Consider the following 57,671-nt stretch of genomic DNA (forward strand, 5'->3'; position numbering starts at 1 on the left):
GGTCCCCGGTATTCGTCGCTGCTGACTGGTATCCGGTATTCGTCGCTGCTGACCGGTCCCCGGTATTCGTCGCTGCTGACCAGTCCCCGGTATTCGATACCTTAGCATGTTCCCAGTCAACTTGGTCCTTTATGTATCCAACACCGGCCTTAATTAATCCCGGAAGGCCAATTTCGGCATTGATTTTTATATGTTTTCCAACACGTTTGCTATCGTCACTTTTCTGGTCATTCACATCCAGGTCAACCTCGCAATATCTTGAATCAGCTGGTGGGTAATAGCCGAATACGTCCAGAGGATTCTCACAGGCATGGAATCCGCAATTGCAGATATCTGCTTTTTCTTCCTCATATTCTTTGCCGACTTCAAATTGATAATCGCGGCACTTCAAATCTTTATCAAAGCCTTTATAAAGTTTCATTTACTTTCTCCTCATTTTCTGTTAAAATAATGTTGAAATTTTTCTTGTTTGCCCATGATCTGAGTTGCTGCTCGATCGGGGCATTTTTAATAATGGGCCATCATCTGTCTGATACCGGAACAGCTGCCACAGGCCAGATAACATCACCGCCAGGACCCAAGCCACGAAAGCCGGACCGTCTGGATTACAAAGTGCCATTGGCACTGCCGCGATTGTACTGGCCAAAATGACCGCGCCGGACAGCATGTCGATTATCTTTGGTATCACTCATCTGGTCCCTCCCTTCTCACAAATATCATTTTCATTCCAAGCACATCCATTACCCGGTAAAGCTCATCCAACCGAAATTTTTCTGGATGCTCTCGCTTGTCATACAACGTCCGCGAAGCTATCAAACTTTTATTCGCCAGGGTATTATTATTTAAATGATAACGCCGCATCTCGCCGTCAATTAAGCTACCTAAATAATCACAACGTTGCTGTAGCAAATCTGCACTCCTGCTAACAGAACCCCTTATCATCTATTCATCTCCCTTCTGTTTCTATATATTTCGTGGTATAATCCTCCTAACAAATGACGAAAGGAAATATAGAAAATGGAATTTAATTACTTTTTCACCAAAGAAAACATCACATTTATTCTTGCTACCATTGGCTCAATCGGTACAATATATACCCTGATTTCTGCTGCAATTTTTCAAAGAGTAAATTTTTCTATGCGCCTCCACATGTACCATTACAAAAATAACCAACTTTTAATTTATGCATCTTTTGAAAATCATTCTAGGCTATCATTATCAATAACCGGAATCTCTGCCATATATGATGGCGTCAGCTATCCTTGTCTGTATCAATCAATTTCTGTTTGTGAACATGAACGTAGAATTGGTGGGAAAATAGTCAGCCGAAAAGAAGATTTTTCTATTTCCCTTCCAATAAATCTATCTTCTCTTGCAGGGACATCTGGTTACTTGTATTTTGACATGCTTCCAGATACCTATCCAAGCGATGCCAAAACTCTGACTCTTCAAGTAAGTACCAATCGGGGTAAGGCAAAGAAAATGATATTACCGGTTGACTGTTGATATATTTTTTTACCTTATACATTTGCTCCACCTCCTTCTCAATAAGTTAGCGAAATTAATGAATCGTCAAAAAGGACATTGTGGAAATATTATTGTAACGGACTATAATATGCTATTTCATCCGCTATCTGTAAAATGTCTTTCACTATTCCATAACTTAGCTGTGTATCGGAAAGACTTTTCTTAATGGCTGCTATAGCATTCTCGGCGGCCATTTTTCTTTCCATATTGGGAATTATTGTTCCGCCATTTCCATATCTTGTGCTTCCTATCTCATTCATCTTATCTACGCCACCTCCTTCTTCATTTTTCAAAGTCCTATTTACGGAGCAGTGAATTTGCTTTTCTGAACCGCATCACTATTCGCCTGCTTGAACTTCCGAATTAAGGAAGTTCTTTTTTAAATTCTTCATCCCTTGAAACAACAAGACTGCTTTTTCCGGCTTCGCATATCTTTCTCCATCAGAGCTTCTTGACGAATATAAAAAAGCTTATAGCGAAATCAATAAGCACAAGGCTGAGAAATACGGCCCGAAATGGACTTTCTAATTCCTTATAAATATTTACCATTTCATGGCTGTAATTTGACAGTCCATCATCACACGCATGATTGTAGGAAGCCTCTGACAGCATCTTCATTTGCTTGATTAGGCTTTCTCTCATGTCGCTTTTTTCGAATATACTCATGTCTATGCCACCTCCTTCTAGTTTCCTTTCAAAGTCCTGTTTATGGGACAGCAATTCGCTTATTCTATAGCCACACCATTAAATAAGTAATTCATCTACTGAACAATTTAAAATTGCCGCAACCTTTTTAAGGCTTCTGACTGATGGACTTACTGTATTCCATTTACAAATACTGCCTATACCAAGACCAGCTTCCTTTTCTAAATAATTAATAGATAAGCTCTGTTCAGAAGCTTTTTTGGTGATATTGTCATATATCAATATCTCTTTTGATTTCGTAGTATCACCTCCATGCTTTTTCTGAAAATATCGCTAAATTATATTGACTAACTTCTGAAAATAATATATAATTTGTTTACCAGACAAAATTCGTTATACTATATGCCATTCAATATAATTGCGATATTTTCAGAAGTTATGATTCTATTATACGCGATTATTTCAGAATGTCAATACTTATTTTGCGATTATTTCAGAAATATATGAGGTATGTATAATGGGATTAAAAGAACGAATTAAAGAATTATGTAAAGAAAAAAACATTTCTATGAACAAATTGGAAGAAACTTTAGGATTTGGCAAAGGGTACATAAGTAAATTAGGTACTAGTAATCCGAACACTTCAAAATTACAAAAAATTGCAGATTATTTTGGAGTATCCTTAGATTATTTAATGACAGGAAATTCAGAATCTTCTAAATCAAATACTCTTTCAAAAAAGGATGAACGAGATATTGCAAAAGACTTAGAAAACATTATGAATAAACTCTCTAATAAAGAAAATGGCCCAGCAAGCTTTGAGGGTGAGGACATCCCCGAAGCCGATCAGGAACTTTTTGCTGGTCAAATCGAGCTTATGCTTCGCCGTCTGAAAGCAATAAATAAAGAGCTGTATAATCCTAACAAAAACAAAAAGTAGGTGTATTGGATTGAACAGAAATATCAAACATATTGTCAATACATTAAGAAAAAAATACGATACTGGCAACCCCTTTGACATTGCTAGGCAAATGGAGATAGAATATATCATAGGCCCTCTTGGCAGTCGAAGCGGCTGTTATATGTACTTGAAACGACACCGTTGCATTTTTCTTAATGAAAACCTATCTGAACATGAAATGAAGCTTGTAATGGCTCATGAATTAGGTCACGCCATATTACATAGGACGCAAGACTGTTATTTCATACGACATAAAACATTACTGTCTACAGATATTTTCGAACTTGAGGCAAATAAATTTGCTATGGAACTTTTGATTTCAGATGATTCTCTGGAAGAACATAAAGAATACTCCGTTAATCAATTGGCCAGATTATATGGCTATCATGAAAATCTAATAGAATTAAGATTAAAATGATTAATCCGCCTACGGCGTGTTAATAAAATACTATATGAAAAGGGGAAATGATTATGAAAAAACGAATTGGAGCTATCACATTAGCAATGGTACTATGTTTTTCTGCAACGGCTTGCAGCGACAACTCAGCAGCACCTACAGAAACTGAATCAGAAACCGAGTATTTTGCCGATGAGGATTTTCTATCCGACCTATCCAAAAGTCTAGAGGCTCGATGGGATATATCAGAGGCCCAAGACCTTGCTACATTGACAAATGCAGAATACAAAACAACCATGGAATCCGCCATTCAAGCCGAGTTGGATATCGTTGGTAAATATCAAACTGAAAAATTTGAAGATACTAAACTTCAAGAATATGTTCTCCAATACATAAACAACCTTAAAGATCAGCAAGCAAGCCTTGATTATATCGATGTAGATAATGTAAAGTTTATTGATGAATGGAATAATCTCTACGGTAGTCGCACAGAAATCGTATCAACATTTTACAATACATACGGATTAACTGTTTCCGAAAAATATCAATCTGTCCTTAACGATATGCTGACAAAGGCAACGATTGTAGCGAATCAAAATGAACAAAAGGCCATTATCGACTCATGGGTAAAATCCATCACATTTGAACTTGCAGAAGATAATTCCGGGTGGAAAACTTATCAGGCTGTTGCCGAAAACACTACTGGATATAGTTTTGATTATATAAATTTAAGCATTAATTTAATTGACTCAGATGGGGTTATTCTTGAAACAAGATACTCAAGTTTCCAAAATATATCTACTGGAGCTAAGGTAAAATTTGAATTTATGTCTGACACAGAATTCACTTCAACAGAGGTAACGGCTACTTATCAGATAAAATAAAAACTATGCCCCCTGCGTCAGCAGACGCGGGGGACATAAAGAAAATTTAATATATTTACCCGGACAACTGGGGAGGGTTAATTCCATCCGTTTCGGAGGTCTTACGAAAGGGGTGGTAATTATGAGTACATACGAAGAATTTATGATAATCTTGAACATAGCGTTACTGATTATCGCCATTCTGAATTTTACCCATAAAAAATAATCGCCCTGCCTCTGGAAAAGTAAGAGCGATTATTTTTTAATACTTCTATTTTCCCGGAGCGGATAGGCTTCATCTATCTACTCCAGTTGTCTTGTTAAGTATATTATATGTCAAACAAACAACATTGTCAAACAAAAACCGGTTCTTACGCCAATCGAAAACCCATAAGCGCATTATTAAAATATTAGAGTAAAAGAGGGATTATTATGAAAAAGATAGAAGACAAACTGTTAGAAAAATCTATAGAAGCTTTCTCTATGGCAATTGAATTATATAACAAGCCTACAATAAAATATCGTGTTGAGGGATTCAGTTTATTTATCTGCAACGCCTGGGAACTCATGTTAAAAGCCCACATGATAAAATCCTACGGCGAATCCAGCATATATTTCCCTGATAATCCCGGAAGAACTCTTTCTTTAGAAAATTGCATTCAAAAAGTATTCACCAATAACAAAGACCCTCTACGGCTTAACTTGGAAAAAATAATCGAATTAAGAAATACCAGCACACATTTTATCACTGAGGAATATGAAATGGTATATGTCCCTTTATTTCAGGCATGTGTGTTGAACTTTAATGAAAAAATGGAAAGTTTTCATAAGATAGACATGACCAAAATCATTCCTCAAAATTTTCTTACTCTGTCAGTCAGTATGAAGGCCCTTAGTGAAACTGAGATTATAGCCAAATATCCAGAAGAAATTGCCACAAAAATGTTAGACATGAAAAATAATGTGGATGCCATCTCCATTAATAATAATGCGAAATTTGCAATAAGAATTGACCACTATCATTATCTTACAAAGAAAAAAGATGAGGCTACGTCATTTGTAAAAATTGATTCTTCTGCGGATGCGAGTGTAAAAATAGTAAGAGAACTAAAAGATCCTAATAATACCCATAAGTTCACCGCAAAACACTGTATTGCAATTATTCGTGATCACCTTAATAAAAACAATATCGAATTGTTCTACAATGGCGTGACTACAAAATTTAACAGTTTTCATTTTAATAATTTCTGTAGATATTTTGGGATTAAGTGCAACGAGAAATACTGTTATATCCATAGACAATTTAGTCAACCGCAATACTCTTATTCTCAACAGGCAATAGATTTTATCATTGAAGAACTTGCGAAAGATCCTTTACATATTCTCGACAAAATAAAAAAAATAAGCTAACCCCAGGGGCAAAGGAATTCTAAGTCTTGCGACCTACTCCCATTCGGGAACCCAGCCTTATCCTTCACGAGTTAACTTATTTATATTATATAATATATTTTGAATTTGTCAATTTATGCACGAAAATATGTGCAAACTAAATTAAACTAAAACAAAAACCGCCCGGTGCTACCAATACCAGACGGCTTCACATAGATTTCTATACGGGCTGCTTGAGCCAATGTGTATATCATCCCTAAACAAGTTGATTATACCACAATCCTCCGGCACCTGTATAGGTGTTATTTTTGTACAAATTTTTAAGGAGGATGATACAATGGCAACACCAAAGAAACTTCCATCTGGCCAATGGCGAACCCAAGTATACGACTATACAGACGAAAATGGCAAACGCCACTATCGCTCTTTTACAAGCCCAAATAAGAAGCTTTCGGCTCTTATGGCTGCGGAGTTCGCCGCCAATAAAAAACGGATTTCCTGCGGAAATCTGACGGTCTCAGAGGCTATAGAGGAATACATAAGAGTCAAAGAAAATGTTCTATCCCCCAGTACCATTCGAGGATATACAGTCATAAAGAATAATCACTTCAAAGAGATCGAAAATATTTTTATCCGGGATATCACAAATGAAGATGTTCAGAAGTGGATCAATAATCTCGCCAAAAGACTTTCAAGTAAAACCGTCAGCAATGCTCACGGCCTTCTGATTTCGGCCATCGATATGTTTGCGCCAGAAATCCGAATTCGCGCAAAACTGCCAAGAAAGAAAAAAGCGGATCTATACGTACCGTCCGATACTGATGTCAAAAAGCTCCTGGAGCATATTGCTGGCACAGAACTGGAGATTGCCGTTCTCCTAGCGGCTTTTGGTCCTATGCGCCGCGGCGAGATCTGTGCTTTGACATCGAACGATATCCATGGTAATTATATAGATATCAACAAATCCATGGTACGAAGCCAAGACGGCAAATGGATCACCAAAGAACCAAAGACCGACTCCAGCTACCGGACCATTGATTTCCCGGATTTCGTTATCGAGAAGATATCTGGAATTGAGGGACGCATCATCAAGGTCACCCCAGATACCCTCACAATGCAATTTGAAAGAATTTTTAAAAATATCGACATACCCAAATTCCGGTTTCATGATCTGAGACATTACTCTGCTTCCATCATGCACGCCATCGGTATCCCCGATCAGTACATCATGGCCCGTGGCGGTTGGTCAACGGACGGTGTTATGAAGTCCGTTTACCGGAATGTCATTGATGAGCAGACAGTTAGAATGAATCAGCGCATTAACGGTCATTTTGAATCCATGCAACACGATATATCACACAACTTTTTGAAACCCTTGTAAATTAAGGCTTTTTAGCTAATTGTGAAACTTTTCAATTCCCGTCGGGTGCATTTTTTAATTTTATCAGAAAAACCAACAGACACCGATAAACACTGGATTTGTCGGTGTTTTATTTTTGCGATATTTTTGTTTACTATGTCTTCATTATCTCAATAGAAATCGCCACTTTATTTTCCATGAACCCATCTCAGGAAAGTGTCCTGCGCAATCGAGAGCTGCTGGGCCGCCTCCCGCGAAGTGATCTTTTTATTTTCCCAATCCACTTTAAGCTGCCAGAACTCCTCAGGGATCGGTTTCCTTGGTCTGCCAAACCGTACCCCACGAAGCTTTGCTGCCGCTATACCTTCCTTCTGCCTCTGGTGGATATTTTCACGCTCTGTCTGGGCCACATAAGAAAGAATCTGCAATACGAGATCTGCTACAAATGTTCCTGTCAAATCATTACCTGATTTCCGGGTATCTAAAAGCGGCATATCCAATACCACCACATCCACTTGTTTTTCTTTGGTAATGATCCGCCATTGCAGCAGAATTTCTTCATAGTTACGGCCCAACCGGTCAATGGATTTTATTACCACAATATCTCCTGGCCGGATTTTTCTCAACAGCTTCCGATATTGCGGCCTGTTAAAATCTTTTCCGCTGAGTTTATCCATGTAAATATTGTTTACTAAAACAGGAAATTCACGCAGCGCGATCAACTGCCGATCCTCGTTCTGTTCCTTTGTAGATACGCGGATGTATCCGTAAATTTTGCTTTCCATAAAAAGCCTCCTTTGTTAAATTTCAGAGTGGTATGCGCTCCTGATATAATTCTAAAGGAGGTTTTACATTTTACAGATATTATTTTCTTCGGGTGCATGTTAAAAAACACCGATAAACCTGTGTTTACCGGTGTTTTTTCTTATCCTGCAATAATGGCTGTCGGATACCCGCTCTGACGAAGTCTTCGCTCCATCATGTGAGCTTCTTCAAGCGTATCGAAGTTTCCCACCTGCACCCGGTAATACCCATTACCTTCTGCGATAAATGCGGGATAATTCTGGCTCAGAAGCCGGTCCAACATCGTTCTGGCATAGTCTTCATTGCGAAAAGCTCCTGTTTGAATCGTATAGGCCGCCCCCATTGTACCGGAAGGTTTTATACCTAATGTATCCAAAATACCATCAGCAATTCCCTGGGCGATCGCCTGAAAATTATCGTCAAATAACTGATTATCAATATCCGAATTAATAAATCCCGCTTCCACCAAAATGGCCGGCATCTGCGTCCGGCGGAGCACCGCAAGATTCGGCCGCTCCTTTACTCCCAAATTGCGAAAACCTATTTTTTCAAGCTGCCGATTGACATTCTCTGCCATTTCATTCTTAATTCCGCTTCGATCATAAACGAGAGTCTCCACACCGGATACTTCATTCGGCCTTGGAAAAGAATTGCGGTGAATCGAAACAAAAAAATCCGCGCCGGCATTGTTTGCCTCTCTCGCCTTTTCGCCCGGCGATTCGTAGATATCTGTTGTCCGGGTATATTCCACATCCAGACCCGAATCTTCCAAAATCTGTCCAACAGCCAGCGCCAAAGCCAGCACATCATCCTTTTCCTGCCGTCCGTTATAAACGGCTCCCGGATCACGACCCCCATGCCCTGCATCAATCATGATTTTGTATGCCATAAAAAACTCCAAAAGTTCTTTATAACTATCTTATGCAATTTTATTTCAATCGTTTCTCAATCGCTTCTACGACCGTTTCAAGGACTTTAATACGTGCATAAAGCTTATCGTTACCTTCCACAATAATCCAGGGAGCATAGGTTGTAGACGTACGAAGAATCATTTCATCCACAGCCTTTACATAATCCTCCCATTTTTCGCGGTTCCTCCAGTCCTCGTCTGTAATCTTCCACTGTTTATTCGGATCTTCCATCCGCTCTTCAAAACGTTTTTTCTGCTCATCTTTATCAATATGAAGCCAGAATTTCAACACAATGGTGCCTGCATCCGCCATTTGGGCCTCCATCCGATTAATCTCATTATAAGCCCGTCGCCATTCATCTTCCGTACAAAAGCCCTCGATTCGTTCCACCATAACCCGGCCATACCAGGTTCTGTCGAAAATTGCCACATGACCAGCCTTCGGCATATGGTTCCAGAAACGCCAGAGATAATGATGGGCTTTCTCAATATCATTTGGCGCTGCCGTAGGAATAACCTCATAACCTCTCGGGTCCATCGTTTTTGTCAGCCGGTGAATAGCTCCCCCCTTGCCGCCGGCATCCCATCCTTCAAAACCAATGACAACAGGTATACGTTGTTTATAAAGCTCACTGTGGAGAAGGGCCATTCGCTTTTGAAGGTCATCCAATTTCTTTTTATAAACGCTTCGTGTCAGAGATTTTGACAAATCCACCGCGTCCAGCACTGAAGAACCAAAAGTAACCTCGCTGCTCTCGCCAGTCAGAGGTTCCACAGGCGCCGTCTTTCCCGCCGCCTTTGCCTCCTCTTTTGCCAATCGGTCCGCAAAAATCTCCACAACAGTTGAAATGATTTTTACCCGTGCATATTCCTTATCTGTGGCTTCCACAATGGTCCAGCTGCCAAAAGATGTATCTGTCTTTTGTATCATCTCTTCATAAGCCCTCGACCACTCATCATAAGCCTTATTATGTTTCCAGTCGGTTTCTGTTACCCGCCAATTGGTCTCTTTATTTTCCTCCAGTGCCTGAAAACGTTTTTTCTGTTCCTTTTTTGAAATGTGCAGAAAAAATTTAATGATGAGCATGCCGTCCTGAGCCAGTTCCTGCTCAAAATTCAAAATATCATTATAGGCATTTTCCGATTTTTCCCTGCTTTTCTGCTTTTCCGCCCGGGCTTCAACAATCTTTGTATACCAGCTCCGGTCAAAAATGTGAATTCGTCCATTTTCAGGGAGCTTCGTCCAGAAACGCCAGAGATAAGGCCGCATCGTCTCCTCTTCCGTCGGTTTCTGAATCGTAAACACCTTAAAGCCTCTCGGGTCCATTGGCTGAATCAGCTGATTGATCATCGTCCCTTTTCCCGAAGAACCGAAACCTTCAAACAGAATCACCACCGGAACTTTATAACTTTTTAATTTTCTCTGCAGCAAAGACAATTGTGGTTCCAGCTGTTCCATCCGTGTCCTGCATTCCTTCTTGGACATCTTTTTTGAAAGATTAATTTTTTCCAGCATAAAATACCTTCTTTCATGACTATTCTCTTTAAATATACCCTTTCCGGACATACTCATACTTATGCACATTCCAGCAAAAGACAATTAAAAAAAGAAAAAACCAGGATTCCAAAGTCGATTGGAACCCTGATTTACAATTCTCCTCAGAAATATTTCTTATTGCCCCACAGATTGCTCTTTTTCAGCTCAACATATTCACTGTACGCTTTTTCGAGTATCTGTTTTTCATTCGTAAACTTTAACAAATGATAAGCCTCGTGATATTTGTAATATCCTGAGTCCACAAAATATTCTTCACGTTGTGGTCTGCTATGATAACTGTCGGACATCATCAGATACCAGTGTACGTCTTTCACGATCAAGTCCTGTGCGGTATTAAAAGTATATTGGCTTTTTCCCACATATTTGATGATCGAAGCGCTGACGCCAGTCTCTTCACGCACTTCCCTGATCGCCGTTTCTTTGTATTCTTCACCTTCCTCAACAGTCCCTTTTGGCAAAACCCATCCTTCATACTTATTCCTGTAATTTTTATATAGCAGAAGGATCTTGCCTCTAAATATAACCACACCGCCGCAGCTCGTTGCTTCTGTCATGGTTGTACCTCCATTTTATGGTGTGCGTCACTCTTGTTATAAGTATACAACCATTTAACCACAAATACAACCTTAATTTTGAGGGCTGCCCCGGTCTCAGCTCTACTGTCCGAGATAGGCCTGAAGAACAGCATTGGCTACCGGCAGCGCACTCTCATAATATCCTTCATCATTTTCTACAAGAACGCAGATGGCAATCTGCGGCTGTTCGACCGGTGCGTAGCCGATAAACCAGGAGTTATCACCCCGGCCACTCACTTCGCCGGTTCCGGTCTTCCCGGCCACTGAATAGCCATAGCCTGAGAGAGATGTCGCTGTACCATAATCAACAACAGCTTCCATTAGCTGACCAAGTAAATCCGCTTCCTGAGTGGTTAAGACCTGACCATAGGATTCGGGCAGATATTTTTTCACCCGATGTCCGCCTCCGGCTGTCTCCACCGCATCCACCATATAAGGCTGCATCATATTACCGCCATTGGCGATCGACGCTGCGATCATGACCATCTGAAGCGGTGTCACCTGGGTATGACCCTGACCAATGGCTGTCGCCGCTGTCTGCCAGTCTGAATCATCCGCCGCCAGGTTAAAAGAACTCTTTGTATGCGGTATTTCCGTCGGAAGCTCTTTGTTAAAAAACAGGCTCTCACAGGTATCTTTTAAAAGGTTATCCGGAAGTGACAGGCCTATATTACCAAAGGAAGCATTACAGGAATAGGCATAAGAATCCATGAAATTCTCTTCGCCGTGAACAATCTGATCAAAGCAGGTAATATACTCATCGCCGCCCAGATTAATCTGACCTTCGCACACATAATGATAATTATTATAGTCGGTCCCGGAGCGAATATAAGCCAAAGAAGTCAGCGTCTTGAAAATGGAGCCAGGAACAAAAAGTCCAAAAGTTGTCTTATTCAGCAGACTGTCATTACTCTCTTCCGAAACAATATATTCATAGTCATCTACCAGTGTATTTGGGTCATAATCCGGTTTGGACACCATAGCCAGCACCCGCCCTGTAGCAGGCTCAATAGCAATGACTGCCCCGTTATTATAACCGAGGGCATTGTAGGCCACTTCCTGCAGCTGTGCATTCAAAGTCGTCACTACCCGGTCTCCCTGATTTTTCTCTCCCCGGATATCCTGAAGAGCGTTTAAGATTGGATTGCCATTCGACTGCAGCATATAAAAATTCTCCGACAGTTCAATACCGGACTGATTAATCTCTGATGTACCGACGGCATGAGAAAAGATCCGTCCCATCGGATAGTATCGTGTTTCATTGCCGTTTTCATCAACCAGTGTTTCAGCCAGGACCGTTCCGTCACTGGATACAATATCTCCCCGAATAACCGTATCCGCAAAAGAATTGATCCGTACATTATAAGCGCTGTTAATGACATTCTTGCTGACAAAGGCATTAAAATAAACAAAATAGCCAATCATCAGTACAAAGAGAAAAGCAAATACATACGTCACCGCCAGGATTTCCGGATTCTGGCTGCGGCGTTTTTTGCGCACGGCTTTTCGTTCTTCAATTTCCTCCGGCGTCAGTTTTAATTTTTTAATCCGGCGTTTCTCAGGAATTTCTTCCTCTGTCTCTTCCGGGACTCTTTCCGATTCCATCCGACGACGCCTGGTTCGACGTACCGGACGTTCTTCCGGCATATCCCCTTCTTCAACCGGAATGCTTCTTCTGGATGCGGATGCAGTTCTTCTGGGAGGCTCCTGGAGAATGTCCTCATCAAAAAAGTCCATGGTATCAAAATCCGGCTGAAATTCAAAATCCTCACCGTCATTTAAAGGCAGATCCCTAAACACTTTTGTTTCTCCCATGGCATCGCCCTCATCACTCCCGGTGTTTTTTTTCACCGGTCTCTTCGGCAGATCATCAATATTTATTTTACGAACACTCTTCTTCGGCGTCTCGTTCTTCTCGTCTCGTTTCAAGGATACGCACCTCTCTTTGTCGCAGCAGGTAAAGGCCCTGAATGACTGCAAAGATTATAATTGTCGATAAAACACTACTTCCACCGTAACTGATCAACGGCATGGTAACACCCGTATGTGGAATCAGTTTTGTTACTCCGCCGATACAGAGGAACAACTGAATTCCATAGGCCGTACTCAATCCCATAGCCACCAGCTTGTAAAAAGGTTTTACCAGCTGCAGGGAAATATTAATAAACATTAAAAAACAGCTAAAATATACAAGAATCAGACATATGGCAAACAGCGCCCCCAACTCTTCGGCAACAGCAGAAAAAATAAAGTCACTGACTACGACCGGAATCGTATCCGGCTTGCCTTTAAAAAGTCCCATGCCAAACCATCCGCCCGTGCCGATAGCAAACAAAGACTGAGCGATCTGGTATCCGGCATCGTTATAATTCCCCCACGGGTCACTCCATGCCACGACTCGGGTCTTTACATGATCGAATAATTTGTAAGCTATGACCGCCGCCGCCGATCCGGCCCCCAGCCCCAACGCCATGTATCTGAACTGGCGTGTGGCCACATAAAGCATGACCAGATAAGTCACAAAGAAAATGACCGCCGCACCAAGGTCACGCTCAACAACGAGCACGAGTACATAAGCTGCTGCCACCGCTGTTGTGATCACGATCCGCTTAAAACTTGTATCCCGCGCCAGCATAGCCGCAACGAAGAAAACAAAAACAATCTTAGCCAATTCTGAAGGCTGAAGGCTAAAGCCGCCAATAGATATCCAGTTGGTCGCTCCATACATACTTCTTCCGAATACAAAAACAGAAGCAACCATCAAAAATCCAAACACCCCCAGAAATATGCCCCATCGGTCCACTATGCGCACCCGAAGGATAAATGCCGGAATGACAAGGCTGATACATGCCGCCGCTACAGCAATTACAAACTGTCGTACAGCCATATCAAAATCCAGCCGGGTCAGTATGACAAATCCGACCATGAGCAGATAACACATATTATTGACAATCAATCTGGACGCATTCTTATAGACCGTCCCATAAATGATCAGTGTTGTAAGAAACAACACGAATTGAGCGCCGTAAAAATACAGCATCTTCATATCTTTGGTCATTAGATAAATAATCAGGTAACAGATAAAATGGATGAGAAACATCAGTACATTCTGAACCACATAGACATGTCCCCGATCATACTCGTGACGATCGCTGAATACGGTAAAACATTTCATTGCATAGGAAGCCGCCAGAATTGCCAATATATATTTTGAAACATGAATAATGACATTGACCATATTAATCCATCAACTCCTTACTCTATTCCCCGGGCAAAATGTCCCCGGGTAAAATCTTTAAGGATATTTTTCTCCGGTAATCCATCTCCGTAGATTGATTCATAACTGTGGAGCAGCGCCCGTATTTCTTCATCTGTTTCCATAATAAACTGTATACGGACAGATGCCGGGGCCAGTTCAAGAAGCTCCTTTTTCTTATCGATCAACATTGTCGGAAGCCCGTTGTATATCTTGTTATAGCAGAACTCACATTCATTATATACATAAAAATGTTTATTCTGCCGATCTGTTAATTGTAACATCTCCGGACGTTTTGTACAACCTTCCCGCGTTTTTTTCACACATTGGGCAGAAATCATAAGCTGCTGATGGCCATAAACAACCAGTTCCATATCAGAGCAGCCGAGCTTCTTAAGCTCGGAATAATTCAACTCCACCGGCGCCGTCAACTCCACCTTTCCAAGGTCCGACAAAAAGATTTTTGAGCGTCGATTCATACTGTAAATGCTCGAATCAAACACAAAATTTCCTTCCGGTATCAGGGATTTCACCAATAGAAAAGCCTCCATATGGCATACAAGCCACCCATCGGCAAAGCCGGAAGCCGACTGAATATAAGAAATCAGTTTTTGCCTGTCTTTTTTCCGGAGGATTCCCGGCAATGCAAAATAGATTTCTTTTCCTTCCTGTTTTAACAGACGCACGGTTTGAAAGTTTTCCTGAACCGCCTCATGAAGTTCCGTATAAACCCGTCGGATACCTCTGAATTCTGTCAGAATCCGGCCGCGTCTCAACATCTCCGGTCCGGTCAGCATCACGTGCAATGCCGGAATTCTTTGTGCCGATGTCACCGCCTTTTCCTGTAATGGGACTTCTCTTTCTTCAACCCGCATATATTTTTTTAAGCATTCTGCCTCAAGAGTTTTCAGTCCGCGCCGCCTCAAAAGCTTCAATTGCTGATTTGGCACATAACACTCTCCATCGGTTTCCACTTCCAGCATTTCAAAAACAAACGGGGTGCTTCCTGTTTGTAAAATTGGTTTTTCAAGCTGGCCGGCCGACATCGGTTGATTTTTTGCCGCTTCAGCCTTTTCCCCTTCCAGAGAAACAGAAATGTCCCCCCATACTAAAGTCAGTATAACAGGAAAATCTTTCATAACTCTTAATGTCCCGTAAATTTTCTCTTTCAATTCCTGCCTCATATATCTCTCGTGAAGTTCCTCAATCAAAGAGGGATTTCGCATACGAAAGACCGTTGTTCCCGGGATAAGTTTTCGATTTTTCTCTTTCTTTTTTCCTGTTTCCGGTTCAAAGAAACCATTTTCAGGTACAGAATGACCCAATGTCCACTGCCGTTCTTCCTTCCCATTTTTGCTGCGTATTTCAAGTACATCTCCCGGTTTTAATTCAGTATCGGCTCGAATATCCCCTTTTTTTGTCACCGTTCCAGCAGGTACGCCCATATGATTTGGCCGTTTCGTAAATATCATCTCTGCTCCGTTATTTCGATACAGATAACCATGGGAAAAGCCGCCCCGGTTATACAAATCCATGAGCCGTTCCATATCTTTTCCATCCACCCGGAATCTGTCCCGGCCGTATTCCAGATAAAGATCTGTATAATGACGATACAAAAAAGCCGTCAGTGCCGCATACTCAGGCTTTTTCATCCGTCCTTCGATCTTAAAAGAATCGGCGCCGCTTTCAACCAGCTCAGGAATATCAGAAAGAGTACATATATCCTTTGGACTGAGAAGATAATGTCCTTCCCTGTCGCCCTCTGCCCGATAAGGAAGACGGCACGGTTGGGCACATCTTCCCCGATTGCCGCTGCGTCCGCCGATTACACTGCTCATAAGACACTGACCTGAATAACAATAGCATAATGCTCCCTGAACAAATACTTCCAATTCCATCCGGGTATTCTGCCGTATATCCTTAATTTCTTCGAGTGACAGCTCTCTTGAGAGCACAATTCGGTCCATTCCCTGCTGCTCCAGCCATTTTACTATCTCTGTCCCGGTAATCGTCATCTGAGTGCTGGCATGTACCGGGAGCTTGGGAAAACTCTGTTTTAAAATGGACAGCAGGCCAAAATCCTGAATGAGCACGCCGTCCAGCCCTTCTCTGTAATAAGGACTTAAAAACCTGTACACTTCGCCCTCAAGTTCGCTGTCTTTTAACAGTGTATTCAACGTCAGATAGAGTTTTTTATTATGAATATGGGCATGATCAATAGCCCTTTTCAGATCCTCTTCATCTGGATTATCCGCATAGGCTCTGGCCCCAAAACGGCTGCCGCCCATGTATACTGCATCTGCTCCAGCGTTAAATGCTGCTTTCATTCCTTCTACAGAACCGGCCGGGGCCAATATTTCAATCTTTTTTTCTGATAACATTTACACTTCTCCCGTTTGCACTGCTATGAAACCAGAAAGACGGGAAATTCATCATTTCCCGTCTGACAGTATATTTATTGTTTCTGATAAGCTCTGGTCTCCAGCTTGACAATCTGCTTCTGCAGATCATTAATTTCGTTTTTCAGCCGTTCAATTTCTTTTTCGGCTTCCTCCAGATGAATCTGAGCGCCGATCAGTTCGTGCTTCAGGTCATATTCGGTCTTGTCCTTTTCCTCGATATCCGCTTCCAGTATCTCCACCTGTTTTTTAGCTTTATGGTAATCATCTGCCATATTCAATTCCAGCAATGTCTTCTGCATATCCATGCTCAACCGCCGGTAATTAGGAATCTGGTCCATCTCTTCCATCTTATTATTTATGTATAATGCAATCTTCTGCAAATATTCCTCACTCTCATAGCCGCTCAGCGTGTAAACCTTGCCGCCGATCAATACCTGTATATCTTTTTTCGCAGCCATCTTTCTCCCTCCAGTCCGCAATCGATATATTTATTATAATCGCTATAATCTACAAAAACAAGACCAAATCGCAGGAAAGGCCCTTACTTTTCTCCGACCGGCAGTCCAAGATGACGGTAAGCTGCCGGCGTTACCATACGTCCTCTCGGTGTCCGCTGCAAAAATCCGTTCTGAAGCAGATAAGGCTCATAGACATCTTCCAGGGTTCCCGCATCCTCTCCAATAGAGGCGGCCAGCGTATCCAGCCCCACCGGACCTCCGCCAAACTTTTCGATCATTGTCCAGAGAATATTCCGGTCTACCGAATCCAATCCGTATCGATCTACTTCAAGAATATCCAGCACCTCCCGGGCCACGGTCTCCGTCACCCGTCCGTCATATTTGACTTGAGCATAATCACGGACCCGTTTCAACAACCGGTTTGCCAGTCTCGGCGTTCCCCGGGATCGTCGGGCCAGTTCCATGGCTCCCGCCTCATCCATCTGCATCTTAAATACATCTGCTGAACGAAGGATGATCTGACTCAGTTCTTCCGGTGAATAGAATTCCAGACGCTGAATCACGCCAAAGCGGTCACGCAAAGGAGCCGTCAACATGCCGGCTCTCGTAGTAGCTCCAATCAACGTAAATTGAGGCAGGTCCAGACGAATGGACCGTGCAGTTGCTCCCTTACCGATGACAATATCAATGGCAAAATCCTCCATTGCCGGATAAAGCACTTCCTCTACCTGACGATTCAGTCGATGAATTTCATCAATAAACAAAATATCTCCCTGAGACAAGCCGTTTAATATAGCCGCGATCTCCCCGGGCCGCTCAATCGCCGGTCCGGAAGTCACTTTCATATGTACCCCCATCTCATTGGCAATAATGCCGGCCAGCGTCGTCTTTCCAAGTCCCGGTGGCCCATAGAACAACACATGGTCCAGCGCTTCATCTCTCTGTCTGGCTGCCTGAATATAGATTTCCAGTACTTCTTTAATTTTCGACTGTCCGATATAATCTTTTAACCAGACTGGCCGCAAATGATTTTCAGTTTTAATATCTTCTTCAATAAATTCTGTTGTTATGATCCGTTTATTCATATTTCTATGCCTCTAAAAAGTAAGCATTTGTTTTAAGGCCAGTTTCAGCAGGGTTTCACCATTCATATCCGGTGTCCCATCAACTTTCTGGACCGCTTTAAAAGCTTCCGTCTCCGAATAGCCCAGAGCCACAAGTGCCATAATGGTTTCTTTTTCCGCATTGCTTCCCACATGCGATATGCCTGAGACCTCTTGCGGATTTTCTTCAAACATATCCTCCAATTTCAGTTTATCCTTCAATTCAATAATCAGTTTCTGGGCTGTTTTCGGTCCAATGCCCGGTGCCTTTGCAATGGTTTTTGAATCTCCGGACATGACAGCAAAACGAAACTCATTCGGAGAAATGCAGGATAATATCCCCAACGCCCCTTTTGGCCCAATGCCGCTCACACCGATCAGAAGTTTAAAAATCTGTAAATCATCTCGAGTCAAAAATCCATAAAGGGTGAGTTGATCCTCCCGGACATACATATACGTATACATTTTCACCGGCTGTCCCATCGGAGGAAGATTTTCCAGCACCGATGACGGTGTATAAATCAAATAACCAATTCCCTGATTATCCAGGACCACATAATCCGTTCCAGTCTCAGCAAGACAACCTTTTACAAAAGCAAGCATTTTATTTTTCCTTTCTCAGTTTTTCCAGACGTTTCTTCATATCTTCCATAGGTTTGGCATATCTGCTGGATTTAAGATTTGGATAAGCTTTCATATGATGCTGAAGCACCCCTCGATGCTTGATCTTATTCTCTTCATAGCGTTTTACAAGTACAGATAACTTATCTTCCAGTTCTTCACGATATTCATTGATCGTTCCGGTCAAAGGAATATTCTCGAAATACTCCTTGCGTTCTTCCCACTGTTCCTTCAAACGGGATACCATATGGGACGGTGACAGTTCTCTGTATTCCGGGCCCAGATTATGCACATCCAGAAACTGAAAAATATCTTCTCGAATATTCTCCATTTTTTCCAGAGTCTTTTTCACATCCAGGGTTGCCACCACTGTATTCACAAAGTCTGCTGAAAAAACAACAATAAAAAGGCCACCCAATACCTGGCCGGCTGTTCTCGGCAGCTTATCGATCAAGAGCAATACGATCGGATGCAGAATTTCTACCATGATAACCGAAAAAAATCCCCAGAAAAGGGACACTTTCAGGCAGATTCTGCCCTGAATATTAAACTTTTCATTACTGTAATCCCACCATGTTGCCGCAAAAAGCTTTTCCATGAGCCATGAGGTGAAGAATTCCAGAATGGTCGGAAATACCACACCGCCCATATAAACAAGCCACAAATCTTCTTTTAATGGATATAATGTCAGATAAACAACCAGCGCACCGCAGCCATAGATTGGAATATAAGGCCCCATCAAAAATCCCCGGTTAATCCATTTTTTAGCCTTTATGGAACAAAAAGAGCTTTCCCAAAGCCAGCCGCAGACACAGTAGATGATAAAAAACCATAAAATGTGATAAAAATCCGTATTCAAGTTCAAATATTCATGCCCCCAAAAATTTTTATTTCATATGGGTATACTATACACGATTTTATTATAAAAATCAATTTACGAAACCGTTTTTTTCGTTCTATAATATAAACATAAAATCATTGATGAAAAGGAGCCGCCAACATGCAAACATTAACTCAGACCTTTCCAATCCCATATATACAACAGGAAGATTCCTCTTGTGACGAAACCATACTTCTTTTGGATATCGAAACCACCGGATTTTCTGCCGACATGTCAACCATTTTCATGATTGGCTGTGCTCATTTCGATGGCAAAAAGATGCTTGTGAATCAGTGGCTTTCCGATACTCTGGAGTTACGGGGAGAACAGGAAGTCCTTAATGCTTTTTCCGAGTGGCTTCTGCAGCGGGTCTCCTCTTCTAAAAAACTCTGTCTGGTGACCTATAACGGTGATAATTTCGATCTTCCTTTTCTGAAAAACCGTTATGCCCAATGTCAGCTTTCCTGTCCTCTGGATTCTTTGAATTTAAAAACATTAGACTTATACAGAAAGTTTCTGCCCTTAAAAGCTTTGTGGCCTGTAAAAAATATGAAATTAAAGACAATGAGCATCTGGCTCGGTTACACACCTTTGACCACCCCGTCAGGCCGTCAGCTCATCAAGTCCTATCATCAATACATAAAAATAAAAGATTCAGAAACCCTGAACCTTTTATTTCTCCATAATACCGACGATCTAAGGGCTTTAGCCGCCCTTCTGCCAGTCTATAACTATATACTTTTTTTCAGTGGTTTCTATACAGTAACCTCTGCAGACCCCACAGGAGAATCTCTCCTGTTTCATCTGACACCGGAAGTGTTCCTGCCTGCACCACTGACGTTTGAATCCTTCGGCTGCCGTATCGACATCAATGATTCCGAAACCCTGCTGCGTGTGCCTGTCTATGAGCGCGGCCTTCGCTACTATTATAGTGATATTAAAAATTATGTTTATCTGCCGAAAGAAGATTATGCGCTCCACAGATCCATGGCCGCCTATATTGATAAAAGTCATTGGCAAAAAGCCACCCGCGAAAACTGCTACACCTGGTTTTGTCTGGAAGAGACTTTCTTAACCGATCGTCAACAGATGAAAGATTATGTACAAATGATTTTCCGTTTACTTGGATTTCTTCGATGAAAACCGTTTTAACAATGATTCCGGATTCAGACGCTCCCGGACATCCTGTGTCATAGCTTCAAGTTCCTCTTCAGCTTCCGATTCACTGTCGTATCCGGATTCATACCGTATTCGGGCATCTGTCATCTGCTTTATTAATTTTCTTCGATATCCGCTTCGACGAATCTGGGCTAAAAAACTATCATAATCTTCATGAAAAATCCATGGCATGCCGGTACATATTTTACTATACAGCCTGCCCGCTGCATCCGAGCTGCCATTTCCCCGTATGTCTACATTCACCGATTTAAAATCCGTGTCGTAAATCACAATCTGGGCTTCCGTAGCTGCTTCCTCCTTATGGACGTCCGCCTGAAAGCATCCAATCATCCGATTTTTTGCAAATACGTGAACAAAACTCATATTTCTGGCCGGAACAAGCAGATAATGCCGGGTCATTACCACCTGACCCGGTATAGATAATTCCACACCATCAGAAAGTTCGGAAACAAACTCATGACGCTCCCCCGGCTCCAGAGACTTTAATATCCGACGTTCATAGTTAAATGCCTGCATCAATTCGTAAACACCGTATAAAATAATGCCGGCACAGGCAATCAGTCCACAGACATAAGCAAGCTTTGAAGCCGAATCATATTCTTTCAGCATTTCCAATAATATCGCCTGGAAAATCCCTGCGCCGAAAAGAACCATTAAAGTTCCCGCAACCAAATGAAAAAAATAATTTTTCAGTTTTAACATTTTAAAGGTATCCATATTCGCATATCACCTTCCATGCGGATTAAAAAAGATGCAGGAACATACAATCAGTATATTCCTGCATCGATATGTCCGTTAAATTATTCCTCTACGGTTTCTTCTTTCACTGGCGTCTCCATAGCCTTGATACTCAGGCTGATTTTTCTTTCTTCACCGTTGAAATCAACAACCTTCGCTGTAATAATCTCACCAACCTGCAAAACATCTGATGGTTTTTCAACATGCTCTCTGGAAATCTGAGATACATGGAGCAGAGCATCCACACCCGGCTCAAGTTCGATAAAAGCACCAAAATCTGTCATTCTGGCTACTTTACCTTCGATCACGTTGCCTACCGCATATTTTTCATCTGCTGTAAGCCATGGATTCTGATCAGCAAATTTCAGGCTGAGGGCAATCTTTTCGCCCTGGATATCTTTGATCAATACAGTAATATCATCGCCGACTTTTAATAACTTCTTCGGATTTTCAACACGTCCCCAGGACATTTCAGAAATATGAAGAAGACCGTCTGCACCGCCAAGGTCGATAAATGCGCCGAAATCTGTAACATTTTTAACCTTACCTTCAACCACATCACCAATATTGATGCGTTCAAATAATTCTTTCTGTTTCTGAGCTTTTTCAGCTAAGAGAAGCTGCTTTCTGTCACCGATGATACGGCGTTTTCTTGGATTAAATTCAGTAATGACAAAACTGATCTCCTGTCCGTCATATTTTCCAAGGTTCTTTTCATAAGTATCGGATACAAGGCTGGCCGGAATAAATACCCGTGCTTCTTCAACAACAACACTCAAACCGCCGTCAAGAACATTGACAACCTTCGCTGTAAGCACTTCTTTGTTGTTATATGCTTCTTCCAGTCTCTTGTTTCCTTTTTCAGCAAGCAGTCTTTTATAGGTTAATAACACCTGGCCTTCACCATCATTCACTTTCAGAACTTTCGCCTGCATTGTGTCACCTACGTTAACTACAGTAGTCAGGTCCAGGTTTGCTGTATTCGAATATTCGTTACGTGTAATGATTCCGTCTGCTTTGTAACCTATATTAAGGATGATTTCATCTTCTTTAACGTCGATAACAGTACCCTCAACGACCTCCCCATTTCTAATTGTCTTTAAAGACGCTTCCAATAATTGTTCAAAACTCATCTCTGACATAGCAGTATGAACCTCCTCGATAATATTATTTGGGGTTGACGCCCCGGCTGTAATACCTACATACCTTATAGATTCAAAAGCAGTTAAATCCAAATCAACAAGTGTCTGTATATAGTAAGTATTTTCGCATTCTTTTTTACTGATTTCGTATAGCTTCCGGGTATTCGAACTGCTTTTATCACCAATAACGATCATCGCATCCTCTTTTGATGCAATATCTCTCGCTTCCTGCTGCCGAACAGCCGTTGCATTACAAATCGAGTTTACACAGTTTATATCATACCCCTTTTCGGAAAGAATTTCAACTAATTCTTTAAATTTATTGTAATTAAATGTCGTTTGCGATATTATGCACAATTTTTCCCCTTTCATTTGGGAAAATTTCACGGCTTCGTCAACGCTTTGTATCACAGTCGAAGGTGTCAGACACCATCCCTGAATCCCCTGCACCTCAGGATGATCAGGATCACCGATAATGATAATATTACGGCCATCCCTGCCCTGTTCTTCTACAATATTATGAATCCGCTTGACAAAAGGGCAGGTTGCATCGATTATATGAAACCCCTTTGCCTCGATCGTTTCATAGACAGAACGCGCAACCCCATGAGAACGGATGACCACCGTGCCTTTCGGCAAATCATCCAGTTCTTCCAGCGAATGTATGACCTCTGCACCTTTCGCCGCCAAATCCCTAACGACCTCATCATTATGGATGATCGGCCCATAGGTATATACCGGCTCTCTTCCCCGGCATTTCTCCGTCTGCTCATAAACCATATTGACGGCCCGTTTTACACCCGGACAAAATCCGGCGCTTTTTGCCAGTATGACATCCATAAAAAATCTATCCTTTCAACTTCAATGATTCCTGAAACGCATCAACGATCTTGTCCATGACTTCCGGAATGGACATACGGGAACTGTCAATGACTACTGCATCTTCCGCCTGCTTCAAAGGCGCTATGCTGCGATTCATATCCTGGAAATCCCGTGTACGGATATCCTGCTCAATCTTTTCAATATCCGCATCGATTCCCTTTTCTTTTAATTCAAGGCAACGCCTGTTCGCCCGTTCTTCCACACTGGCTGTCAGATAAACCTTTACATCCGCATTCGGCAGGACATAGGTTCCTATATCCCTTCCATCCATGATCACATCATTATCACGGGCTATATCTCTCTGAAGCTGAAGCAGCTTTTCCCGGACTTTTGGAATGGCCGAACTTTTTGAAGCCATATTGCCGACTTCTTCCCTCCGAAGCTGGCTGGTAACGTTTTCGCCGTTTAAGATAATCTGCTGTTCACCGCCGGAATAGGCAATACGGATCGTCATGTCTGCCAAAAGCCCTTCAATTTTGTCCGTATTCTCCGCTTCCACATGATTCCGAAGCAAATGCAGCGCGATCGCACGATACATCGCCCCCGTATCCACATATAAAAAGCCAAGGCTCCGCGCAGCCGCCCTTGCTATGGTACTTTTTCCGGCACCGGCCGGACCATCTATGGCAATATTAAAGCTCATCTTCCAAAACCTCCAACATACTTTTTGCTGCCAGCCATGCCGTTGACCAGGCAATTTGTAAATTAAATCCACCGGTCAAGGCATCCACATCCAGAATTTCACCGGCAAAATATAAATTTTTAATATTTTTGGATTCCATTGTCTGCGGATTCACCTCTTTGACCCTTATACCACCTCCGGTGATAATTGCCTCATTAAATCCTCTCAAACCCCGGATATGTATCTCCAGATGTTTCAATAAATATCCCAGGTGTATCCGTTCTTCTCTGGATACAAGATTGACCTGCTTATATGGGTCAATGCCTGAAAGATAGATGATCACCGGAATCAGCTTATTCGGAAGAAGTCCAGCCAGACTGTTCCGAAATTGTTTATTTTTATTTTCCTCAAAAATCCGAAGCAGACGTCCATCCACTTGTTCTGCCGTCAAAGCCGGCTTTAAGTCAATTGTCAGAGTCACATCCTCAAAATCCTTCAGCCGTCCGCAATGAGCACTTCCGCTGAGAATCAAAGGCCCGCTCACTCCGAAATGGGTAAACAGCATCTCACCAAAATCTTCATACAGTTTTTTCTTTCCTTTTTTGAGAACGACCGATACATTCCGGAGAGAAAGCCCCATCAGCTCACGGCACCAGTTTTCTTCCGTCTCCATCGGAACCAGAGATGGTCTCGGTGTCACCATCGTATGGCCCACGGTTTCCGCCATCCGGTAACCATCTCCATCAGAGCCTGTCGAGGCATAGGAAAAACCGCCTGTGGCAAGCAGCACAAAGTCTGCGTTCTCTCTGCGTCCGGAAGCATCTGTAACCCCCGTACAGACACCATTTTCAACATCCAAATGCTGAGCCCTGCGATTCAATTCTATGGAAACTCCAAGCTGTCTTAACTTTTTTTCCAATACCCGAATGACATCGGAAGACTTGTCCGATTCGGGAAATACCCGATTCCCACGCTCAGTTTTCAACCGAAGCCCTTCTGACTCAAAAAAAGCCATTAAATCCCGACTGTTAAATTGATAAAAAGCACTGTATAAGAATTTACTATTCGTCATCACATTCCGAAATAATTCTTCTGTCTCACAATCATTCGTCAGATTGCACCGGCCCTTCCCGGTAATAAATAATTTTTTTCCAAGTTTTTCATTCTTTTCCCACAGCGAAACCGATAATCCTCCGGCCGCCGCCATGACAGCCGCAAACATTCCTGCCGCGCCGCCGCCGATCACTATACATTTTTTCATATTTGCTCCTTATAACACGCTTTATTATATCATAATATGAAAAAAAAGAAAACCTGCGGCATTCTGTATTTTCATACAGATTACCGCAGGATTCATTATTTAAGACATAAATACGACAATAGAAATTATCTCTTAATAATCATTGTCTGGCCCTGACCGCCGCCGATACACAGTGTAGCTAAACCAATCTTGTTGTCTCTCTTGATCATTTCATGAATCAATGTTACAAGGATTCTGGCACCGGAATCACCAATCGGATGTCCTAATGCGATAGCGCCGCCGTTAACATTCACTTTATCCATATCAAATTTAAGATCTCTGGCAACAGCGATAGACTGAGCAGCGAAAGCTTCGTTTGCTTCAATCAGATCAATATCATCAATTGTCATATCAGCTTTAGCTAAAGCTTTTGTACAGGAAGCAACTGGTCCTACACCCATGATGCTTGGATCCACACCACCTGTAGCGTAAGAAACGATTTCACATAACCAGTTTAACCCGAGTTCCTGAGCTTTGTCTTTGGACATTACAACTAACGCTGCCGCACCATCATTGATACCGGAAGCATTTGCTGCTGTTACTGTACCACCCTTTTTGAAAGCAGGTTTTAATTTAGCCATCTTTTCGATGGAAGCACCGAATTTTGGATATTCATCTGTATCAAAAACAACCGGATCGCCTTTCTTCTGAGGAATTTCTACAGGAACGATCTCTTCTTTAAATTTTCCAGCTTTGATAGCTGCTTCTGCAAGATTCTGGCTGCGAACTGCAAACGCATCCTGTTCTTCTCTTGTGATTCCCCACTGTTCTGCTACATTTTCAGCGGTGATACCCATATGATACTGATTGAAAGCATCCCACAGACCATCGTTAACCATAGCGTCAACCATTGTAGAATTATTCATTCTTGCGCCCCATCTTGCTGCCGGAAAGACATATGGAGCAGCACTCATGTTTTCAGTACCGCCGGCAACGATAATATCTGCATCGCCAGCTTTGATAGCCTGTGCAGCCATAGCTACAGTTTTCAGACCGGAACCACATACGATATTGATAGTTACTGCTGTTGTTTCTACAGGAAGCCCAGCTTTAATGGATACCTGACGAGCTACGTTCTGACCAAGTCCAGCCTGCAATACGTTACCGTAAACAACTTCTTCTACCAGCTCAGGAGCAATACCAGCTCTTTTAATTGCTTCTTTTACTGTGATTGCGCCTAAATCTGCTGCTGAAACAGATTTTAAAGAGCCTCCAAATGATCCAATAGGTGTTCTGCATGCGCTTACAATTACTACTTCTTTCATAACGTCCTTCTCCTTTTAGTTGTTAGATTTGCATTGTTTGTATCACGCTCTGACGGATCAGAATTGTGATAATTGATTACTTTTTGGAATCAATTAATAACTTTTAGTGTTAATATTTTAACCGATATCCCTCATGTACAACATTATGACATATTTATTAAAAACTGTAAAGTCCAATTTCAATTTTCAGCATATTGTACAATTTCGGATCATTTTTTATGTTTATTTTTGTTCGCATGCAAATTAATCGTAAACTTCTTCTTCTTTCTTTGTTAATAAATTATCTTTTGTCACAGTTTTGATTTTCTGCCCCACACTATTAAAAATACTGAAACTTCCCTGATTTTCCGGCCATTCCTGCCTTTTTTTCAAATATTACAACATATTGTAATTCATCGTAATCGCCAGCACAATATATTGTTCCCCGCATTGACATTCCATTTGTTTTATATTAAAATAAAAAAACAACAAACTTTCAGATATTTACATACAGCAAATACAGGGAGGAAATTACTATGTATCAGGTTATTAAGCGTGACGGAAAAATCGCCGAGTTCGATTTATCCAAAATTAATGTGGCGATCACCCGCGCTTTTGAAGCAAAAGAAGTCAATTATAATCCAAACATTATTGACTTCCTCACATTAAAAGTTACTGCGGATTTTGAACCTAAAATCAAAGCAGATAAAATTCAGGTAGAGGATATTCAGGACAGCGTAGAACAGGTTCTCGTTCAGGCCGGCTACACTGAAGTTGCGAAAGCTTACATCCTTTATCGTAAACAGCGTGAAAAAATCCGAAATATGAAATCTACCATCCTTGATTATAAAGATGTGGTAGACAGCTATGTCAAGGTTACGGACTGGCGTGTTAAAGAGAACTCCACCGTTACCTACTCGGTCGGCGGTCTGATCCTGAGCAATTCCGGCGCCATCACAGCCAACTACTGGTTATCTGAAATTTATGACGAAGAAATCGCCAACGCCCATCGAAATGCCGATATTCATCTTCATGACCTGTCCATGCTGACCGGTTACTGCGCCGGCTGGTCCTTAAAGCAACTCATTCAGGAGGGCCTGGGCGGTGTCAGCGGCAAGATTACTTCCGCTCCTGCAAAACATCTGGCCACCCTCTGTAATCAGATGGTCAATTTTCTTGGAATCATGCAGAACGAATGGGCCGGCGCTCAGGCCTTTTCATCCTTCGACACCTATCTGGCTCCATTTGTCAAAACCGACAATTTAAGCTATGACGCTGTCAAGAAATGTATCGAATCCTTTATTTACGGCGTCAATACGCCAAGCCGTTGGGGAACCCAGTCACCATTCTCCAATATCACCCTCGACTGGGTTGTTCCGGATGATCTGGCCGAACTGAACGCCATCGTCGGCGGCAAGGAGATGGATTTTAAATATAAGGATTGCCAGAAAGAAATGGATATGGTCAATAAAGCATTTATTGAAATCATGATCGAAGGTGATGCCAATGGCCGAGGGTTCCAGTACCCAATCCCGACCTACTCCATCACAAAAGATTTCGACTGGTCCGACACAGAAAATAATCGGCTTCTTTTCGAGATGACCTCCAAATACGGCACACCGTATTTTTCCAATTATATTAACAGTGATATGGCTCCAAGCGACATTCGGAGTATGTGCTGCCGTCTGCGTCTGGATCTGAGAGAATTACGCAAAAAATCCGGTGGTTTCTTCGGAAGCGGTGAAAGTACCGGTTCTGTCGGTGTTGTTACAATTAATATGCCGCGAATCGCTTACCTTTCTTCCAATGAAAAAGAATTCTATAAACGTCTGGATAAGATGATGGACATTGCCGCCCGTTCCCTGAACACAAAGCGTGCCATCATCACCAAACTTTTAAATGAAGGACTCTACCCATACACTCAGAGATATCTCGGCAGTTTTGAAAATCATTTTTCCACCATCGGCCTCCTCGGCATGAATGAAGCCTGTCTCAACGCGAAATGGATCCGTGAAGATCTGACCCACGAAAAGGCTCAATCCTTCACAAAGGATGTGTTAAATCATATGCGCGAACGTCTTTCCGATTATCAGGAACTGTATGGCGATTTATTTAACCTGGAAGCAACACCGGCCGAATCCACAGCCTATCGTCTGGCAAAACATGATCTGGAACAATTCCCGGATATCATCACCGCCAGTGATGACACAGCCATGCCGTATTATACAAACAGCTCCCATCTTCCGGTAGGATACACAGAAGACATCTTTGAAGCCCTGGATATTCAGGATGAGTTACAGACCCTCTACACCTCCGGTACAGTATTTCACGCCTTTCTCGGAGAAAAGCTTCCGGACTGGAAGGCCGCTGCAAATCTGGTGCGGAAAATTGCGGAAAATTATAGATTACCATATTATACGCTATCACCAACCTACTCGGTCTGCAAAGATCATGGATACATCAGCGGCGAACAGTATACCTGTCCGGTCTGCGGCGGTAAAACAGAAGTATACAGCCGTATCACTGGTTACTACCGCCCGGTTCAGAACTGGAATGAGGGAAAGACAAAAGAATTTAAAGACCGTAAGGTTTACAACATTGAAACCTCTGTTCTTAAGCCAAAGGAAATCCATTATAATGAAGCTCAGCCACAGGAAGAAGTTTCTGCTTCCAAAGACCAGATTCTTCTCTTTACGACGGCCACCTGTCCAAACTGTAAGATGGCTGACAGTATGCTGACAAAAGCTCATGTGGATTTTGAAAAAGTCGATGCGGAAGCTCACGCGGAACTGAGCCAGAAATTCAATATCCGCCAGGCGCCGACACTGGTCGTTCTCCACGACGGCAACGTGGAAAAATACGCCAACGCTTCCAATATTAAAAAGTATATTCAGGAACGTTCCTGACTTGACCGACTTTCGAGCCCGGTAACATACAAAAAGCGGAATCAATCTCATTTTTATTGATTCCGCCTTTTTATTTTATACCGGATAAACTTTATTTTCCGTATCGGCTTTTGCCGCATCTATTTTTGTCTTCTGAGCCTCCCGGTATTTGAAAAATTCCGTTGCCACCTGAGGGAATAAGGCATAGGATAAAACGTCCTCATCCTGCTGTTTGTACCCGGCCATTTCTTTTTCCAGGCTTTCCAGCTCATTTGGAATCAAATCTGCCGGACGGCAGGTGATTGGTTCTTCATCTCCGATAGCCTTTTTCTGTACTTCCGGGTTAAACGGTTTCACAGTCTGCCCGTACTCACCCTTCAAAAGCGCCTTGCTTTCCTTCGTGATCATCTTATAACGTTCACCCATAAGAACATTTAAGACCGCCTGGGTTCCCACGATCTGACTGGACGGAGTAACCAGCGGCGGCTCGCCGAAATCTTTACGTACTCTCGGTATTTCCTCCAAAACTTCGTAATATTTATCTTCCGCATGGGCTTCCTTTAACTGGGATACCAGATTGGAAAGCATACCTCCCGGCACCTGATATAAGAGCGTCTTAATATTTACACCGAGTACCTTCGGATTTAAAAGACCACTTTCCAGCGCTTCTTCCCGAATCGGCCGGAAATATTCGGCAATTTCCGATAAAATTCCCTGATCGAGCCCCGTATCATAAGGCGTCCCCTTAAAGGTTTCCACCATCACTTCCGTCGCCGGCTGGCTTGTTCCCAATGCCAACGGGGACATGGCCGTATCGATGACGTCGCATCCCGCTTCCACCGCCTTCATATAAGTCATTGAAGCCACACCACTTGTATAATGGGTATGAAGCTGAATCGGCAGATCTGTGGACTCTTTTAAAGCAGTTACCAACTCTGTTGCCGCATAAGGCACTAAAAGTCCAGCCATATCTTTGATACAAATAGAATTGGCCCCCATATCTTCAATGCGCTTTGCAATATCTTTCCAATACTCCAGTGTATAAGCATCTCCCAGTGTGTAAGAGAGGGCTACCTGGGCATGTCCGCTCTCACGCACCGTCGCCTTTACAGATGTTTCCAGATTCCTCAGGTCATTCAATGCATCAAAAATACGGATAATATCAATGCCGTTAGCAACGGATTTACGGACAAAATAGTCCACCACGTCATCGGCATAATGGCGATATCCAAGAATATTTTGTCCACGGAACAACATCTGGAGTTTTGTATGTTTAAAACCGTCACGGAGTTTTCTGAGCCGTTCCCAAGGGTCTTCTTTTAAGAACCGAAGGGATGCATCAAAGGTGGCGCCGCCCCAACATTCAACAGAATGATAGCCCACCTTATCCATTTTATCAATAATCGGCAGCATCTGCTCTGTCGTCATCCGTGTGGCAAGCAGAGACTGATGTGCATCTCGCAATACAGTTTCGGTAATCTTTACCGGTTTCTTCACTTGTTCTGACATTTTTCTACCTCCTGCACAAAAGACCTGTCATCACATGACACCAAAAATCGCCATAAAAGTACCTGCGGCGACCGCCGTACCAATCACACCAGCCACATTTGGACCCATGGCATGCATCAAAAGGAAATTGGTCGGGTCTTCTTCCGCCCCTACCTTTTGGGATACACGGGCTGCCATAGGCACTGCGGAAACACCGGCCGAGCCGATGAGCGGATTGATCTTGCCTCCGGTGAGCTTGCAGAGAAGCTTGCCGAATAACACACCAGCCGCTGTTCCAATACAAAAAGCAATCAGACCAAGCGCTACGATTCCCAGCGTCTGGAGATTTATGAAAGCTTCTGCACTGGTTGTAGCGCCGACACTTGTTCCAAGAATAATGACAACAATGTACATCAGCGCATTGGATGCGGTTTCTGTAAGCTGCTTCACCACGCCGGATTCTCTGAAAAGATTTCCGAGCATCAGCATACCAACCAACGGCGCTGTCGTCGGCAGAATCAGAACAACAACAATCGTTACAATGATCGGGAAAAGAATCTTTTCCAACTTGGAAACCGGACGAAGCTGTTCCATTTTAATGGCCCGCTCTTTCTTCGTTGTCAGCAGCTTCATGATCGGCGGCTGAATGATCGGTACAAGAGCCATATAGGAATAGGCCGCCACAGCGATCGGTCCCATCAAATCCCCCTGTCCGAGCTTTCCGGCCAGGAAAATTGACGTCGGGCCATCCGCACCGCCGATGATGGAAATCGCCGCCGCTGCTTTATCACTAAAGCCCATTAAAATAGCTGCAATATAAGCAAAGAAAACGCCAAACTGGGCCGCCGCTCCCAGGATAAAACTGATCGGATTGGCGATCAACGGTCCAAAATCCGTCATGGCCCCAACCCCAAGGAAAATCAGAGACGGCAAAATGGCCCATTCATCCAGCAGATAGAAGTAATGTAAAAGCCCTCCGATACCATTGGAGGATTCTTCCACTGTCATCATAATATCCGGATACAGATTGACAAGAAGCATACCAAAAGAAATCGGCAGCAAAAGCAATGGTTCATAGCCCCGGCCTATCGCCAGATAGATAAAAAAGCAGGCCACGAGAATCATAACATAATTGCCCCATGTCAAATTAAAAAAGGCTGTCTGATGGATGAGATTTCCCATCGTTTCTATAACGTAATCCATTTAATAACCTCCTGCCATCCAGACTAATTCAACGATGCCAGCGTATCTCCCGCTTCCACCGCGCTTCCAGCAGCCGCCTGCACACTTGCGACCGTGCCGTCCTGCGGTGCTACGATTTCGTTCTCCATCTTCATCGCTTCAAGAATCATAACGACATCGCCCTTTTTAACTGCCTGTCCGACACTGATCTTTACATCCAGGATCTTTCCCGGCATCGGCGCCGTAATCTTTACAGAGCCTGCCGCCGCGGCCTTCGGAGCTGCTGCCGGTTCTTTTACCGGAGCCGCGCTTTTCGGCGCTGCTGTCGGCGCCGGTGAAGTTCCACCCTTTTCTCCCTGTCCGGTGAATCCCTCTTCCACAGTAACTTCATAAACTTTGCCATTCACTGTAATTGTATAATTTTTCATTCTGTTTTAAATCCTCCCACTATACATTTTTCCATCGATTCGGTGATGCTTTCCGTCGAATCGACCGTACAACCAGCTGATCGGCCGGAACGCCCTCCGAGGCCGCTATCGCCGCCGCAATGACCGCCACCAATTCAAAGTCATCGGTCAAATCCTCCGGTTCTGCCGGTGTTTCCATGACCTGCGGCTCTGCTGGTGTTACCGAAACCCCAACGGTTTCAGCCGGTCTTTTTTTCTGTGCTTTTCCAATAAAGCCCAACAGATAAATAATAATCGAAATAAGAATCAATACAAGAAAGACCGTTCCCATACCCATGACAGTATTCAGTCCGGCTTTCTTCATGATTTCTCCCATGTTTTCACTCCGCGCCTGTCCGCAGGCTGTACAGCCGAATACTGTCACCAGAGTAAACAGGAGCAATGTTATCTTTTTCATCATACCCGTCACCTCATCTAAACGGTTCCATGTTTTTTATCCATGACCGGCTCCCTTTTTGTCGCCAGCATGTCAAAGGCTGCAATCAACCGTTTTCTTGTCGCCGCCGGAAGAATGACCGCGTCCACATAACCTCTTGAAGCCGCACTCTCCGGACTGTTCTGCAATTCATCATAGTCCCCTGTCTTTTCCCGAATAAAGGCTTTTTGATCTTCGGCCTTCCGGATGTCTTCTGAATATATGATCTTTACTGCCGACTCTGCCGCCATCATTCCAATTTTAGCATCCGGCCAGGCATACATCAGATCTGCACCGATATGGCGGCTTCCCATACACAGATAAGCACTTCCATAAGCCTTACCGATAATCACAGAAATCTTCGGTATTGTCGCACTGGCATAGGCGTAAGTCAATTTTGCCGATGCCGCCGCCATTCCCATTTCCTCTGCCTTTGAGGCCTTAAACCCGGCCACATTGACAAGGGTCAGCACCGGAATGGAAAAGGCATCACAAAAACGAATAAAACTTTCTGCTTTTTTTGCTCCGCCAACGGTCAGTACTGGTTCAAAATGTTCGGAGACGCCACCGTCTTCGCCAAGAATCTCCTCCCGGTTTGCCACAGCGCCTACCGTGTTGCCGTTCAGAGTGATAAAGGCTGTTACCATCTCTCTGGCGTATTCTGCCTTTACTTCAAAAAATGTACCATTATCCGATATATCCTGAAGAATATACGCTGTATCCTTTGACATTCCCAGAGCAGGATTTTCCCGATTCAGATCATCGGAAATATCACTCATACAAAAGGCATCTTCTTTATTATTTGACGGCAGAATGGACACAAGCTGACGAATCTTTCCGAGGACTTCCAAATCCGTCTCACAAGCCCCGTCGATATCGCCCATGACTCTGCTGTGAAAATCACTGGAAGCCGTATTGCATATTTCGACACGATTTCCATCTAAGGCATCCGGAGAATTTACAAAAATTTCCCCCTTCCCCGTCACAGCAAAAGTGAAATCCGCCAGAGCCGGCACAAGCGCCATTCCTCCGCCGCAGGTTCCGAATACACCCGTGATCTGAGGAACAATTCCCGAAGCCATGGTCTGCTTATAATAAACCTCTCCAAAAGCATTTAAGGCATCTGTCGCTTCCTGAAGCCGCATCCCGGCGCAATCGATCAATCCAATGACCGGAGCGCCCATCTTTAAGGCCATATCATACATACGCACGATTTTCTTGGCGTGCATCTCACCAACCGAACCGCCCATAACACTGGCATCCTGGCTATAGACATAAGCCAGTTTTCCATCAATCGTCCCATACCCGGTTAAAACGCCATCGGCTGGTGTTTCCTGTTCTGCCATATTAAAATCCGTATTTCTTGCATGGACCATTGAACCAATCTCTACAAAACTGCATTCATCAAGCAATCCCTTAATCCGGTCTCTGGCAGACAGTTGTGTCCCTGTACTCATCTGTTTCCCTCCATTACATCCATTATTTAATTTAATTATTATATGATAGTTCTCCTCGAATTGCAAGTTAAAAGGTCAGCCAGCGTCGAAACATCTCTTCCAGACAAAAACCATAACTCTTTTTATCAACCTCCTCCATCGTACAGATCGGAAAAGATTCCACAATCTTTCCATTAATTTTATAATACACCCATCCGACCTGTGTGCCGGCGGCAATCGGCGCTTCTTTTGACAAATCCTTTACAACACAGACCTCCCCCTTCTCTTCTGTTCCCATCAACATCTCCATTTTATGACAGTCGGCCCGGAGTGCCACTTCCTCCCGACAGCCGCCGGAGACCGTCAATATACCTGCATCCAGTCCATCACTTCCTATCGCCCGTTTTTCATAATTGTCTATCCCATAGTTCATAAGATTCACCGTGTCTTTCCATTTATAGCTCTTATTCGGCGGCCAACCGCTGCCAAGCACCACAGAAATATACAGACGCCCGTCCCGGTTCAGTGCCCCGACAAAACAATAGCCCGCATCTGCGGTAAATCCGGTCTTAATACCAAAAGCTCCATCCATCATTTGTAAAAAAGAATCTTTATTATTCACCTGGTATTGCCTGTTTCCTTCCAGATTTGGAAAACTATGTGAGGCCGTATTAATAATCTTTACAAATGTCTCATTTTTTATAGCCTCTGATGCAATTTTAGCCAATTCGGCCGCCGTCGTGCAATGTCCTTCCGCATCCAGTCCATTTGGTGTGACAAAACGGGTGTGACTGCATCCAAGTTCATCAGCCCGTGCATTCATCATTTCTGCAAAACCTTCCACACTGCCTCCCACATGCTCCGCGATCGCTACGGCCGCATCATTATCCGATTCAAGCATCAGAGCATAAAGAAGATCTTCCAGACGAAAGTGATCTCCGGCAATTGCATCCAGTTGTACATCCGGCATACTTGCCGCATAATCTGATATTTCGACTGTATCTGATAAATTCCCGTTTTCCAAAGCAATCAGACAAGTCATAATCTTCGTTGTACTGGCCATTGCCATCGGCTCATCTTCATTTTTTCCCCATAAAATCCTTCCGGTCTCCCCGTCGGCCAATACTGCAGCCCGTGCGTAAAGTCCCGTCAAAGCTTCCCCATCATCTTCATTTTCCTGTCCATGAACCCACAACGTTCCTGCCAAAACAACAACACAAGACAAAACAAGGGTCAGACAGATTTTCATAAAACGTTCCACCTCATCACCCCAATGCTCATTTCATTTCAATTTATTTCCCGTTCAAAAGTTTTATGCTTGTCCTTGACGTATTCCTTTATCTTCGTTTATAATCCTTAAATACGGCTGAAAATGCCAAATGAATATACCGGTACTGCCGAAAGGAGTCTATCATGATTAAATTAATTGTATCTGATGTGGACGGCACCCTCGTCCCGGAAGGAACCAACGATTTAAATCCCGAAATTTTTACATTGATTCGTCGTCTGAAATCCCAGGGTATCTACTTTGCCGTTGCCAGCGGCCGCCACAAATGCAGTATTGAAAAAATGTTTGCCCCGGTCAAAGAGGACATTTTCTATATTACCAGCAATGGCGCCTATACCGGCACCTGTCATGAATGCCTTGCAGTCTCTGGGCTGCCGAAGGAAGTCTGTCAGAAATTATTCCGGGATTTTAAAGCATTGGGTGATTTCCCGTATATAGCTGAATCAATTGACGCCGCTTATACAGCCTGTCCTGACCCGGAATTCACCCGGATACTCACTGAAGATTACGGATATCAGATGACCCAATGTACATCTGCGGAGGGTTTTGGCAATGACATCATCAAATTTTCCCTTTATCATCCTGAAAATGTTTTAAATTTTAACGGAGAATTGTTAAAAAAATGGAATGAAATCTGTAAATGCTCTATCTCCGGCACTCATTGGATTGACTTTATTCCTATGGATGCAAATAAGGGAAACGCTCTCGCTCGCCTTCAGGAACGTCTCGGCATTACTATCCAGGAAACCATCGCCTTTGGCGACCAGGCCAATGACATCGAAATGCTGAAACAAGCCTATTATAGCCATGCCATGGCAAATGCCGGCTGTACGGTCAAAAATGCGGCCCGTTTTACCTGTGATTCTGCAGAAAATAACGGAGTACTGAAAGTTTTGAACAGCTTCTTTCCCAATAATTGAGTATTAAAAAACCTGGCAGAATGATTTTACACATCTGCCAGGTTTTAATATACCTATCAGGAATCCTCTTCAATTCCCAATTCAATCTCTTCTTCAGCTTCCATTTTAAATTCTTCAACTTTTTCCGGGTCCGGTACGGGTAAATCTTCCGGTGAGCGCACACCAAAGGTACGCAAAAATTCTTCCGTTGTTCCAAATAGAATGGGTTTCCCTGGTGCATCCAACCGGCCGGCCTCACAGACCAGATTATATTCTACAAGCCGATTGATCGCATGATCCGAATTTACTCCCCGGATTTTTTCAATTTCAGCACGTGTGACCGGCTGCTTATAAGCAATAATCGAAAGTGTTTCCAGAGCCACATCCGTCAATGTATGTTTTTTCGGCCGATGAGTCATCCTGATCAGATAATCATACATCGATGGTTTCGTACACATCTGAAAGGCATCCTCCAGCTCGATGATCTGCACGCCCCGGTCATCTTCATCATAACGTGTCATCATATTCCGTATCAGACTGCGCGCATCTTCCACATCAATTTCCAGCACCTGGGCAATATCTGCTACCGGTATCGCCTCACCCATTGCAAAAAGCAGAGCTTCCACAGCTGCCTCCATGGCTTTTATTTCCATAAATTACGCTCCTTCAAAACTTATTTCCTCCGGCACAGTTCCCTGACCGGTCATTTCTATCTCAATGTCTCCAAAAAGCTCATCCTGGGAAATTCGAATCACACCGCCCTTCATTAATTCCAAAACAGCCAGAAAAGAAACGATGACATAATTTTTGCTCTGTCCCTTCGACAAAAGCTCCCGAAAACTGAATCTGGAACATTTTTTTCCGTAAGCCAGAATATAGTCTATCCGGTCGGACAGACTGACCTCCTCCTGTTCGATACGCCCATAACGGCTCCGTATCGGATCCATCTTATCCTCCTGACGTTTCAGTACGTCCAGGAAAATCTGATGGAGTTTTTGAAAATCCATGTTTCCTACCAACGCATCCAGATCCACTGGCGGTTCTTCATAGACCATATCCTCCGGCAGGGTGGTTCCCTTAAACATTGCTTTCGATGCATCCACCTGGCGGTCTTTCAGTTCCATCGCCATATATTTGTACATTTTATGCTCTAAAAGACGTTCCACCAGTTCTTCTCTTGGGTCTTCGGCCATCTCCTCTTCCTCCGATTCTGACGGAAGCAGCATTTTTGACTTGATGCGAAGAAGGGTGGCTGCCATAACAAGAAACTCACTCATTATCTCCATATCCTGAGCCTGCATCTGCCGGATATATTCCAGATATTGGTCCGTGATCAATGAAATGGGAATGTCATATATATCAATCTTATTTATATCAATCAGGTGCAGCAACAAATCTAAAGGACCTTCAAACACCTGAAGCTTTACCGCAAGCGCCATAATACCTCCTATGCGAACCCCAAAAACTGCTCCAGGCTGCTCATTCCCTGAACGGCCAGAGATGAAATAACTCCGAGAACAATACAAATAATCAATAAACCTTTAATCAGCGTATCATTTTTCATTAACGGAATCAGTTTCGACGGGGATATGGCAATAATAAGAAGAAAAATATCCGATGAAATCATAGGAAACAGATTAACGATCAGGAGCACAAAAACAGCATAGACAAAATACCAGCTTGTCTGAACAAGAAACACCATCACCTCACCCCGGGGATTCAACCCCAAAGCTATGGGAATGTGGGGAAGCACCAGATGATAAAAGGCATAACCCGCCATAAGCATGACTCCCAGAGATAAAAAGCCGGTAAGACCAATGGCCACATTTGTATCCTTCTCTTTCAGCCGATACGGATAAGGGCGGCTGCAGCCTGCATGACATATAAGAAAAAGGATCCAGCCCACTGGGTCCACATATTGATGTAATTTAAAAATCCGGTATCTGTCTTCCGCCTGGCAATGACGCCCCGTCAATACATAAACGACAGATTTTGGCAGCTCATGCAGAACCATCGCCAATGACGATGCAAAAAGAATGGCTCCGATTTCAATAATATATTCCATATAACTCATTTCCTCATTATTTAAACTCATTTTATTGTACATATTTTCTATTTATAATGCAAGCTTTTATTTTGACAATCAAAAATCATTGTATTATAATAAAATATCAAAGAAATTCTTACCATATAAGGAGACATACAATGAGTTTTAAATTCAAGAAAAAATTACCTGTTCCAAAAGAAATCAAAGAGCTATATCCGGTAAGTTCTGCCCTCGCGGCCCAAAAAAAGGAACTGGATCAGCAGATTATTGATGTCATCACCGGAAAATCTGACAAATTTCTGGCCATTATCGGACCATGCTCCGCAGATAATGAAGCATCGGTCTGCGAATATATTGAACGCTTAGTAAAAGTTCAGGAGAAAATTAAAGATAAGGTGATCATCGTTCCGCGCATTTATACGAATAAACCACGGACCACCGGCGAAGGCTATAAAGGTATGCTCCATCAGCCGGACCCGGAAAAAGCGCCGGATCTTCTCCAGGGTATCATCGCTATCCGTAAGCTGCACATGCATGCACTGGAGACTTATGGTATGCCGATCGCCGATGAGATGCTTTACCCGGAAAACTACTGGTATCTGGCAGATATTCTGTCCTATGTCGCTATTGGTGCCCGTTCTGTTGAAGATCAACAACATCGTCTTGTCACCAGCGGTTTCGACGTACCGGCCGGTATGAAAAATCCTACCAGCGGAGATTTCTCCGTTATGTTAAATTCTGTCGTGGCCGCCCAGGCTGCCCACAACTTTATTTATCGCGGTTGGGATGTGAATACGGAAGGCAACCCATATGCCCACACAATTCTCCGAGGCTCAACAAACAAATATGGACGTTCCCGCCCGAATTACCATTATGAAGATCTGATGAAACTTCTTGACATGTACGGTGAGCGGAGTCTGAAATTCCCGGCGGCTATTGTGGACGCTAATCATGCCAATTCGGACAAGCAGTTTAAAGAGCAGATTCGTATCGTCAAAGAAGTGCTGCACAGCCGATCTCTTTCCAACGACATTCGAAATCTTGTAAAGGGTGTCATGATCGAAAGCTATCTGGTCGAAGGCAATCAGAAAATCGGGTGCCAGCCTCACGTTTACGGCCAGTCTATTACCGACCCATGTCTCGGATGGGAAGATTCTGAAAATCTTTTATATGAAATTGCCGAAAGATGCTGATATAAATAACTCAAGCGGAACCAATCCAAATCCATTGGTTCCGCTTTTTAAATTCCTGAATAAACTTTTAAGCCCTTGGATGAGCTTTCGAATAAACCTCTTTGATCCGTCGGTTATTCATCCGGGCATAAATCTGAGTTGTCGATATATCCGAATGTCCCAGCATCTCCTGAACCGAACGCAGATCCGCACCGTTTGCCACCAGATGGGCAGCGAAAGAATGGCGCAGTGTGTGCGGTGTAATATCTGTCTGTATGCCTGCATTTTTAGCATACTTCTTCAGTAATTTCCAGAAGCCCTGGCGGCTCATCGGCGTCCCGTTGCAGTTTGTAAAAAGTATCTTTTCTTCCTCACTGTCAACCATGGCCGGCCGTGCTTCACGTATATAAACCTTCAAAACATTTTTTGCCATATTTCCAAAAGGAACGATGCGTTCCCGGTTCACGTCCTGACAGTGGATATAAGACGCACCAAGATTCACATCTGACAACTTCAGAGAAATCAGTTCACTGACACGAATGCCTGTGGCATAGAGCAGCTCCAACATAGCCCGATCCCGGATGCCTTTGTTTGTCTTCATAGACGGCTGACTCAAAAGCAGGTCCACCTCTTTTGGCGTCAATATCTCCGGCATCTTCTTTTCAATCTTCGGTGCCTTTAACTGAAGTGTCGGATCAATTCCAATATAGCCTGCGCGGCAAAGGTATCCGAAATAAGCTTTCAGCGTGGCAACATTCCGGGAAATCGTCGATGTGGCGAATTTTTCCTTCTCCATATAAATTATATAGGAATTCAAATTCGTCGGATTGACTTTCAGTATATCTGTAACCCCCTGAGTCTCCATAAATTTATTAAATTTTACCAAATCACGTCGATAAGAAACGACCGTATTCATCGAAGACTTTTTAACCTCTGTCAGATAGGTCACAAATTCATCTATCATCTCGTACATACCGCCACCCTCATTTGTATTATAACTAACCTAATTATAATCATAATTGTTCAGAAAATCAAATACATTTTTTACGAAAATATTACGCAAATTCTCATTTTTGTAACAAAATACAATATACGGTTTGTTTACATAGTATCTGCCCAATATCTTGTTTTTTGTCAGAAAAAATTTTTTAAAACAATTTTTAAAATCACAGGGTTTATATAGCTTTCCAAACCACAACCAAGGATTATTATGCTGAAAATCACCACTGAGCGCCTCAAACTGGCCGGAAAAGCCCTGTCCATTTGGGATGAAACTTCTTTCAAAATCAGGATCATCAACGGAATATAAATGAAATATTGTGGACATAAGTAGGCCAGCATGCACACAATTCCCCGAAGCCCATATCGAAAACTGAGCAGCGACAGTGTATAGCCAAAGGAAACACTCATCAGAAAAACGGACGGATAGAGAATATAATAATTGCCTGTCAGACGAATACAGGCCATTAGAATCAGAGCAATACCAAGTCGGTAAAAACAGATTCTGATAAACACGCCCAAAGAAGGCTCCATCTGCCCCTGTAAAAGCCGATGATATTGTTCCACCTGCTCTGTCAGGGCTGTCCCCCAGAATTCCATGGTCACATTCAAAAGCAAGGTTCCCAGAACCACTCCACATAAAATGATCAGTGCCCATAGTCTCGCTCTATATCTGTCTCTGAAAATAAAATCATCTCCCGACCTGTTCTTTTATTGATTATATGAACCGGTCGGGAGAGATATGCCTGAAAAGATCATTTGCAATACTTTTGATAATACGTCATGAGACCGCAGATTGTCTTACTGTCCTGAATCTTTCCATCGTATATCATCTGAATTAATTCTTCTATTGGGTAAGTATATACATCCAGGAACTCATCTTCATCCAAATGCTGTTTGGTAGGTTTTAAATCAGTTGCCACATAAATAGAAATCTTCTCATCACAAAAAGCTACAGTTGTAAAAATATCGACCAGATGCTCCATCTTTCCGGCCACATGACCGGTTTCTTCCTCCAACTCCCGACGGGCACAGTCTTCCGGCGGTTCTTCTCTGAAATTTAATGCGCCGGCCGGCAGCTCCAGCGTCACTCGTTCCAATGGATTCCGGTACTGACGGACCATAAAAAGCTTTCCATCATCGCTTACGGCCACCACAGCCGCTGCTCCCTTATGAGAAATCAAATCCCAATCCACCTCATGACCATTTGGCATCCGCATTGTATCCTTATAAAAATCCACGATAACACCGCGATGCATCAGTTCTCTGCGAATCCGTTTACATTCTTCCATAAAATTTTCCACCTTTCTACATCCGCTGACATTTATCAAATACCGCCGATGCCGCTTCGATCACTGCGCTCCGCAATCCTCTGGCTTCAAGCACGGCAACACCTTCAATGGTCGTTCCCCCCGGCGAGCAGACATTATCCTTTAATTTACCCGGATGCTCTCCTGTCTCAAGTACCATTTTTGCCGAACCAAGCACCGACTGAGCCGCAAAAGTATAGGCTTTATCCCTCGGCATACCATATTTTACTGCACTGTCTGCCAATGCTTCAATAAACATATAAACAAAGGCAGGGGAACTTCCGCTGGCCACGGTCACCGCATTAATCAAATTTTCAGGAACAACCTCCATCTTTCCAAAAGATGAAAAGAAGTTCTGTATCATCTGCCGCTCTTCGTCACTGTAAACGTCCTCTGAGAAGCAGACGCCGCTCATGCCTTCACCCACCATCGCCGGTGTATTCGGCATTGCCCGCACGACCCGGACATTATCACCAAGTCCTTTCTTTACCTGAGCAATGGAATAGCTCGGTGCGATGGATATAACGATCTGTTCCTCCCGGATTTTTCCTGTCAACGCTTTCAGAATCTCCGGATATACCTGGGGCTTAATTGCCAGCACCAGATACTTTACATTTTTTGCACAGGAGACAACGTCCATCACATAGCTTACGCCTGTTTTTTCGCTGACAGCCTGACAGTCTTTCTCCAAAAGAGCCGTAAATACAAGTTCCTCCGGCTTAAATACATTCAAACAGCCTTTCATCATGGCCTGCCCCATATTACCCATTCCTATAAAACCTAACGTCTTCATATCTGTCCTCCCTGTAAAATAACATAAAAGGACACTTGAAAATTTCAAATGCCCTTTTGCCCTGTCCATAACCGATTTTCAGATTATTCATCCCAGTTATGATATACGTTCTGTACATCATCATCATCATCCAGCATGTCTAAAATACGATTCATCTTTTTTATATCCTCTTCACTGGATAAAGTTCCCCATGTCTGCGGAATCATGGTCACTTCTGCAGAAGCCATCGGAATGCCTTCTTTTTCGAGATTCTCACGCACGGTGCTGAAATCCTCCGGCGCTGTTGTAATCTCAAAGCTGTCCTCTTCATCGGCAAAATCTTCCGCACCTGCATCCAGAGCGATCATCATCAGATCGTCCGCATCCATGTCACACTCTTCTTTATCTACGATAATTAAACCTTTTTTATCAAACATAAAGGAAACGCATCCCATCGTGCCAACAGAACCGCCGCCTTTTGTAAAGGCGTTACGGACATTGGAAGCCGTACGGTTCCGGTTATCCGTTAATGTCTCAACAATAATAGCAATACCGCCTGGTCCATAACCTTCGTATGTAACATTCTCATAGTTTACGGCGCCATCATCACCAGCTGCACGTTTAATTCCACGCTCAATGGTATCATTTGGCATATTATTCGCTTTTGCTTTTGCAATAACATCACGAAGACGGCTGTTGTTTGCAGGATCTGCACCGCCTTCTTTAACAGCTACAGCAATTTCACGTCCGATAATTGTAAAAATCTTGCCCTTCGCGGCATCGTTCTTTTCTTTTTTATGTTTTATGTTGGCGAACTTTGAATGTCCTGACATAATAACACTCCTTATCTTTGATTAATTCATTTCTAACTTTAATATTCTATCATCCATTTAGGATTCTTGCAAGGTCTTGTTTGGTAATGGTGTTACTTTTACGAGTTGTATCGTGTTGTCGGCCACACCCATTACCTCAAAATGGTATCCCCTGTAAGATACGCTGACTTTCTCATCCTCTGAAGGGATATGTTCCAACCGGGATATAAGAAAACCATTCAGTGTTTCGAAATCATCATCAAATTCAATATGCAGCGCTTCCTCCACATCCGAAAGCTCTGTCAGACCTTTTATTAAATATGTATGGTCGTCCATCTCCTGGATAAAATGTTCATCCACATCGTATTCGTCCAGAATATTTCCGACAATTTCCTCCAAAATATCTTCCATGGAAATCACTCCTGCCGTCTGGCCATACTCATCAATGACAACCGCCAGATGAACCGATTTGTTTTTCATTTCACGGAACAGGTGACTGATATTCTGTGTTTCAGGAACATAATAGGGCTGACGCATTATTTCCCGTACCGGCTTTCCCTCCGGACAAGCCAGCAGAGATTTCAAAACATCTTTGATATGTAAAATACCTACAATGTTATCCACATCATTTTCATAGACCGGATATCTCGAATACCGGTCATCCGCCATACTGACCGCAATATCCCGTAACTGCATACACACATCAAATGCCGAAATATTTCTGCGGTGTGTCATGACTTCTGAGGCTACCTTATCATCAAATTCCATAATATTGCTGATCATTTTAGCTTCCTGAGCATCGATTGCCCCCTGCTCATGCCCCTCGCTGACCATCTGTATGATTTCCTCTTCCATCTTCTCTTCCTGTTTTTCATCATCCGAATCACTTCTGAACCATTTTCCAAAAGTTTTTCTCCAGGGATTTCCCTCATCCATACCTTCATCTTCTCCTTTGCTGTACACTAATCTATAATTCCAGACTTATACTCAGCGCCTTATCGACTTTTTTCAAAATCTCCACATCCAAATGGCAGACCTTTTCTTTTAAACGTTTTTTATCTATGGTCCGTACCTGCTCCAGCAGAACGACCGAATCCTTCACCAGCTGGTACCTGGACGCATCCAGCTCCACATGGGTTGGAAGTTTTGCCTTATTCATTCGTGAAGTAATCGCCGCACAGATGACGGTCGGACTGTGCTTATTTCCGGTATCATTCTGAATGATCAATACCGGACGTACGCCGCCCTGCTCCGAACCGACAACCGGTCTTAAATCGGCATAAAATATATCTCCGCGCTTAATAACCACACATTTCACACTCCTGATAAATCTCTAAGATGAATTATTCCCATTTATCTTAAGTATATTCATCAGGGGCTCCAGGTTCCTGCCCGATTCGCCGTCTAACACAAATAATTGACGACGCTCACCGGCTTCCCATTTTTAATATATACTCTCGGTACCCGTCTGGACACATCACAGACGAACTCATAATTAAACGATCCGGCCATTTCCGAAATTTCTTCAACAGACAGGATTTCTTCGCCGTCCTGTCCGATCAATGTCACCACATCTCCCACAGAAACCTGCGGCATGTCCGTCACATCCACCATGAACTGATCCATGCACACCCTGCCGATGATCGGCACCCTGCGGCCATGGAGCAACACAGACGCTCTGTTGGAAAGACTCCTCGGATAACCATCCGCATAGCCTACTGGAACGGTAGCGATCCGCGTCGGACGTCCCGTTACATAGGTTGCTCCATATCCGACAGTGACCCCTTCCGGCACTTCCTTTACATGCACTATATGACTGTAAAGTGACATGACCGGTTTCAGCGGCAATCTCTTTTCTTCCATCTCATTGGATGGATAAAGCCCGTACAAAATAATTCCGGCCCGGACCAGATTCATATGTTCCGACGGCAGCTCCATGATCGAGGCACTGTTGGAACAGTGAAAAATCTCCACAGGGATTTCTCGCTGCCGAACGCCGTCAATCATCTGATGAAACTTTTCAATCTGATGTCCCACATGGGTCTTATCCCTCATATCCGCACAGGCAAAATGCGTAAACATTCCCTGAATCCGAAGATGCCTGAGTTCATGAATTTTTTCAATCTCATCCAGACTTTCTTCCCCCGGAAGGAAACCGATACGGCTCATCCCCGTATCGATTTTTATATGTATATTGGCAACCTTACCCGCCTTTGCCGCCGCCGCATCAAAAGCCTTTGCCATATCAAGGCTGTAAATCGTCGGTGTGATCTCCCACTGCACCATATCCGGATACTGTGCTTCGCAAGTATATCCAAGTACCAGTATCGGCTGCTCAATACCATCGCGGCGCAGTTCAATACCTTCATCCACTGTGGCAACAGCGAACCAGTCAAATCCCATACGATCCAACTCATGGGCAAAGACCTTTGCACCATGGCCATAGGCATTGGCCTTAATGACACCCATCAGCATCGCTGATTCCGCCTTACACCGCTTAATCCCTTCCACATTATATTTTAAAGCATCCAAATCTATCCCGGCATATATCCGGTAAATACTGCCCATTTCACTCTTGTTCAATTTAATTTCAACCTCGGTTCTTCAATTCAGTTTTTGAGGATTTCAATAAGGCCCTCAATGATCTCCACACTGGTCATTCCCCGGAATCCAAAACGGGCCGCCGCCGCATCTCCCGCACTTCCATGAAGGAAAACACCCATGTAAGCAGCTTTAAAAAGCCCTTCTCCTGCACCTGACAACCCGCCGATGACTCCGGCAAGTACATCTCCTGAGCCTCCGGTGGCCATTCCATGATTCCCTGTCTGATTAAAATACAGATGCTTTCCATCCGAAACAACAGTGGAACTGTCCTTCAATACACAGATGATCTGACGTTCCCGGGCAAGTTTCAAAGCAGCTTTCCCTCTGTCTGCTTTCAATTCATCAATAGAACATCCTGTCAGCCGTGACATTTCACCCATATGCGGTGTTAAAATGGTCCGCCCGTTCAACAGAGAATACCATTCTTCATGTTCTGCTAAAAGATTCAGGCCATCCGCATCCAGAACAATCGGACACTGACTCCCTGCGAAAACCGATTTCAGACGCTGTGCCATGATCTCACTCGTTCCGATACCCGGTCCGATCACCAGCGTATCCGCCCAGGCCAGCATATTTGCCAATGAATCCCTGTCCGTCTCTTCCCAGACAGAAATCATCGCCTGTGGAAGCTGACTTTGCAAAATGACCCGGTTCGCTTCCGGTGTAAGAATACGCACCAGTCCGGCTCCGACAACAAAAGCTGAACGCCCGGCAAAATAGGCGGCGCCGCTCATATTCTTACTCCCTGCGATTACTAATATTTTACCATAAGTTCCTTTATTGGAATCATTTTTTCTCTTTGGCAGTTGTTCAAAATCCTGTACATGACAGGTAAAACCGGCCGACGGATGAACTTGCAGTGATTTTCCCGGAAAACCAATATTTTCTACAAAACATTTTCCGGCCAGTTCCCGTCCCGGATAGAGAATTATCCCCCGCTTCATATATCCGAAGGTCACCGTATAGTCCGCCTTCAAAACACAGCCGAGAGGTTGTCCCGTATCTGAAGACAGTCCCGATGGGACATCCACCGCCCAGACCTGACGTTCTTTCCGTCTCCCCCGCCATTGATTCACCTTTTCAATCAACGTATGATAAGGCTCACGGACAGTTTTCGACAAACCAATACCAAAAAGGCCATCCACCAGAACCCTGATATGCGTGAGGTCTAATTCATTATATTCAGGTACCCCCACATTTCTTGCTATCTGAATTTGTTTTTTTGTTTCTTCCGTCCATTTTTCCGGATTCCCGGCCATATAAATGGCGGCAGAATATCCCTGTCCGAACAGAATCCGTGCTACCGCCACGCCATCACCGCCGTTATTTCCCGCTCCGCAGATACATAAAATCCGGTCCGCCCGGTCAATTCTCTCTTTCATCCGGCAGACCATGGACAACGCCGCACGTTCCATCAGAACCAGGGATGGGATACCCATTTCCTGAATCGTATACGTATCAATTGCTTTCATTTCATTTCCGGTAACTACTGCTTTCATTCTCACACTCCTTCGCCGATCACATAAGCAGCGGCCAATGTTTTCGTGTTTGTAATAGATATATGCCATCGTCGGATGCCCATCGTCTCTGCCCTTTCAGCAGCCCGGCCATAAAGATTCACATAGGGCTTTCCAAGTGAATCGCGGAGCACCTCAATTTCATTTAAAGACATGCCTCGAAATCCTGTTCCCATTGCTTTAGAAACAGCTTCTTTTACGGCAAAATTTCCGGCCGCCCGCTCAAAGCGGCCGGAAATACATTTTCTCTCGTTTAAAGTAAATGAACGCAACAAAAAAGCCTCTTTCGCACAGGCTTTTTTGACGCGTTCAATCTCAATTAAATCGGTTCCGATTCCTATAATCATAGTTACTAACTCAATCCCGGCCGCTCTCTTCATCCTGAGTATGCATGGCTCTGTATTCGTAGGAAAGTGTCATCAAACTCTCATTTAAATGTACATTCTTTACACAGACATCTTCCGAGACATTCAGATCCGTCGGTGCAAAATTCCAGATGGCCCTTATGCCAATTTCTTCCAGATGATGGCCAATCTCCACAGCCTGACGTTTAGGCACAGTCAGAGTCACCACATCCACCTGATGGGTGGCCACGAACTCATCCAGCATATCCATCATATATATCTCTATTCCCCGTACGGAAACTCCTTTCAGACGAGGATTGGTATCAAAAATACCGATCAGATTAAAACCTACTTTTTCAAAATTGTAATTTGCCAGAGCCTGACCCAGATTACCGGCACCGATGATGATCATATTATGCTGAACATCCAATCCAAGAATCTTGCCAATCTCACTATGAAGGTATTCGACATTATAACCATATCCCTGTTGTCCAAAACCTCCGAAGTTATTTAAATCCTGCCGTATCTGAGAGGCAGTCACCCGCATCCGATTACTAAGTTCTTTGGAAGAAATACGCACAACATCGTTTTGCAGTAATTCTCCCAAGTATCGGTAATACCGTGGCAGCCGGCGGATGACAGCTGCTGAAATTTCCCTTTGTTTCATAATCTAACACCCTATCCCATATCGTTTTGCTGTAACTTATCGTTAAATAATAATCACAGTCTACTATTCATTTATTATATCGAACCGTTATTAAATTGTCAAATTTTCTTTATTAATTTTTCCCCTGTTTACACAATTTTTCTCCTGTGCTAAAATAGATTTCGACATTATACCCGGAAAGGAATGTAAATTTATATGATACTTGCATGTCACCACATTTCCAAAGCCTTTGGGACTGACGTGATACTGAATGATATATCATTTCATATTGAAGATTATGAAAAAGCCGCCATTGTCGGTATCAATGGCGCCGGAAAATCCACACTGATGAAAATTATCGTGGATGAGCTTTCTCCGGACTCAGGCGATGTGATTCTCGCAAAAGGAAAAACCCTTGGCTATCTGGCTCAACATCATTCCAGAGATTCCCATCGAACAATTTATGAGGAACTCCTTGATGTAAAAAAGGATATCATCGCCCTGGAACAGCGAATGGCTGAGATTGAACTGGCAATGAAAGACGCAAAAGAAACAGAGTTGGACAGCCTGCTTAAAAGCTATGCCCGTCTGCGTCAGTCCTTTGAAGACCAAAACGGCTATGCCTACCGCAGTGAGGTCGTCGGCGTATTGAAGGGACTCGGCTTTACTGAAGAGGATTTTAATAAAGAAGTCCATCTTCTCTCGGGAGGCCAGAAAACCCGTGTGGCTCTTGGACGGCTTCTGCTGGCCAAACCGGACATTCTTTTACTTGACGAACCGACCAACCATCTGGATATGAATTCCACTGCATGGCTGGAAACTTTTCTCATGAATTACAAGGGAGCCGTCATCATTGTTGCCCACGACCGTTATTTTCTTGATAAAGTTGTAACAAAGATTATCGAAATTGACCACCATGAAGGTCTGGTTTTTAAAGGAAATTACACCGACTATGCGGCAAAAAAAGCACAGCTTCGGGATATCCAGCGAAAAGCCTGGTTAAACCAGCAGGCAGAAATCGCCCATCAGGAAGCCGTCATCCAAAAGCTCCGCTCCTTCAATCGGGAAAAATCCATCAAACGGGCGGAAAGCCGGGAAAAAATGCTGGATAAGATGGAACTTGTCGACAAACCTTTTGAAGAGAATGACGGTATGCGCATTCTTTTGAAACCGGATACAACAAGCGGCAATGATGTTCTCTTTATCGAACATCTGACCAAAAGCTTTGACCACGAATATCTGTTCCAGGATATTTCCATGGACATCAAACGGGGGGAACGGGTTGCCCTGATCGGTGACAACGGCGCCGGAAAAACAACCATTTTAAAAATCATCAACGGTCTCCTGCCGGCCGACACCTGCGAGCTGCGTCTCGGGGCAAAAGTACATATCGGCTACTATGACCAGGAACATCAGGTCCTCCATGACGAAAAAAACATCTTCGAAGAAATTTCCGACGACTATCCGTCTTTAAGCAATACGCGGATTCGAAACGTCCTTGCCGCTTTTTTGTTTACCGGAGATGATGTTTTCAAACAAATCAGAGAACTCAGCGGCGGTGAACGGGGCCGGGTTTCGCTGGCCAAGCTTATGCTCTCTCATGCGAATTTTCTCATTCTGGACGAGCCGACCAACCATCTGGACATCCAGTCCCGGGAAATTCTTGAAGAAGCCCTTCAAAATTATACCGGAACTGTTCTCTATGTCTCCCATGACCGTTATTTTATCAATCAGACGGCCACACGGATTCTCGACCTCACCGGCGGCGGGCTGAACAGCTATACAGGAAATTACGACGACTATCTTGAGAAGAAAGAGCATCCTTCCATCGATTCCTCCGGTGGTTTCAAGACTGTCCCGGCTCAGGATTCCCGCCCGGGTGAAACCGGCGCGGACAGCCTTCCGACGAAAGCCGCCGGAAAAGACGATTATCTGCGTCAGAAAGAAGAACAGGCAAAAGAACGAAAACGCCAAAATCAGATTAAACGGATTGAAAATCGTATTGAGGAAATTGAAAACCGCATCAACAAATTGGATGAACTGCTCGTCCGTGAAGAGATTGCCACCGATGTAGAAAAACTGATGGAAATCAATCAGGAACATGAAACTCTGGACGAAGAATTGCTTGCCCGCATGGAAGAATGGGAATCATTAGTTGATTAATAATTTGTTAAAGGCCGGAAGTTTTACAGCTTCCGGCCTTTTGTATACCCATCCGGGCATACTATTCTACGGCATGAATGGCATCGTTGGATTTCCAGCTTTCCACCGCATTATCAATATGTTGTTTTGCCAGATCAGCAGCTGCATCCGCCTTCCGGCTTTTTATAGCCTCCAATATGGCCGCATGCTCCTCAAAAGAGCTTTTTGCCCGTTTTTCATCCTGTAAAGCAGATTTCCGGACCTGCTGAACATACTCATGAAATGTCCGGAGCATATGCTCCAGAAGATGGCTTCCCGAAGCGGCGTACATCAGATCGTGAAACTTATTATCACAGATATAGACCTGCTCCCACAATTCTTTTTTCCGATAATATTCGGACATATAAAGCACTTCTTCCATGGCTTCGATCTGCTCATCTGTAATGTTTTCCACTGCCCAACGGGCTGCCAGCCCCTCCAGCAGAGAACGGATGGCATAAACATCCTTCACATCTTTTCCGTGAATACTGTGAACATAAGCTCCCCGGTTTGGAATCGTATCCACAAGGCCTTCCAGCGCCAGCTGACAAATAGCTTCACGTACCGGTGTCCGGCTGACACCATAGGCTTTCGCCAACGCAGCTTCCCTCAGCTCTTCCCGGTCTCTGAATGTTCCCGAAAGAATATCGGAACGAAGATTCTGATAAACCTTTTCTGTCAGCGAATATTCATTTCTTAACATAATGCGGCCTCCTAAGCCCCGATGGTATAATTACAGGCCTTACAGCCTTCGTCGATCACCTTTAAAAGTTCCTCATCTGTCAGCGACGTCACACGTCCACTCTCATATTCCTTGTCTACCCATTCTTTCACATAATGAATCAATGGATCAGATTTCGTCACACATTTATCCCCTTTCAGACGGAAATAGGTATTAATCCAGTGAGCAATACCGGCCAGACCGGAGGTGTTGGAAACTGCCACCATAACCGGACGATTCAGGAATTTTTCTGTATCAAAAATATTGTAAATTTCTTCATTTTTAAGAAGACCATCTGCATGAATACCGGCACGGGTCACATTAAAATTCTTTCCTACAAATGGTGTTCTCGACGGCAGTTTGTATCCGATCTCTTTTTCATAATACTCCGCCATCTCCGTAATCACGGTCGTATCCATACCGTCCAATGTTCCACGAAGCTGAGCATACTCAAAGACCATAGCTTCCAACGGCGTATTCCCGGTACGTTCTCCGATACCAAAAAGGGAACAGTTGACTGCGCTGGCCCCATACAGCCAGGCCGTGGAGGAATTGACGACCGCCTTATAAAAATCATTATGTCCATGCCATTCAATCATATTGGAAGGTACTCCGGCGTGAACATTCAGACCATAAATAATTCCCGGAACGGACCGTGGAATGGCCGCACCAGTAAAGTTTACACCATATCCCATCGTATCACAGGCTCGAATCTTAATCGGTATACCGTAGCTTTCACCCAATTTCTGAAGTTCCAGACAAAATGGGATGACAAAGCCATAAATATCCGAACGGGTAATATCTTCCAGGTGACATCTCGGACGCACACCGGTTTCCAGGCATTCCCGGACAACACTCAGATAATGCTCCATGGCCTGTTTACGGGTCATCTTCATTTTATAAAAAATATGATAATCGGAACAGCTGACCAGAATGCCCGTCTCCTTAATCCCCATCTCCCGTACAAGTTCAAAATCCTTTTTATTTGCCCGTATCCAGGATGTGATCTCAGGGAACTCATATCCCCGTTCCATACATTTATAAACCGCATTCCGGTCCTTTTCACTGTAAAGGAAAAATTCACTCTGACGGATAATGCCCTTCGGACCGCTCAAGCGGTGCATATAATCAAATAATGTCACGATCTGTTCTGTGGAATAGGGTGCCCGGGACTGTTGACCGTCCCTGAAAGTTGTATCTGTGATCCAGATTTCTTCCGGCATGTTCGGAGGTACAACTCGATGATTAAATACAATCTTTGGTACTTCTTCGTATGGGAAAAGATTTCGGAAAACATTCGGCTCCTTCACATCCTGAAGTGCATAAAAATGTTCCTCCAGGGTCAGCAGATTGTCATGAGGATTCATGACCACGTTTCGATTATCCATGTCCAACACTCCTGTTCTATTTTATACAATCACTTTAATTATTTAACATGCAAACGTTTATGTATAATTGTATACAATTATACAGCTTATGTCAATACTTCAACGTACAAAACCCTCCTTGCCATAATCATCATTGATTAAAACAAAGAGGGTTTTATAGTCAGTAAACTCGGCCCGAACGAGACGAAACACACTTTGCGAGTTTGGCTCGTTGCTTCGTGTAAATTAAAGCATGGCTTCAAGATTTTCACGAATCGCCTTAATAAATCCTTCACTGGTCAGTTCTGTTACGTTTTCAAGTGTGGTCAAAAGTACTAAATCTTTCGTCATCTTACCGGACTCAATAGTCTGAACGGTTGCAGCTTCCAATTTATCAGAAAAATCCATCAATGCCTGATTGCCATCCAGTTCACCCCGTTTTCTGAGGGCTCCGGTCCATGCAAAAATGGTTGCCACAGAGTTAGTGGATGTCTCTTCACCGGCCAGATACTTATAATAATGACGCTGAACAGTGCCATGAGCCGCTTCATATTCATAATAGCCTTCCGGGGAAACGAGAACAGATGTCATCATTGCCAGAGAGCCAAAAGCAGAAGAAACCATATCGCTCATAACATCACCATCATAATTTTTGCAAGCCCAAATATAACCGCCCTCTGACTTCATGACACGGGCCACCGCATCATCGATCAGAGTATAGAAATATTCCAGTCCAGCCGCCTCAAAAGCTTCTGCATAATCAGCGTCATAGATTTCCTGGAAAATATCTTTAAATGTATGGTCATACTTTTTAGAAATCGTATCTTTTGTTGCAAACCATAAATCCTGTTTTGTGTCCAGTGCATATTTGAAACAACTATGAGCAAAACTCCGGATGGATTTTTCAACATTATGTACGCCCTGGACAATACCCGGTCCATCAAACTCATGCACCAGTTCCCGGGTCTCTGTGCCGTCATCGGCTGTATATACCAGCTCGACTTTACCTGCTCCCGGAATTTTCATTTCAGTACCTTTATACACATCACCATAGGCATGTCTTGCCAGAGTGATCGGCTTTGTCCATGTTTTTACATTCGGCTCAATACCTTTTACGATAATCGGCGCACGGAAAACGGTTCCGTCCAAAATCGCACGAATCGTACCATTTGGGCTTTTCCACATCTCCTTCAGATTATATTCGCTCATACGAGCCGCATTCGGAGTGATCGTCGCACATTTTACAGCAACGCCGTATTTTTTCGTAGCCTCTGCTGAATCTATTGTGACCTGGTCATCGGTTTCATTCCGATATTCCAGTCCCAAATCATAATATTCCGTATTCAATTCAATAAATGGCTCCAGTAATTCATCTTTGATCATTTTCCAGAGAATACGAGTCATTTCGTCGCCATCCATCTCAACCAATGGTGTCGTCATCTTAATTTTGTCCATATGTGCTTCCTCCCGACTTGAATTTCTAAACCTCATAATATAATAAGTTTATGGATTATGCAAGAATATTTTTAGAGACATTCAATTTTTCTATTTAAAATACATATATTATATAAAAAAACAGGCGATTCTATGTACCAATCACGAAAGGTCATTCACGCTGACAATCCGCTGCTCCTGCCCTATACAGGAAAATCCATAGGTGTCGCCGTCCTGGATACCGGGATTTATCCCCACGAAGATTTTATTCTTCCTTCAAATAGAATAGCTGCTTTCAAAGATTTTGTTCACCATCGTCCGGAGTGTTATGATGATAATGGTCACGGAACCCATGTCTGCGGTATTATCGCTGGAAATGGAAGACATTCGGAAGGACGATACCGCGGAGTAGCGCCTGAAGCCCATCTGATCGTCGGAAAAGTTTTAGATTCTTCCGGAAATGGTTCCATTTCCCATATCTTAGACGCAATCCGATGGGTCATCGATAATCGTCAGCTTTATAATATCCGTATTTTAAATATCTCTGTCGGCTCAGAAAACAGTGAAGTCGACGAAGAAAAATCCATTCTTGTTCAAAGTGTCAACGCCGCCTGGGATAATGGCATCGTTGTTGTCGTCGCCGCAGGAAATAACGGGCCGAAACGTATGTCTGTGACCTCTCCCGGCATCAGTCGCAAAGTCATTACTGTGGGTTCCTCCGATGATGATAAGACAGTCATTCTCGGAGGCAGCCGTATTCACAATTACTCCGGCCGCGGACCGACCCGACGTATGATCCCCAAACCGGACATTGTAGCCCCCGGCTCAAATATCATCTCCTGCAGCCCGCCTTATTACGGCAAAACTTCAGGTTACACAGCCAGAAGCGGTACCTCTATGGCGACTCCCATCGTCTCCGGTGCCGCTGCTCTTTTTCTGAGCAAATATCCGGATATGACCAACGAACAAGTAAAATATTACTTTCAGTCTACGGCAACAGATCTGCATCTGCCCCGTAATCAGCAGGGCTACGGTCTGCTGAATATTGAACGGCTGCTCTCGGCTCCTGATAAGTAACCCCACATTTTCCTGGAGATAACATTTCGGGATGTACAGACAGTAAAAGAGAGTTTCCCTACCCATTCGTAAGGAAACTCTCTCATCATCAATAATGATATTTCTTTCGTTTCATCAGTAAAAACATCACCGTCACACTGACAGCCATCAGTTCCGCTGCCACAATGGATACCCAAATACCATCGATTCCCCAGATTAACGGAAAAATCAACACAGCCGCCACCTGGAACACCAATGTTCTCAGGAAGGAAATCAACGCAGAAATCAATCCGTCATTCAATGCGGTAAAAAAAGAGGAACCGAAAATGGCCATACCTGAAAAAAGGAACGAAAAAGAATATATCATAAACCCTCGCAGTGTCATTTTAAACAATTCCAGATCATAACCTACAAACATAGACGCAAGGGGATGCGCCAGTCCTTCTGCTGCCACAACCATGGCCACCGAAAATATCCCGATGAGACACAGACTCTTTTTCAAAAGATTTTTCAGCTCACTGTGATTTCCGGAACCGTAATTATATCCGATGATCGGCGCCGTTCCTACAGAATAACCAATGAATGCCGCAAGGAATATAAAATTCACATACATTAACACGCCATAGGCGGCTACACCATTTTCACCTGCATATTTTATGAGCTGCATATTGTAAAGCATACCAACAATGGACATGGAAATGTTCGACATCAACTCGGAGGCACCATTTGTACAAGCCTTAAACAACGCCCTGCCGTCGAATTTTGTCCGGGTCAGTCTTAAGATACTGGAATTTGGACATAAAAAATAAATAAGCGGGATAATGCCGCCCACACATTGGCTGATCGCCGTTGCTGCCGCTGCTCCCACTAGTCCCAGAGAAAATACCGCCACCAACAGCGCATCCAGTGTCATATTGGTCACTCCTGCTGCAATCGTGACAACCAGGCCCAAATGGGGCTTTTCTGCAGCAACAAAAAAACTTTGAAATTCAAACTGGAGCATATAAGCCGGCAGAGCGATCAAGATGATTCTCCCATAACGGACGCAGTCCTCCAGCATCGTTCCATCGGCTCCGAGAAGTGCAGCCACAGGACGAATAAAAATAATACCTGCCGCAGCAATAACAACACCGCAGCCGGCCGATACATAAATAAAAAGCGAAAACAATTGTTTTGCTCTTTCTTTATCCCCCTCACCCATTGTCTTTGAAATAAGCGCACTGCCGCCTGTACCAAACATAAAACCAAAAGCCCCCAGAATCATAAGAAAAGGCATGATAAAATTTACAGCGGCAAATGGCGTTTTCCCTACAAAATTGGAAACAAAAAAGCCGTCGACAACACTATAAATAGATGTAAAAATCATCATAATGATTGACGGCAGCGTAAAACGCAATAATTTTTTATAATTAAAATGTTCCGATAATTGAATCTTCACGCTAATAACTCCACTCTCTTTATTTTAAAGTTCATGTGATTTCCCATAATATGCCTCCAGACAGTATGATTTGGTATTTGCCAGTATAGTATTATTTCGTACATATGTCAAGTATAACTCTGCCGATTCGTTTCCAATTTTCATCATAAATTATTCTACCGCCTGTACCCCCCATTCTTTCAGAAAAAGAGCCTCCTCCGAAAAACCATTTCAAGGTTTTAAGAAGAAGACTCTTGATAATTTTAAACCTTATCTTTATTCCGCATATCCTTCCGGATTATTTTTCTGCCAACGCCAGGAATCTTCACACATCTTATTCAGATCACGAACAGCTTCCCATCCCAGTTCTTTTTTCGCCCGAGTCGGATCCGCATA

59 protein-coding genes (1 of these 59 cut by a window edge) are annotated in these 57,671 nt (G+C 43.4%); 12 read left to right on the top strand and 47 right to left on the bottom strand.

The window, feature by feature from the left end:
- From EV212_RS13610 to EV212_RS00940, 3 genes are all read right to left on the bottom strand, one after another.
- The coding region (locus EV212_RS13610) for a DUF7666 domain-containing protein (RefSeq protein WP_330570424.1) at positions 1–421 on the bottom strand (421 nt) is incomplete at its 3' end.
- Between the two features lie 21 nt (positions 422–442).
- Entirely contained in the window at positions 443–688 is a 246-nt protein-coding gene (locus tag EV212_RS00935; RefSeq protein WP_132087471.1) for a hypothetical protein, read from the bottom strand.
- On the bottom strand, positions 685–909 hold the full coding sequence (locus EV212_RS00940) for a hypothetical protein (RefSeq protein ID WP_132087474.1): 225 nt from the start codon (positions 907–909) through the stop codon (positions 685–687). The genes EV212_RS00935 and EV212_RS00940 overlap by 4 nt, the downstream gene beginning before the upstream one ends.
- A gap of 108 nt (positions 910–1,017) precedes the next feature.
- Between EV212_RS00940 and EV212_RS00945 the strand changes: the two genes are divergently transcribed.
- The gene (locus EV212_RS00945) at positions 1,018–1,506 is read left to right on the top strand and encodes a hypothetical protein (protein WP_132087477.1); all 489 of its coding nucleotides are present in this window, start codon (positions 1,018–1,020) and stop codon (positions 1,504–1,506) included.
- A gap of 89 nt (positions 1,507–1,595) precedes the next feature.
- Here EV212_RS00945 and EV212_RS00950 read toward each other — a convergent pair whose 3' ends face one another.
- Positions 1,596–1,820: a hypothetical protein gene (locus tag EV212_RS00950; protein ID WP_132087480.1), complete on the bottom strand. Its 225-nt coding sequence runs from the start codon at positions 1,818–1,820 to the stop codon at positions 1,596–1,598.
- Positions 1,821–1,968: 148 nt separating this feature from the next.
- The gene (locus EV212_RS00955) at positions 1,969–2,193 is read right to left on the bottom strand and encodes a hypothetical protein (protein WP_132087483.1); all 225 of its coding nucleotides are present in this window, start codon (positions 2,191–2,193) and stop codon (positions 1,969–1,971) included.
- A 496-nt stretch (positions 2,194–2,689) separates the two neighbouring features.
- Between EV212_RS00955 and EV212_RS00960 the strand changes: the two genes are divergently transcribed.
- From EV212_RS00960 to EV212_RS00980, 5 genes are all read left to right on the top strand, one after another.
- On the top strand, positions 2,690–3,112 hold the full coding sequence (locus tag EV212_RS00960; RefSeq protein ID WP_132087486.1) for a helix-turn-helix domain-containing protein: 423 nt from the start codon (positions 2,690–2,692) through the stop codon (positions 3,110–3,112).
- A gap of 10 nt (positions 3,113–3,122) precedes the next feature.
- On the top strand, positions 3,123–3,551 hold the full coding sequence (locus tag EV212_RS00965) for an ImmA/IrrE family metallo-endopeptidase (protein WP_243115423.1): 429 nt from the start codon (positions 3,123–3,125) through the stop codon (positions 3,549–3,551).
- A gap of 53 nt (positions 3,552–3,604) precedes the next feature.
- Positions 3,605–4,414 (top strand): FxLYD domain-containing protein, encoded by an 810-nt coding sequence (locus EV212_RS00970; RefSeq protein ID WP_132087489.1) that lies wholly within the window; start codon positions 3,605–3,607, stop codon positions 4,412–4,414.
- 411 nt (positions 4,415–4,825) lie between these two features.
- On the top strand, positions 4,826–5,803 hold the full coding sequence (locus EV212_RS00975; protein WP_132087492.1) for a DUF3644 domain-containing protein: 978 nt from the start codon (positions 4,826–4,828) through the stop codon (positions 5,801–5,803).
- Positions 5,804–6,119: 316 nt separating this feature from the next.
- A complete protein-coding gene (locus EV212_RS00980; protein WP_132087495.1) occupies positions 6,120–7,163 on the top strand; it encodes a site-specific integrase in 1,044 nt (347 codons plus the stop codon).
- Between the two features lie 167 nt (positions 7,164–7,330).
- Here the strand turns inward: EV212_RS00980 and EV212_RS00985 are convergent, their stop codons facing one another.
- The 11 genes from EV212_RS00985 to EV212_RS01035 form a co-directional block, all read right to left on the bottom strand.
- Positions 7,331–7,927: a recombinase family protein gene (locus EV212_RS00985; RefSeq protein ID WP_132087498.1), complete on the bottom strand. Its 597-nt coding sequence runs from the start codon at positions 7,925–7,927 to the stop codon at positions 7,331–7,333.
- A 140-nt stretch (positions 7,928–8,067) separates the two neighbouring features.
- Positions 8,068–8,835: an N-acetylmuramoyl-L-alanine amidase gene (locus EV212_RS00990; RefSeq protein ID WP_132087501.1), complete on the bottom strand. Its 768-nt coding sequence runs from the start codon at positions 8,833–8,835 to the stop codon at positions 8,068–8,070.
- Between the two features lie 40 nt (positions 8,836–8,875).
- On the bottom strand, positions 8,876–10,372 hold the full coding sequence (pap, locus tag EV212_RS00995; protein ID WP_132087504.1) for a polyphosphate:AMP phosphotransferase: 1,497 nt from the start codon (positions 10,370–10,372) through the stop codon (positions 8,876–8,878).
- 143 nt (positions 10,373–10,515) lie between these two features.
- Positions 10,516–10,968, bottom strand: a complete 453-nt coding sequence (locus tag EV212_RS01000) for an NUDIX hydrolase (protein WP_132087507.1) — start codon at positions 10,966–10,968, stop codon at positions 10,516–10,518.
- Between the two features lie 102 nt (positions 10,969–11,070).
- Positions 11,071–12,918, bottom strand: coding sequence for a peptidoglycan D,D-transpeptidase FtsI family protein (locus EV212_RS01005; protein ID WP_132087510.1), 1,848 nt, complete (start codon positions 12,916–12,918; stop codon positions 11,071–11,073).
- A complete protein-coding gene (locus EV212_RS01010) occupies positions 12,872–14,227 on the bottom strand; it encodes an FtsW/RodA/SpoVE family cell cycle protein (protein WP_132087513.1) in 1,356 nt (451 codons plus the stop codon). Before EV212_RS01010 ends, EV212_RS01005 begins: the two co-directional genes overlap by 47 nt.
- A 17-nt stretch (positions 14,228–14,244) precedes the next feature.
- Positions 14,245–16,626: a U32 family peptidase gene (locus EV212_RS01015; protein WP_132087516.1), complete on the bottom strand. Its 2,382-nt coding sequence runs from the start codon at positions 16,624–16,626 to the stop codon at positions 14,245–14,247.
- Between the two features lie 74 nt (positions 16,627–16,700).
- A complete protein-coding gene (gene zapA / locus EV212_RS01020) occupies positions 16,701–17,105 on the bottom strand; it encodes a cell division protein ZapA (RefSeq protein WP_132087519.1) in 405 nt (134 codons plus the stop codon).
- Positions 17,106–17,188: 83 nt separating this feature from the next.
- Positions 17,189–18,190: a Holliday junction branch migration DNA helicase RuvB gene (gene ruvB, locus EV212_RS01025; RefSeq protein ID WP_132087522.1), complete on the bottom strand. Its 1,002-nt coding sequence runs from the start codon at positions 18,188–18,190 to the stop codon at positions 17,189–17,191.
- Between the two features lie 12 nt (positions 18,191–18,202).
- A complete protein-coding gene (gene ruvA, locus EV212_RS01030; RefSeq protein ID WP_132087525.1) occupies positions 18,203–18,811 on the bottom strand; it encodes a Holliday junction branch migration protein RuvA in 609 nt (202 codons plus the stop codon).
- A 1-nt stretch (position 18,812) separates the two neighbouring features.
- Positions 18,813–19,694, bottom strand: coding sequence for a putative ABC transporter permease (locus EV212_RS01035; RefSeq protein ID WP_132087528.1), 882 nt, complete (start codon positions 19,692–19,694; stop codon positions 18,813–18,815).
- Positions 19,695–19,829: 135 nt separating this feature from the next.
- Here EV212_RS01035 and EV212_RS01040 point away from each other — a divergent pair, with 135 nt between their 5' ends.
- On the top strand, positions 19,830–20,849 hold the full coding sequence (locus EV212_RS01040; protein ID WP_132087531.1) for a ribonuclease H-like domain-containing protein: 1,020 nt from the start codon (positions 19,830–19,832) through the stop codon (positions 20,847–20,849).
- Here the strand turns inward: EV212_RS01040 and EV212_RS01045 are convergent.
- The 6 genes from EV212_RS01045 to EV212_RS13790 all read right to left on the bottom strand — a co-directional run bounded on the left by EV212_RS01045 (position 20,829) and on the right by EV212_RS13790 (position 27,209).
- The gene (locus tag EV212_RS01045; protein ID WP_132087534.1) at positions 20,829–21,605 is read right to left on the bottom strand and encodes a hypothetical protein; all 777 of its coding nucleotides are present in this window, start codon (positions 21,603–21,605) and stop codon (positions 20,829–20,831) included. The genes EV212_RS01040 and EV212_RS01045 overlap by 21 nt on opposite strands.
- 83 nt (positions 21,606–21,688) lie before the next feature.
- On the bottom strand, positions 21,689–23,608 hold the full coding sequence (locus EV212_RS01050; RefSeq protein ID WP_132087537.1) for a bifunctional 4-hydroxy-3-methylbut-2-enyl diphosphate reductase/30S ribosomal protein S1: 1,920 nt from the start codon (positions 23,606–23,608) through the stop codon (positions 21,689–21,691).
- A 7-nt stretch (positions 23,609–23,615) separates the two neighbouring features.
- Positions 23,616–24,293: a (d)CMP kinase gene (gene cmk, locus EV212_RS01055; protein WP_132087540.1), complete on the bottom strand. Its 678-nt coding sequence runs from the start codon at positions 24,291–24,293 to the stop codon at positions 23,616–23,618.
- Positions 24,283–25,533, bottom strand: a complete 1,251-nt coding sequence (locus tag EV212_RS01060; protein ID WP_132087543.1) for a BaiN/RdsA family NAD(P)/FAD-dependent oxidoreductase — start codon at positions 25,531–25,533, stop codon at positions 24,283–24,285. The genes cmk and EV212_RS01060 overlap by 11 nt, the downstream gene beginning before the upstream one ends.
- Positions 25,534–25,658: 125 nt before the next feature.
- The gene (locus tag EV212_RS01065; RefSeq protein ID WP_132087546.1) at positions 25,659–26,837 is read right to left on the bottom strand and encodes an acetyl-CoA C-acetyltransferase; all 1,179 of its coding nucleotides are present in this window, start codon (positions 26,835–26,837) and stop codon (positions 25,659–25,661) included.
- Positions 26,838–27,080: 243 nt separating this feature from the next.
- A complete protein-coding gene (locus EV212_RS13790) occupies positions 27,081–27,209 on the bottom strand; it encodes a hypothetical protein (RefSeq protein ID WP_257591924.1) in 129 nt (42 codons plus the stop codon).
- A 143-nt stretch (positions 27,210–27,352) separates the two neighbouring features.
- Between EV212_RS13790 and EV212_RS01070 the strand changes: the two genes are divergently transcribed.
- Complete coding sequence (locus tag EV212_RS01070) at positions 27,353–29,722, top strand: ribonucleoside triphosphate reductase (RefSeq protein ID WP_132087549.1); 2,370 nt, start codon at positions 27,353–27,355, stop codon at positions 29,720–29,722.
- Positions 29,723–29,797: 75 nt separating this feature from the next.
- Here EV212_RS01070 and EV212_RS01075 read toward each other — a convergent pair whose 3' ends face one another.
- The 6 genes from EV212_RS01075 to EV212_RS01100 form a co-directional block, all read right to left on the bottom strand.
- Positions 29,798–31,210 carry an oxaloacetate decarboxylase subunit alpha gene (locus EV212_RS01075; protein ID WP_132087552.1) on the bottom strand — a complete coding sequence of 471 codons (1,413 nt, stop codon included), beginning with the start codon at positions 31,208–31,210 and terminating at the stop codon, positions 29,798–29,800.
- 30 nt (positions 31,211–31,240) lie between these two features.
- Positions 31,241–32,392, bottom strand: a complete 1,152-nt coding sequence (locus tag EV212_RS01080; protein WP_132087555.1) for a sodium ion-translocating decarboxylase subunit beta — start codon at positions 32,390–32,392, stop codon at positions 31,241–31,243.
- A gap of 23 nt (positions 32,393–32,415) precedes the next feature.
- Complete coding sequence (locus EV212_RS01085) at positions 32,416–32,799, bottom strand: biotin/lipoyl-containing protein (RefSeq protein WP_132087558.1); 384 nt, start codon at positions 32,797–32,799, stop codon at positions 32,416–32,418.
- Between the two features lie 19 nt (positions 32,800–32,818).
- Complete coding sequence (locus tag EV212_RS01090) at positions 32,819–33,238, bottom strand: OadG family protein (protein ID WP_132087561.1); 420 nt, start codon at positions 33,236–33,238, stop codon at positions 32,819–32,821.
- A 14-nt stretch (positions 33,239–33,252) separates the two neighbouring features.
- Positions 33,253–34,710 carry an acyl-CoA carboxylase subunit beta gene (locus EV212_RS01095; protein ID WP_132087564.1) on the bottom strand — a complete coding sequence of 486 codons (1,458 nt, stop codon included), beginning with the start codon at positions 34,708–34,710 and terminating at the stop codon, positions 33,253–33,255.
- A gap of 67 nt (positions 34,711–34,777) precedes the next feature.
- Positions 34,778–35,938 carry a D-alanyl-D-alanine carboxypeptidase family protein gene (locus EV212_RS01100; RefSeq protein WP_132087567.1) on the bottom strand — a complete coding sequence of 387 codons (1,161 nt, stop codon included), beginning with the start codon at positions 35,936–35,938 and terminating at the stop codon, positions 34,778–34,780.
- 164 nt (positions 35,939–36,102) lie between these two features.
- On the opposite strand from EV212_RS01100, the gene EV212_RS01105 reads away from it, so the two are divergent.
- Positions 36,103–36,897 (top strand): HAD family hydrolase, encoded by a 795-nt coding sequence (locus tag EV212_RS01105; protein ID WP_132087570.1) that lies wholly within the window; start codon positions 36,103–36,105, stop codon positions 36,895–36,897.
- 56 nt (positions 36,898–36,953) lie between these two features.
- On the opposite strand, the gene scpB is transcribed toward EV212_RS01105, so the two are convergent.
- From scpB to EV212_RS01120, 3 genes are read right to left on the bottom strand one after another with little or no spacing between them, the layout of a single operon-like run.
- Positions 36,954–37,529, bottom strand: a complete 576-nt coding sequence (gene scpB / locus EV212_RS01110) for an SMC-Scp complex subunit ScpB (RefSeq protein ID WP_132087573.1) — start codon at positions 37,527–37,529, stop codon at positions 36,954–36,956.
- A 3-nt stretch (positions 37,530–37,532) separates the two neighbouring features.
- Positions 37,533–38,315 carry a segregation and condensation protein A gene (locus EV212_RS01115; RefSeq protein WP_132087577.1) on the bottom strand — a complete coding sequence of 261 codons (783 nt, stop codon included), beginning with the start codon at positions 38,313–38,315 and terminating at the stop codon, positions 37,533–37,535.
- 8 nt (positions 38,316–38,323) lie between these two features.
- Positions 38,324–38,971 (bottom strand): hypothetical protein, encoded by a 648-nt coding sequence (locus EV212_RS01120; RefSeq protein WP_132087580.1) that lies wholly within the window; start codon positions 38,969–38,971, stop codon positions 38,324–38,326.
- A gap of 110 nt (positions 38,972–39,081) precedes the next feature.
- On the opposite strand from EV212_RS01120, the gene EV212_RS01125 reads away from it, so the two are divergent.
- On the top strand, positions 39,082–40,116 hold the full coding sequence (locus EV212_RS01125; protein WP_132087583.1) for a 3-deoxy-7-phosphoheptulonate synthase: 1,035 nt from the start codon (positions 39,082–39,084) through the stop codon (positions 40,114–40,116).
- Between the two features lie 67 nt (positions 40,117–40,183).
- Here the strand turns inward: EV212_RS01125 and xerD are convergent, their stop codons facing one another.
- The 11 genes from xerD to EV212_RS01180 all read right to left on the bottom strand — a co-directional run bounded on the left by xerD (position 40,184) and on the right by EV212_RS01180 (position 49,120).
- Positions 40,184–41,068 (bottom strand): site-specific tyrosine recombinase XerD, encoded by an 885-nt coding sequence (gene xerD, locus EV212_RS01130; RefSeq protein WP_132087586.1) that lies wholly within the window; start codon positions 41,066–41,068, stop codon positions 40,184–40,186.
- 161 nt (positions 41,069–41,229) lie between these two features.
- Entirely contained in the window at positions 41,230–41,727 is a 498-nt protein-coding gene (locus EV212_RS01135; protein WP_132087589.1) for a hypothetical protein, read from the bottom strand.
- 122 nt (positions 41,728–41,849) lie between these two features.
- The gene (locus tag EV212_RS01140; protein ID WP_132087592.1) at positions 41,850–42,386 is read right to left on the bottom strand and encodes an NUDIX hydrolase; all 537 of its coding nucleotides are present in this window, start codon (positions 42,384–42,386) and stop codon (positions 41,850–41,852) included.
- A 16-nt stretch (positions 42,387–42,402) separates the two neighbouring features.
- The gene (gene proC, locus EV212_RS01145; RefSeq protein ID WP_132087595.1) at positions 42,403–43,197 is read right to left on the bottom strand and encodes a pyrroline-5-carboxylate reductase; all 795 of its coding nucleotides are present in this window, start codon (positions 43,195–43,197) and stop codon (positions 42,403–42,405) included.
- 83 nt (positions 43,198–43,280) lie between these two features.
- Positions 43,281–44,009 (bottom strand): YebC/PmpR family DNA-binding transcriptional regulator, encoded by a 729-nt coding sequence (locus EV212_RS01150; RefSeq protein ID WP_132087598.1) that lies wholly within the window; start codon positions 44,007–44,009, stop codon positions 43,281–43,283.
- 57 nt (positions 44,010–44,066) lie between these two features.
- On the bottom strand, positions 44,067–44,924 hold the full coding sequence (locus EV212_RS01155; RefSeq protein WP_132087601.1) for a hemolysin family protein: 858 nt from the start codon (positions 44,922–44,924) through the stop codon (positions 44,067–44,069).
- Positions 44,925–44,955: 31 nt separating this feature from the next.
- Positions 44,956–45,297, bottom strand: coding sequence for a type II toxin-antitoxin system PemK/MazF family toxin (locus EV212_RS01160; protein WP_132087604.1), 342 nt, complete (start codon positions 45,295–45,297; stop codon positions 44,956–44,958).
- A 95-nt stretch (positions 45,298–45,392) separates the two neighbouring features.
- Positions 45,393–46,571 carry an alanine racemase gene (gene alr / locus EV212_RS01165; RefSeq protein ID WP_306812187.1) on the bottom strand — a complete coding sequence of 393 codons (1,179 nt, stop codon included), beginning with the start codon at positions 46,569–46,571 and terminating at the stop codon, positions 45,393–45,395.
- 26 nt (positions 46,572–46,597) lie between these two features.
- Positions 46,598–48,091, bottom strand: a complete 1,494-nt coding sequence (locus tag EV212_RS01170) for an NAD(P)H-hydrate dehydratase (protein ID WP_132087607.1) — start codon at positions 48,089–48,091, stop codon at positions 46,598–46,600.
- A gap of 2 nt (positions 48,092–48,093) precedes the next feature.
- Positions 48,094–48,456 (bottom strand): holo-ACP synthase, encoded by a 363-nt coding sequence (gene acpS / locus EV212_RS01175; RefSeq protein ID WP_132087610.1) that lies wholly within the window; start codon positions 48,454–48,456, stop codon positions 48,094–48,096.
- Positions 48,457–48,466: 10 nt separating this feature from the next.
- Positions 48,467–49,120 carry a redox-sensing transcriptional repressor Rex gene (locus EV212_RS01180; protein ID WP_132087613.1) on the bottom strand — a complete coding sequence of 218 codons (654 nt, stop codon included), beginning with the start codon at positions 49,118–49,120 and terminating at the stop codon, positions 48,467–48,469.
- A 195-nt stretch (positions 49,121–49,315) separates the two neighbouring features.
- Between EV212_RS01180 and abc-f the strand changes: the two genes are divergently transcribed.
- Positions 49,316–51,262 carry a ribosomal protection-like ABC-F family protein gene (abc-f, locus tag EV212_RS01185; protein WP_132087616.1) on the top strand — a complete coding sequence of 649 codons (1,947 nt, stop codon included), beginning with the start codon at positions 49,316–49,318 and terminating at the stop codon, positions 51,260–51,262.
- A 61-nt stretch (positions 51,263–51,323) separates the two neighbouring features.
- On the opposite strand, the gene EV212_RS01190 is transcribed toward abc-f, so the two are convergent.
- The 3 genes from EV212_RS01190 to EV212_RS01200 form a co-directional block, all read right to left on the bottom strand.
- On the bottom strand, positions 51,324–51,983 hold the full coding sequence (locus EV212_RS01190) for a GntR family transcriptional regulator (RefSeq protein WP_132087619.1): 660 nt from the start codon (positions 51,981–51,983) through the stop codon (positions 51,324–51,326).
- Positions 51,984–51,994: 11 nt separating this feature from the next.
- Positions 51,995–53,389 carry a beta/alpha barrel domain-containing protein gene (locus EV212_RS01195; protein ID WP_132087622.1) on the bottom strand — a complete coding sequence of 465 codons (1,395 nt, stop codon included), beginning with the start codon at positions 53,387–53,389 and terminating at the stop codon, positions 51,995–51,997.
- Between the two features lie 225 nt (positions 53,390–53,614).
- Positions 53,615–54,823: an NADP-dependent isocitrate dehydrogenase gene (locus tag EV212_RS01200; RefSeq protein ID WP_132087625.1), complete on the bottom strand. Its 1,209-nt coding sequence runs from the start codon at positions 54,821–54,823 to the stop codon at positions 53,615–53,617.
- A 132-nt stretch (positions 54,824–54,955) separates the two neighbouring features.
- On the opposite strand from EV212_RS01200, the gene EV212_RS01205 reads away from it, so the two are divergent.
- Positions 54,956–55,879, top strand: coding sequence for a S8 family peptidase (locus EV212_RS01205; protein ID WP_132087628.1), 924 nt, complete (start codon positions 54,956–54,958; stop codon positions 55,877–55,879).
- Positions 55,880–55,967: 88 nt separating this feature from the next.
- Here the strand turns inward: EV212_RS01205 and EV212_RS01210 are convergent, their stop codons facing one another.
- Both EV212_RS01210 and galE read right to left on the bottom strand, forming a co-directional pair.
- A complete protein-coding gene (locus EV212_RS01210; RefSeq protein WP_243115424.1) occupies positions 55,968–57,296 on the bottom strand; it encodes an MATE family efflux transporter in 1,329 nt (442 codons plus the stop codon).
- Between the two features lie 255 nt (positions 57,297–57,551).
- Positions 57,552–57,671, bottom strand: partial view of a UDP-glucose 4-epimerase GalE gene (galE, locus tag EV212_RS01215; protein WP_132087631.1) — the 3' end only. The gene runs 900 nt beyond the window's last position; only the last 120 of its 1,020 coding nucleotides appear in the window; its start codon lies beyond the right edge, outside the window; the stop codon is at positions 57,552–57,554.

The organism is Frisingicoccus caecimuris (genome assembly GCF_004340975.1).
GTDB classification, from domain to species: Bacteria; Bacillota; Clostridia; order Lachnospirales; family Lachnospiraceae; genus Frisingicoccus; species Frisingicoccus caecimuris.

What these genes read in the sequence shown, in the direction of transcription:
- EV212_RS00945 (WP_132087477.1), top strand. Translation starts at nt 1,018, where the DNA reads ATGGAATTTAATTACTTTTTCACCAAAGAAAACATCACATTTATTCTT.
- EV212_RS00955 (WP_132087483.1), bottom strand. Translation starts at nt 2,193, where the DNA reads ATGAGTATATTCGAAAAAAGCGACATGAGAGAAAGCCTAATCAAGCAA.
- EV212_RS00960 (WP_132087486.1), top strand. Translation starts at nt 2,690, where the DNA reads ATGGGATTAAAAGAACGAATTAAAGAATTATGTAAAGAAAAAAACATT.
- EV212_RS00970 (WP_132087489.1), top strand. Translation starts at nt 3,605, where the DNA reads ATGAAAAAACGAATTGGAGCTATCACATTAGCAATGGTACTATGTTTT.
- EV212_RS00975 (WP_132087492.1), top strand. Translation starts at nt 4,826, where the DNA reads ATGAAAAAGATAGAAGACAAACTGTTAGAAAAATCTATAGAAGCTTTC.
- EV212_RS00980 (WP_132087495.1), top strand. Translation starts at nt 6,120, where the DNA reads ATGGCAACACCAAAGAAACTTCCATCTGGCCAATGGCGAACCCAAGTA.
- EV212_RS00985 (WP_132087498.1), bottom strand. Translation starts at nt 7,927, where the DNA reads ATGGAAAGCAAAATTTACGGATACATCCGCGTATCTACAAAGGAACAG.
- EV212_RS00990 (WP_132087501.1), bottom strand. Translation starts at nt 8,835, where the DNA reads ATGGCATACAAAATCATGATTGATGCAGGGCATGGGGGTCGTGATCCG.
- pap (WP_132087504.1), bottom strand. Translation starts at nt 10,372, where the DNA reads ATGCTGGAAAAAATTAATCTTTCAAAAAAGATGTCCAAGAAGGAATGC.
- EV212_RS01000 (WP_132087507.1), bottom strand. Translation starts at nt 10,968, where the DNA reads ATGACAGAAGCAACGAGCTGCGGCGGTGTGGTTATATTTAGAGGCAAG.
- EV212_RS01010 (WP_132087513.1), bottom strand. Translation starts at nt 14,227, where the DNA reads ATGGTCAATGTCATTATTCATGTTTCAAAATATATATTGGCAATTCTG.
- EV212_RS01015 (WP_132087516.1), bottom strand. Translation starts at nt 16,626, where the DNA reads ATGTTATCAGAAAAAAAGATTGAAATATTGGCCCCGGCCGGTTCTGTA.
- zapA (WP_132087519.1), bottom strand. Translation starts at nt 17,105, where the DNA reads ATGGCTGCGAAAAAAGATATACAGGTATTGATCGGCGGCAAGGTTTAC.
- ruvB (WP_132087522.1), bottom strand. Translation starts at nt 18,190, where the DNA reads ATGAATAAACGGATCATAACAACAGAATTTATTGAAGAAGATATTAAA.
- ruvA (WP_132087525.1), bottom strand. Translation starts at nt 18,811, where the DNA reads ATGCTTGCTTTTGTAAAAGGTTGTCTTGCTGAGACTGGAACGGATTAT.
- EV212_RS01040 (WP_132087531.1), top strand. Translation starts at nt 19,830, where the DNA reads ATGCAAACATTAACTCAGACCTTTCCAATCCCATATATACAACAGGAA.
- EV212_RS01045 (WP_132087534.1), bottom strand. Translation starts at nt 21,605, where the DNA reads ATGGATACCTTTAAAATGTTAAAACTGAAAAATTATTTTTTTCATTTG.
- EV212_RS01050 (WP_132087537.1), bottom strand. Translation starts at nt 23,608, where the DNA reads ATGGATGTCATACTGGCAAAAAGCGCCGGATTTTGTCCGGGTGTAAAA.
- cmk (WP_132087540.1), bottom strand. Translation starts at nt 24,293, where the DNA reads ATGAGCTTTAATATTGCCATAGATGGTCCGGCCGGTGCCGGAAAAAGT.
- EV212_RS01060 (WP_132087543.1), bottom strand. Translation starts at nt 25,533, where the DNA reads ATGAAAAAATGTATAGTGATCGGCGGCGGCGCGGCAGGAATGTTTGCG.
- EV212_RS01065 (WP_132087546.1), bottom strand. Translation starts at nt 26,837, where the DNA reads ATGAAAGAAGTAGTAATTGTAAGCGCATGCAGAACACCTATTGGATCA.
- EV212_RS01070 (WP_132087549.1), top strand. Translation starts at nt 27,353, where the DNA reads ATGTATCAGGTTATTAAGCGTGACGGAAAAATCGCCGAGTTCGATTTA.
- EV212_RS01075 (WP_132087552.1), bottom strand. Translation starts at nt 31,210, where the DNA reads ATGTCAGAACAAGTGAAGAAACCGGTAAAGATTACCGAAACTGTATTG.
- EV212_RS01080 (WP_132087555.1), bottom strand. Translation starts at nt 32,392, where the DNA reads ATGGATTACGTTATAGAAACGATGGGAAATCTCATCCATCAGACAGCC.
- EV212_RS01085 (WP_132087558.1), bottom strand. Translation starts at nt 32,799, where the DNA reads ATGAAAAATTATACAATTACAGTGAATGGCAAAGTTTATGAAGTTACT.
- EV212_RS01090 (WP_132087561.1), bottom strand. Translation starts at nt 33,238, where the DNA reads ATGATGAAAAAGATAACATTGCTCCTGTTTACTCTGGTGACAGTATTC.
- EV212_RS01095 (WP_132087564.1), bottom strand. Translation starts at nt 34,710, where the DNA reads ATGAGTACAGGGACACAACTGTCTGCCAGAGACCGGATTAAGGGATTG.
- EV212_RS01100 (WP_132087567.1), bottom strand. Translation starts at nt 35,938, where the DNA reads ATGAAAATCTGTCTGACCCTTGTTTTGTCTTGTGTTGTTGTTTTGGCA.
- EV212_RS01105 (WP_132087570.1), top strand. Translation starts at nt 36,103, where the DNA reads ATGATTAAATTAATTGTATCTGATGTGGACGGCACCCTCGTCCCGGAA.
- scpB (WP_132087573.1), bottom strand. Translation starts at nt 37,529, where the DNA reads ATGGAAATAAAAGCCATGGAGGCAGCTGTGGAAGCTCTGCTTTTTGCA.
- EV212_RS01115 (WP_132087577.1), bottom strand. Translation starts at nt 38,315, where the DNA reads ATGGCGCTTGCGGTAAAGCTTCAGGTGTTTGAAGGTCCTTTAGATTTG.
- EV212_RS01120 (WP_132087580.1), bottom strand. Translation starts at nt 38,971, where the DNA reads ATGAGTTTAAATAATGAGGAAATGAGTTATATGGAATATATTATTGAA.
- EV212_RS01125 (WP_132087583.1), top strand. Translation starts at nt 39,082, where the DNA reads ATGAGTTTTAAATTCAAGAAAAAATTACCTGTTCCAAAAGAAATCAAA.
- xerD (WP_132087586.1), bottom strand. Translation starts at nt 41,068, where the DNA reads ATGTACGAGATGATAGATGAATTTGTGACCTATCTGACAGAGGTTAAA.
- EV212_RS01140 (WP_132087592.1), bottom strand. Translation starts at nt 42,386, where the DNA reads ATGGAAGAATGTAAACGGATTCGCAGAGAACTGATGCATCGCGGTGTT.
- proC (WP_132087595.1), bottom strand. Translation starts at nt 43,197, where the DNA reads ATGAAGACGTTAGGTTTTATAGGAATGGGTAATATGGGGCAGGCCATG.
- EV212_RS01150 (WP_132087598.1), bottom strand. Translation starts at nt 44,009, where the DNA reads ATGTCAGGACATTCAAAGTTCGCCAACATAAAACATAAAAAAGAAAAG.
- EV212_RS01155 (WP_132087601.1), bottom strand. Translation starts at nt 44,924, where the DNA reads ATGGATGAGGGAAATCCCTGGAGAAAAACTTTTGGAAAATGGTTCAGA.
- EV212_RS01170 (WP_132087607.1), bottom strand. Translation starts at nt 48,091, where the DNA reads ATGAAAGCAGTAGTTACCGGAAATGAAATGAAAGCAATTGATACGTAT.
- acpS (WP_132087610.1), bottom strand. Translation starts at nt 48,456, where the DNA reads ATGATTATAGGAATCGGAACCGATTTAATTGAGATTGAACGCGTCAAA.
- EV212_RS01180 (WP_132087613.1), bottom strand. Translation starts at nt 49,120, where the DNA reads ATGAAACAAAGGGAAATTTCAGCAGCTGTCATCCGCCGGCTGCCACGG.
- abc-f (WP_132087616.1), top strand. Translation starts at nt 49,316, where the DNA reads ATGATACTTGCATGTCACCACATTTCCAAAGCCTTTGGGACTGACGTG.
- EV212_RS01190 (WP_132087619.1), bottom strand. Translation starts at nt 51,983, where the DNA reads ATGTTAAGAAATGAATATTCGCTGACAGAAAAGGTTTATCAGAATCTT.
- EV212_RS01195 (WP_132087622.1), bottom strand. Translation starts at nt 53,389, where the DNA reads ATGGATAATCGAAACGTGGTCATGAATCCTCATGACAATCTGCTGACC.
- EV212_RS01200 (WP_132087625.1), bottom strand. Translation starts at nt 54,823, where the DNA reads ATGGACAAAATTAAGATGACGACACCATTGGTTGAGATGGATGGCGAC.
- EV212_RS01205 (WP_132087628.1), top strand. Translation starts at nt 54,956, where the DNA reads ATGTACCAATCACGAAAGGTCATTCACGCTGACAATCCGCTGCTCCTG.